This is a genomic window from Streptomyces sp. NPDC006687 (assembly GCF_040636215.1).
GTDB lineage: Bacteria > Actinomycetota > Actinomycetes > Streptomycetales > Streptomycetaceae > Streptomyces.
In genome coordinates this window covers 1-43,312 of the sequence record NZ_JBEYJJ010000027.1, presented here as the reverse complement: position 1 = coordinate 43,312, position 43,312 = coordinate 1, and the positions used below count along the sequence as shown (strand labels likewise).

Sequence of the window (43,312 nt, the reverse complement as noted above, 5' to 3'; positions counted from 1 at the left end):
TCAAAGGAACCTCATCCACCGGAGTGGACGGGGTATCAACTTCTGGCGTTGATTTTTGGCACGCTGTTGAGTTCTCAAGGAACGGACGCTTCCTTTGTACTGACCCTCTCGGGCTTTCCTCCGGGCTTTCGTTCTGTTCCGAGTCTATCAGATCCTTTCGGGCCCGATTTCCTCGGTGCTTTCCAGGTCCTTCGCTTTCGCGTTTTCCCTTTCCGGCGGTTCCGACTCTATCAGATCCTTTCGGGCCTGATTCCCAGTCAGAGGGGATTGCGTTCCGGGCTGTTCGGCCCTTCCGGCGAGTGAGACAGTAGCGGATCCTTTGCCCCCGAAGCCAATCGGCGGCTGCGTCCTCGAACGCGGATTCCTCATTCGCAAATACGCATGAAAACGAGACGACAGAGTGCGTCGTTCGTTCGAATGTGTAGTGCGGGATGGTTGTCCGGGGACCGACCGTGGTCAGCAGCTCACGTCGGACAACTCGAAGAACCTTACGGACCAGGAACGGGCGTGTCAACCCCGGGAAACGCCTGCCGTCCACGGGCCCCGCGGGCTACGCTGCCTCCATGACCACGCATGCACCCGAGCTCAGCCTTCGTTGGTGGCCCGCCTGACGGCGGCCGACCATCCACGCGAGCACGCATGCGCTCACGGCCGCCGCCACGGCGGCCGTTTCTGTTTTCTCCCCTCGCGGGAGGGGCGGGGCCGCCCCAGGCGGCGGTCCCGGCACCCACACCGCAGGACATGAGGGAGAGACAGGACATGACGAGGATCTTCAGCGGGATCACCCCGTCCGGGCACCTGACGCTGGGCAACTACCTGGGGGCCCTGCGGCAGTGGGTCGCGGCTGAGCACGCGCCCGCCGACGCGCTGTTCTGCGTCGTCGACCTGCACGCCCTGACCGTGGAGCACGATCCGGCGCGGGTGCGCCGGCTGAGCCGGCAGGCCGCGACGTTGTTCCTCGCCGCCGGGCTGGATCCGCGGCGGTGCACCCTCTTCGTCCAGAGCCACGTCGCCGAGCACACCCGGCTGTCCTACCTGCTGGAGTGCACCGCCACCGACGGGGAGCTGCGGCGGATGATCCAGTACCGGGAGAAGGCCGCGAAGGCGGAGGCGGCCGGGCAGGGCGTACGGCTGTCGCTGCTGACGTATCCCGTGCTGATGGCCGCCGACATCCTGGCCTACGGGGCCGACGAGGTGCCGGTGGGCGAGGACCAGCGGCAGCACGTCGAGCTGACCCGGGACCTGGCGGTGCGGTTCAACCAGCGGTACGGGCAGACCTTCACCGTGCCCCGGGTGACGCTGCCGGCCGTGGGCGCGCGGGTCATGGACCTCCAGGACCCGACCTCGAAGATGGGGAAGTCCAGTGAGAACGGCGCCGGGATCGTCTATCTGCTGGACGAGCCCGCGGTGATCACCAAGAAGGTGATGCGGGCCGTGACCGACAGCGGTGAGGACGGCGTCGTCTACGACCGGGCCGCGCGGCCCGGGGTGGCCAACCTGCTGGACGTCCTGGCCGCCTGTACGGGGGGCGAGCCGGAGAAGCTGGCCGCGCAGTACTCCCAGTACGGGCCGCTGAAGCGGGATGTCGCCGAGGCCGTGGTGGAGTTGCTGCGGCCGCTGCGGGAGCGGCACGCCGGGCTGGCGGCCGATCCGGGCGAGGTGGAGCGGGTGCTGCGGGAGGGGGCCGGGCGGGCGCGGGGCATCGCGCGGCCGGTGGTGGACCGGGCGTACGAGGCCATCGGGCTGCTGGCCCCGTGAGACGGGGACGGGGGCCCGGCAGCCGGGCCCCCGTCCCGTCGGCGTCAGCTGTTGCCGGAGGCGAGTTCGCGGCTGCGGTCGCGGGCGGCTTCGAGGGCGGCGATGAGGGCCGCCCGTACGCCGTGCTTCTCCAGTTCGACGATGGCGTTGATCGTCGTACCGGCCGGGGAGGTGACGGCCTCGCGGAGCTTGACCGGGTGCTCACCGCTGTCGCGGAGCATCACGGCGGCGCCGATGGCGGCCTGGACGATGAGGTCGTGGGCCTGGGCGCGGGGCAGGCCGAGCAGGATGCCCGCGTCCGTCATGGCCTCGACGAGGTAGTAGAAGTAGGCCGGGCCGGAGCCGGAGAGGGCGGTGGCCGCGTCCTGCTGGGACTCGGGGACGCGCAGGGTCTTGCCGACGCCGCCGAAGATCTCCTCGGCGTGGGCGAGGTGTCCGGCGGTGGCGTGGCTGCCGGCCGAGATGACGGACATGGCCTCGTCCACGAGGGCCGGTGTGTTGGTCATGACGCGGACGACGGGGGTGCCGGGGGCCAGCCGCTCCTCGAAGAAGGCGGTGGGGATGCCGGCGGCGCCGCTGATGACGAGGCGGTCGGCGGGGACGTGGGGGGCGAGCTCTTCGAGGAGCTTGCCCATGTCCTGCGGCTTGACGGTGAGGATGAGGGTGTCGGCGCGCTTGGCGGCTTCGGCGTTGCTGACGGCCTCGACGCCGTAGCGGGTGTGCAGTTCGGCCGCGCGCTCGGGGCGGCGGGCGGTGACGAGCAGTTTGGCCGCCGGCCAGCCGCCGCGGATCATCCCGCTGAGCAGGGCCTCGCCGATCTTGCCGGTACCGAGGACTGCGACTGTCTGGGTCATGCCCGATTCACCTCGCCGAACGAACGTGGAGACGTACGGGCTCATCCTCGCACCGGGCCGTGATCGGCGGGGCGGGTGTCCGCTCCGTGGGCGCGGGCCGGGGCGGGCGCGGTCACGGGGTGCGGCGGCGGAGGGTGGCGGCGCCGAGGGCGAGGACGAGCAGGGCGCAGGCGGCGACGACGGCGCCGTCGCGGACGAAGCCGGCGGTCATGTCGGTGTGGGTGAGGACCTGGGTCATGCCGTCGACGGCGTAGGACATGGGCAGCACGTCGGAGACGGCTTCGAGGACCGGGTGCATGGTGTCGCGCGCCGCGAAGAGGCCGCAGAGCAGCAGCTGGGGGAAGATCACCGCCGGCATGAACTGGACGGCCTGGAACTCGGACGCGGCGAAGGCGGAGACGAACAGGCCGAGGGCGGTGCCCAGGAGCGCGTCGAGCAGGGCGACGAGGAGGAGCAGCCAGGGCGATCCGACGACGTCGAGGCCGAGGAGCCAGAGGGCGAGGCCGGTGGCCAGGAGGGACTGGACGAGGGCGACGGCGCCGAAGGCGAGGGCGTAGCCGCCGATGAGGTCGGCCTTGCCGAGCGGCAGGGCGAGGAGGCGTTCGAGGGTGCCGGAGGTGCGTTCGCGCAGGGTGGCGATGGAGGTCACGAGGAACATCGTGATGAGGGGGAAGATCCCGAGGAGGGACGCGCCGATGCTGTCGAAGGTGCGCGGGCTGCCGTCGAAGACGAAGCGCAGCAGGGTCAGCATCAGGACGGGGACCAGCAGCATCAGGGCGAGGGAGCGCGGGTCGTGGCGCAGCTGGCGCAGGACGCGGGCGGCGGTGGCGAGGGTGCGGGCGCCGTTCATCGCTGGGTCTCCTGGGGGAGTTCGACGAGGTGGAGGAAGCCTTCTTCGACGGTGTCGCAGTGGGTGCGGGCGCGGAGGGCTTCGGGGGTGTCCTGGGCGAGGATGCGGCCTTCGCGCATGAGGAGCAGGTCGTGGCAGCGCTCGGCCTCGTCCATGACGTGGGAGGAGACGAGGAGGGTGGTGCCCCGGGTGGCGGCGAGGTGGTGGAAGAGGTTCCACAGGTCGCGGCGCAGGACCGGGTCGAGGCCGACGGTGGGTTCGTCGAGGACGAGCAGTTCGGGGGTGCCGAGGAGGGCGACGGCGAGGGAGACGCGGCTGCGCTGGCCGCCGGAGAGGTGGCCGGCGAGGGCGGTGGTGTGGCTGGTGAGGTCGACGTCGGCGATGGCCTGTGCGACGGCGGCGCGGCGGCGGTCGGCGGCTGCCCGGCCGGGGTCGAGGACGGCGGCGAAGTAGTCGAGGTTCTGGCGGACGGTGAGGTCGTCGTAGACGGACGGCGCCTGGGTGACGTAGCCGACGCGGGAGCGCAGTTCCGGGTGGCCGGCGGGGCGGCCGAGGACGTCGAGGGTGCCGCTGACGTGGGCCTGGGTGCCCACGACGGTGCGCATGAGGGTGGACTTGCCGCAGCCGGAGGGGCCGAGGAGGCCGGTGATGCGGCCGCGGGGGACGTCGAACGCGATGCCGTCGAGGACGGTGCGGGCGGCGCGGCCGGCGCCGCGGCGGACGGTGAGGCCGCGGGCGTGGACGGCCGGGGGCGGACCCTCCGGCGAGTTATTCATCATGCGATGAATAATGCTCCCGGGGGTGCCGGGCGTCAATCGAGCGGGCGGTTACTTCTTGCGCTTGGGGCGGCGGCGGGCGGCCGGGTTGCCCGTACGGGCGCTGCGGCGGCGGTCGTACTCGGCGAGGGCGTGCTCGTACTCGGTGCGGTGGAGCTTCTCGCCGGGGGCCTCGGTGAGGCTGCGCACGAAGTACGCGAGGAGGGAGCCGATGAAGCCGATGGTCTTCAGCCCCTTGAGCGCGGCCTCGTCGGAGGACGGGGCGGGGCGGCGGCCGAAGGACTCCCAGGTCTTGGCGAAGGCGATGGCGGTGGCGACCCCGAAGAGCACCAGCACGGAGATGCTGAGGAACGGGCCCACGTTGCCGATCTCCAGGCCCTCGTAGGCGAGGCGCAGGAGGTAGGCGCCGGCGGCGGCGGCGAGGAGCGAGCCGGCGGCGACGGCGGCGCGGCGCAGGGCGTAGCCGTTGCCGTGGTCCACCCAGGTGGTGCCGAAGAACCGGATCGGCTCGGGCTGCGGCCCGGCGTCCGGTCCGGCCGGGGCGTCGGGGGCGGTCTGGTCTCGCTGCTCTTCGCTCACACCGGCGATTATGCTCCCCGGCGGCGTGGACCGCCGGGGGTGTCTCACCTGCCAGAACGGGTGACCGTCCGGTGACCGGCCTCAGCCGCAGCGGCCGGCGACGTAGCCGTCGGAGCCGGTGTGGACGTAGGCGTCGGAGACGAAGCGGCCGTTGCCGATGCAGTCCCAGAGGTCCGTCGTCCCGTACGGGCCCGAGACGGTCGTGCCGGGGCACTGGCAGCGGATGGTGACCGAACCGCCGACGGGCACGGCGTCGATGACCGCGTAGTCCGTGCCGGGGCCGCTGCGGATGTTGACCCGGTAGCCCGGGGCGGTCGGATAGGTCGGGAAGCCGGCGTCGGCGGCCGCGAGGCTCTCGGTCTGGCTGGAAACGTTCTCTACGGACAGGTTCTCTGCGAACATGTGGAATCTCCCCCCATGGGTGTCGCTCCGCGCAACGCGCGCGGGGCAGCGAGCCCTTGGATGTTCGCACGGGCCATCGACTAGGCTCCGGCGGGGGTGGTGAGCGGTGCGGTCGCAGCGCGCGGACTACGCCGGGTTCCCGGAATACGCCGGCCAGTACCGGCTCGAATCGGTGCTCGGCTCCGGCGGCATGGGCGTCGTCCACCTGGCCACCTCCAGTTCGGGGCTGAAACTCGCCGTCAAGGTGGTGCACGCGCAGCACGCGGTGGACCCCGAGTTCCGGGCGCGGTTCCGGCAGGAGGTCGCGGCCGCGCGGAGGGTGAGCGGTGCGTTCACCGCGCCCGTCGTCGACGCCGATCCCGATGCCGAACGGCCCTGGATGGCCACCCTGTTCATCGACGCCCCGACGCTGTCGGAGCGGGTACGGGAGCGGGTGCTGGATCCCGTCGAGCTGACCCGGCTCGCCGCCGGGCTGGCGGAGGCGCTGCGGGACATCCACCGGGCCGGGGTGGTGCACCGGGACCTGAAGCCGAGCAACGTGCTGATGGCGCCGGACGGGGTCCGCGTCATCGACTTCGGCATCTCGCGCCCGGCCGACAGCGACCTGCGGACGGAGACCGGCAAGCTGATCGGGACCCCGCCGTACATGGCGCCGGAGCAGTTCCAGCGGCCGAGGGAGGTCGGCACGGCCGCCGATGTCTTCGCGCTGGGCGCGGTGCTGGTGCACGCGGCGACCGGGCGGGGGCCGTTCGACTCCGACAGCCATTACCTCGTGGCGTACCAGGTGGTGCACAGCGAGCCCGATCTGACCGGGCTGCCGGCCCGGCTGGTGCCGGTCGTGGCCCGCTGCCTGGCCAAGGACCCGGCCGAGCGGCCGACGGCCGAGGCGCTGATCGCGCAGATGCGGGCCCTGGCGTACCCGACGAACGAGGACACGCAGGCGTTCATACCGCAGCCTCGGCGGCCGGAGGCGGTGGAGGAGGCCGGGGAGCTCACTCATCGGCGGGATCTGGGTACCGCTGAACCGGATGCGCCCCGCTCGCCCCGGCGGAGGCGGGTGCCGGCGGCGGTGGCGGCCGGGGTGCTGCTCGCGGCGGGGGCGGTGGGCGGTTACCTCCAGTTCGGCTCCGGCTCCGGTCCGGGTTCGGGAGGGCCCGTCGCCAAGGCGTCCGCGTCGGCGGGGACGCCCTTCTCGCCGTGGGCCGTCACCCCGGGCGGTGCCCCCGTCTCCTGTACGGCCGATGCCGCCGGTCTGTACTGCTCCGGGCGGGGCCTGGCCGCCGCCCGGCTGGCCCTGGCCGACGGCGCGGTGGGCTGGTCGGTGGCCGCGAAGGCCCCGGGCCGGGAGGTCACCGCCGTCGGCGCCCCGCTGCACGCGGGCGGGTCGGTGCTCGTGGTGGTACCGGGCAGCGAGCGGCTCCAGGCCCTGGACCCCGCCACGGGCAAGGAGCGCTGGCAGCGCCCGCTCCCGGGCGGCACCCAGGTGGTGGCCGCGGGCCCGTACGTGGTCACGGTGGCGGCCGACGGCGAGGTCACCGGCCTCGACGGGGCCACCGGCGCCCAGCGCTGGGCGCGGCCGATCGGCGGGACCGGTTCGGTGTGGTGGGGCGGGCCGGGGCCCTCGGGACCGCCCGTGCTCTACGTGTCCTCGGCCGCCGCCGACGGCACCTCGACGCAGCTCGCGGAGGTGGATCCGCAGAGCGGCTCGGTGCGCTGGCAGACCCGGGTGACGGGTCGGCTGCGGCCGGTGGGCACCGCCCGTGGCGCGGTGCACCTGCTGGACAGCGACCCCGCCGGGAAGGCCGTCGCGGTCGTACGGGTGGACGCCGCGACCCGTACGGTGCGCCGGGTCCAGCTGCCGGCCCCGCTGTTCGACGCCGAGGCCACGGCCGCCCCCGACGGCACGGTCTACGCCTTCGGCACCGGCGGCGGGCTCGTCGCGGTGGGGGCCGAACGCGAGACCTGGCGGACGGAGACGGGGGCCGCCAGCGGTTCCCGGCCCGTGGTTGCCGACGGGCGCGTCTTCCTGCTGGCCGGGGACGGCCGGCTCCTGGCGGTCGACGCCGCCGCCGGGCGGCTCCTCGGCCAGACCAAGCCGCGGATGGCCGCCGCGCAGGGCACCTTCAGCGCCACCCTCCCGGCGCCCGTCGCCGTCGGGGGCCGGGTCTACGCCTCGGCCCCCGACGGCACGGTCTTCGCCCTGGACACCCGCGACCCGGCCGCGTGGTGAGCCGGGTCCGGGCTCAGCCCAGCTTGGAGACGTCGCGGACCGCGCCCTTGTCGGCGCTGGTGGCCATCGCCGCGTACGCGCGCAGCGCCGCCGAGACCGTCCGCTCGCGGTTCTTCGGGGCGTAGACGCCGCCGAGGGCCTCGTGGCGGGCGGCCAGCGTGGCCTCGTCCACGAGCAGCTCGATCGACCGGTTCGGGATGTCGATGCGGATCCGGTCGCCGTCCTCGACCACCGCGATGTCGCCGCCCGAGGCCGCCTCCGGGGAGGCGTGGCCGATGGACAGGCCCGAGGTGCCGCCGGAGAAGCGGCCGTCGGTCACCAGCGCGCACACCTTGCCGAGGCCGCGGCCCTTGAGGAAGGAGGTCGGGTAGAGCATCTCCTGCATACCGGGGCCGCCGCGCGGGCCCTCGTAGCGGATGACGACGACGTCGCCCGGCTTGACCTCCTTGCGGAGGATCTTGTCGACGGCCTCGTCCTGCGACTCGCAGACCACCGCCGGGCCCTCGAAGGTCCAGATCGACTCGTCCACGCCGGCCGTCTTCACCACGCAGCCGTCGGCGGCGATGTTGCCGCGCAGGACGGCGAGGCCGCCGTCCTTGGAGTAGGCGTGCTGCACGGAGCGGATGCAGCCGCCCTCGGCGTCGAGGTCGAGGCTGTCCCAGCGCTCGGACTGGGAGAAGGCGGTGGCGGAGCGCTTGCAGCCGGGGGCCGCGTGCCACAGCTCCATGGCCTCCTCGCTCGCCGTACCGGAGCGGGCGTCCCACTTGGCGAGCCAGTCCTCCAGGCCCTTCGAGTGGACGGTGCTGACGTCCTTGTTGAGGAGGCCGCCGCGGTGCAGTTCGCCGAGGATGGCGGGGATGCCGCCGGCGCGGTGCACGTCCTCCATGTAGTACGTGCCGCCGGGGGCCACGTTCGGGGCGACCTTGGCCAGGCAGGGGACGCGGCGCGAGACGGCGTCGATGTCCTTGAGGTCGTAGTCCAGGCCCGCCTCCTGCGCGGCGGCCAGCAGGTGCAGGATGGTGTTGGTCGAGCCGCCCATGGCGATGTCCAGGGCCATGGCGTTCTCGAACGCCTCGCGGGAGGCGATGTTGCGCGGCAGGACGGACTCGTCGCCGCCCTCGTAGTAGCGCTTGGTGATCTCCACGACCGTGCGGCCGGCGTCCTCGTACAGGGCGCGGCGGGCGGTGTGCGTGGCGAGGACGGAGCCGTTGCCGGGGAGGGCCAGGCCGATGGCCTCGGCGAGGCAGTTCATCGAGTTGGCGGTGAACATGCCCGAACAGGAACCGCAGGTCGGACAGGCGTTCTCCTCGATGCGCAGGATGTCGGCGTCCGAGACGTTCTCGTTGGAGGCGTCCACCATGGCGTCGATCAGGTCCAGCTTGCGGACGGTGCCGTCGACGAGGGTGGCCTGGCCGGCCTCCATCGGGCCGCCGGAGACGAACACGACGGGGATGTTGAGGCGCAGGGCGGCCATCAGCATGCCCGGGGTGATCTTGTCGCAGTTGGAGATGCAGATCAGCGCGTCGGCGCAGTGTGCCTCGACCATGTACTCCACGCTGTCCGCGATCAGGTCGCGGGAGGGCAGGGAGTACAGCATTCCGGCGTGGCCCATGGCGATGCCGTCGTCCACCGCGATGGTGTTGAACTCGCGCGGGATCGCACCGGCGGCGCGGATGGCGTCGGAGACGATGCGGCCGACCGGGGCGAGGTGGGTGTGGCCGGGGACGAACTCGGTGAAGGAGTTGGCGACCGCGATGATCGGCTTGCCGATGTCCTCGCTCGCTACGCCCGACGCGCGCATCAGCGCACGAGCGCCTGCCATGTTGCGGCCGTGGGTGACGGTGCGGGACCTCAGCTCGGGCATGCGGTTTCACTCCCCATGGGTGCGGCCGTGCGTACGGCAGGCCGCGAATGTGGATATGGCTCGGTTACGAGGCTACGCCCACCGCCCGCGATCCGGACGCCGTGTCCGGATCGCGGGACGGCCGGATCGCTCCTCGGTCACGCCCTCAGGGCCGCCGGGGCGCTCACGCCTCGGTGAGGTAGCGCTGGAGCGTCGGGGCCACCAGCGCCACGATCTCCTCCGGGTCGGCGGAGGCGAGGGGCTCGACCTGGACCACGTACCGCACGAAGGCGATCCCGATCAGGTGCGAGGCCGCCAGCTCCGCCCGGAAGGTGGGCTGCGGGACGTCGAGGTCGGCGGCGACCCGTTCCAGGACCCGGCGCAGGATCAGCCCGCGCAGCACCTTCGCGGCCGCCTCGTGGGTGAGCGCCGAGCGGATCACCGCCAGCAGCGGGGCGCGGGTGGCCGGGTTCTCCCACACGCCGAGGAAGTAGCGGGCCAGCCGCTCCCCGATCCCGTCCGGGCCCTCGCCGACGACGGCCGGGACGACCAGGGCGGGCTCCAGGGAGACCTCGATGGCGGCGGCGAAGAGGTCGTCCTTGCTGCCGAAGTAGTGGTGCACCAGCGCCGGGTCCACCCCGGCCACCTTCGCGACACCACGCACGGAGGTCTTGTCGTAGCCCCGCTCGGCGAACACCTCGCGGGCGGCGAGGCGGATCCGCTCCTGGGTGCCGGGCCCCTCCTCGGCCTCGTCCTGCCGGGGCCGCCCGGGCCCGCGCCGCCGCCTGACGGGCTCGGTCACCGGTGTCCCCCGGACGGGGCGGCGAGGTGGCGGCGGGTGAAGGCCAGCGCCTCGGCGAGGTCGGCCTCGCGCTCGGCGGCGGACATGGCGCGCCGGGTGTTGACCTCGATGACGATGTGCCCGTCGAAGGAGCTGCGGGCCAGCCCGGCCAGCAGCTCGGCGCAGGGCTGCGTACCGCGTCCGGGGACCAGGTGCTCGTCCTTGGCGGAGCCGTTGCCGTCGGCGAGGTGGATGTGGGCGAGGCGGTCGCCCATCCGGTCGATCATGGCGGTGGCGTCGGTGCGGGCGGTGGCGGTGTGCGACAGGTCGACGGTGAAGTGCCGGTAGTCGTCCTTGGTCACGTCCCACTCGGGCGCGTACGCGAGCATCTCGCGGTCGCGGTAGCGCCAGGGGTACATGTTCTCGACGGCGAAGCGGACGTCGGTCTCGTCCGCCATCCGCCAGATCCCGCTGACGAAGTCACGTGCGTACTGGCGCTGCCAGCGGAACGGGGGGTGCACGACGACGGTCGACGCCCCCAGCTTCTCGGCGGCGGCCTGGGCCCGCTGGAGCTTGGTCCAGGGGTCGGTGGACCACACCCGCTGGGTGATCAGCAGGCACGGCGCGTGCACGGCGAGGACCGGCACCCCGTGGCGGTCCGACAGCCGGCGCAGGGCCTCGACGTCCTGACTGACCGGGTCCGTCCAGACCATGACCTCGACACCGTCGTACCCGAGGCGCGCGGCGATCTCGAAGGCCGTCGCCGTGGTCTCCGGGTAGACGGAGGCGGTGGACAGGGCGACTTTCGGCACACGGCTGCTCGGATTACGGACCACCCCGCCAGATTACGGTCCCCCCACCACCACCCGGACACCCGAACCGGCTCTCGTCATACTTTTCACACCGCCTGGCGGCCGCCGCCTGCGGCCCGCCGCCCGGGGGAAACGAGCTCGTTGCGTGCAATCGGCCAGCCGCGACGGGATCCGGCAATCCGCGGCAATCCGCTCCCAGCGCGCCGTCGTGGGCAGCATCCTGAAGCCCCTCAGTCAGGACGGAGTCCGCCATGACCCTGCGGTTCATCGGCACCACCTCGGAGCACGGCAACTGCCCGACCCTCTACGAGGTCGAGGAAACCGGCGACATCGTCGTCCAGGGCGAGAGGCTGACCGATCCCACGCACCTTGCTCAGCTGCGTGACGTCGGTGAGCACGAGACGTTCGTCGTCATCCCGCGTGCGCTCCTCACCCGCTTCGCTCCGAAGGAGTGACCGTGCCTGTCCCGTTCGACGAGATCACGCACCTGTTCACCGAGTTCGAACTGACCGCGTTCCGACTGGAGACCCGCCGCGGGTACGCGTCTGACCGGGAGGGCGAACGATTCCAGGCGTTCATGCGCGGCACCCATCCAGAACCTCAGCCCGACAACCCGTGGAACGTCAACGTCCGGGAAAAGGCCGCACGGGGTGCCCTCTTCTCCCGGGTGCGGCTCATCGATGACCCGCCCACGGACGGCCAGCGCTTCCTCATGGCCAGCGCGGCGGGAAACATGGACGCGGGCGAGGACATCCGCGTACTGAGCCGCTCGGAGGCAGTACGGCTGGAACTGCCCGACTACGACTTCTGGCTGTTCGACTCGCGCATCCTGGTCCGCTTCCACATCGACGAAGCCGACGTCACCACAGGCGTCGAGCTCATCGAGGACCCGGCCGACGTGCTCGCCGCGTGCCGGGCCCGCGACCGTGCCTGGAACGCGGCTTCTCCTTCTGCCGAGGTATGGGCGCAGGTACGTTCGTCCGTGTGACCACCGACTTCCAGAACGCCAGGCTGGCCCTCGGCGCCCGGCTGCGGGAGCTGCGCGCCGGGACCGGCATGAACGGAAAGGACTTCGCCACCCGTCTCGGCTGGCAGCGTTCCAAGGTGTCCAGGCTGGAGAACGGCAACCAGACCGCCACAGAGGCCGACACCGACGCCTGGGCGGCTGCCGCAGGGGTACCGGAACAGGCTGAGGAACTGAGGAGCCGTCTGCGGGGCCTCAATTCCCAGCAGCGTTCCTGGCGCCGCCAGCTGACCGCGGGACACCGTCCCGTGCAGGACCGCTATGTCGTGGAATACCAGCGCACCGCCACGATGCGCGGATACGAGGCAACGGTCATCCCTGGGTTGTTCCAGACACCGGATTACGCCCGGCACCTGTTCGCAGCGAACAGTGTGCTCATGAGGTCCCCCCGTGACACCGAGGCAGCGGTCGCGGCTCGGATGCGCCGCCAGGAAGTGCTGTACGAATCCGGAAAGCTCTTCCGCGTTCTGCTGTGGGAAGGCGCCCTGCACGCACTCGTATGCCCGTGCGAGGTCATGACCGGCCAGCTCGACCGCCTCGCCGGGCTGATCGGCATGAACACGGTGCAACTCGGCATCGTGCCGCTGGGCACCCCGTTGCCCCTCACCCCGAAGCACGGGTTCTGGATCTTCGACGAGGAACGCGTCATCGTCGAGACCATCAACACCGAGCTGACCTACGACTCGGCCGACGACCTCGACTTGTACGGACGGGTGTGGGACGCCCTGGACTCCGCGGCCGCGTACGGCCCGAAGGCCCACCGCCTGATAGCCCGCGCACGCCACGCGATTGCTCCCGCCTGACCAGCGGGAATCAATCCGCGTCCAGCTCTGCGCAATCCACCGCAACCGGCCGGACGAAATCCCGCGGCCTTCGTATCGTGCTGGTCACGGCGACGCCACCCGGCACCGCACGGGGTGTCAACCCCATACGGCGGCCCCATGGCCGCTGCCGACTCTGCGGATACGGCTGGGCCGTTGCCTCAACCCCACAGGAGACCCTCATGGGCAAGCACAACGGACCTCCCGAGGACAAGCCGTGGACGCCGCCCCCGACAGGCGGCAGCCCGGACGGCAGCCGGCCGGCCCCCCAGCCGTCCTCCCCTCCCCCTCCGCCGCCGGGCAAGAAGTGAACCGGGAGATCTGCCGCGAGGCCCTGCTCACCGCGGGGTTACTGCGCTCACCCTGGCTGGCACGGGCCTTCGACAGCGTGGACCGGGAGGCGTTCGTCCCGGAGGCCCTCTGGCTCCCGGTCCAGGACCCGGAGGGCCTGTGGACCTTCGTGGATCGCCGCGCGGATCCGGACGCCTGGCGCCGGGCGGTCTGGAACCCCCACCAGTCGGTGGTGACCCAGCTGAACGACGGCGCCACGCCGACGGCCCCGGCTACGGGCGAGTTCACATCGTCCGTGTCGGCCCTCGACATCGTCATGCGCAAGCTCACCGCCCTCCAGCTGGACCCCGGACACGCCGTCCTGGAGATCGGTACCGGCTCCGGCTACCACACCGCCCTGCTCAGCGAACGTGTCGGCGCCGAGCGGGTGACCACGGTCGAGGTCGACGAGACCCTGGCCGCCACAGCCGCCGTCACCCTGGAATCCCAGGGCTACGCACCGCTGGTGATCCCGGGGGACGGCCTCCTCGGCGCCCCGGACCGGGCCCCCTTCGACCGGGTGATCAGCACAGCCGCAGTCCGCCGGGTCCCCCACTCATGGGTCGAGCAGACCCACGACGGGGGACAGATCCTGACACCCTTCGGCACGGCCTACAGCAACGCGGGCCTGCTGGGCCTCACCGTCCACGGTGGTCAGGCCCAAGGGCGGTTCATCGGCTCCTCCGCGTACATGTGGGTCCGCGCCGACCGGCCGACCGTCGAACTTCACGTCCCGGAGGAGTCCACGAGCCGCAGATCACCGATCGCGCCGGACCAGGTCCTGTCCGGCGGATACCTCCAAGACTTCGCCATCGGACTCCAGGTACCGGACGTCTCCTTCTCCCACCGTAGCGAAGGCGCCGACCGGAAGATCCAGTTCGTCGACGAGGCAGGCACATCCGCCACCATCGTCCGCTACGCCGACTGGTGGGAGGACGGCGCGGTCACTTCCTGGGGCCCCCGCGACCTGTGGGCTGAGGTGACAGCGGCGTTCACCTGGTACGAGCTCCACGACCGCCCGCACATCACCCGTTTCGGCATCACCGTCGACCCGCACCACCAGTACGCCTGGCTGGACGATCCGAGCAAGGCGGTGGGCGGCTGATCGGTGAAGCCGCACGTCAAGCGCCCCCAAGACGGCCCGCAGCCGCCGAGACGGGAGAAGCGCGCAGCGATCTGCGGCGCAGGGAGGCCCCGGCCACCGCTGAGGCCGGCCCGGATGCCCGGCCTGTCCGGCCCCCGGCCACCCCGCCCCCTCGCCGAGGGAGACGGCGGGCCCGGCGCGTCGTGAGCGGGGTGTGTCGCCGGCCGCGCGCCGCGCGGACCCGTACCCGGGCCCCGGCGCCCTACGGCAGGTGGTCCAGGCGGCGGAGGATGACGCCCTCGCGGAGGGCCCAGGGGCAGATTTCCAGGGTGTCCACGCCGAAGAGGTCCATCGCCGCCTCCGCCACCAGGGCGCCCGCCAGGAGCTGGGAGGCGCGGCCGTCGGAGACGCCCGGGAGGGTGGAACGTTCCGCCGTCGTCATCGTCGCCAGGCGGGGGACCCACTCCTGCAGGGACTTCCGCGTCAGGTCGCGCTGGACGTACAGGCCGTCCGCCTCGCGCGCCGCGCCGGCGATGCGGGCCAGCTGCTTGAAGGTCTTCGACGTGGCCACCACGTGGTCCGGGGCCCCGAAGCGGCTGAACTCGCCGACGGAGCGGGCGATCTGCGCCCGCACGTACCGCCGTAGCGCCTTCACGTCCGCCGGGTCCGGCGGGTCGCCCGGCAGCCAGGCCGCGGTGAGGCGGCCCGCGCCCAGCGGGAGGGAGACGGCGGCGTCGGGGTCCTCGTCGATGCCGAACGCGATCTCCAGCGAGCCGCCGCCGATGTCGAGGACCAGCAGCTTGCCCGCCGACCAGCCGAACCACCGCCGGACCGCGAGGAAGGTCAGCCGGGCCTCGTCCTCCCCGCTGAGCACCGGCAGCTCCACGCCGGTCTCGGCCTTGACGCGGGCCAGGACCTCGTCGGCGTTGGGGGCCTCCCGCACCGCGCTGGTCGCGAACGGCAGCACGTCCTCACAGCCCTTGTCCTCGGCGGCCTGCACGGCCTCGCCGATGACCGAAACCAGGCGCTCGACGCCCTCCGGGGTGATCGCACCGCGCTCGTCGAGCAGCTCGGCGAGGCGCAGCTGCTCCTTGTGGGAGTGCGCGGGCAGCGGGCGCGCGCCGGGGTGCGCGTCCACCACCAGCAGATGGATCGTGTTCGAACCCACATCCAGGACACCGAGTCTCATACGGGAAACGCTACTGGGCCGAACGCGGGGCAGTGGAGTAAGGGGCGCTTACGCTTGGCTTTGTGCCAAATACGAAGAAGGCCAGCAAGAACGAGCCGAAGAAGAGCAAGGGAAAGGCGGCGGCGGACGAGAAGGGCCTGGACTTCCCCCGGGCCTGGGTGGAGTTCCCCGACCCCGCCGACGAGGAGCAGGTCTTCCGCTGCGACCTGACCTGGCTGACCTCGCGCTGGACGTGCATTTTCGGCCAGGGCTGCCAGGGCATCCAGGCGGGCCGGGCCGCGGACGGCTGCTGCACGCTGGGCGCGCACTTCTCCGACGAGGACGACGAGCAGCGGGTCGCCGGGCACGTGGCGCGGCTGACCCCGGAGCTGTGGCAGTTCCACGACGTCGGCAGCGAGAGCGGCTGGACGCAGTTCGACGACGACGGGGAGAAGCAGACCCGCCGCTGGGACGGGGCGTGCATCTTCCTGAACCGGCCCGGCTTCCCCGCCGGGGCGGGCTGTTCGCTGCACATCCTGGCGCTGAGGAGCGGGCAGGAGCCGCTGGAGACGAAGCCGGACGTGTGCTGGCAGCTGCCGATCCGGCGTACGTACGAGTGGATCGACCGGCCGGACGACACGCGGATCCTCCAGGTGTCAATCGGGGAGTACGACCGGCGGGGGTGGGGGCCGGGCGGTCACGATCTGCACTGGTGGTGCACGTCGGCGACCTCCGCGCACGGGGGCGGTGACCCGGTGTACGTGTCGTACCGGGCGGAGTTGACGGAGCTGATGGGGCCGGAGGCGTACGCGGAGCTGGTGAAGCTGTGCGAGGCGCGGCTGGCGTCACTGCTGCCGATGGCCCCGCACCCGGCGGACCCGGCGTAGCCCGGCCGGCCCGGCACCCCCTCAGGGTGCCGGGTCCGGGGTAACCGTTCCTCCTCCCGGGCCGCCCGACGGTGCCGGCTCCGTGGGCTGCGACGGCGTCGGGGTGGGCGTCGGCGGGGCCGGAGTGGGGTCGGGGGCCGGCGGGGTCGGGGTCGGTGTGGGGGTCGGCGTCGGTGTCGGGGTGGGGTCCGGGGCGGGCGGGGTCGGGTCGGGGTCGGGCGCGGGGCGGCCTCGGCCCTGGATCGAGACGACCGCTCCGCCGGGGTCGAGGCCGACGCGGGCGCTCCAGGCGCCGACGGGCTGGGCCTCGGCGTCGACGGTGATCCGCAGCGTGACCGACTCCCCGGGGGCGAGGGTGCCCGCCGTCTGGCTCGCGCGCAGCCAGGGCGCGTCGCACCACAGCCGCCAGTCGACGGGGCTGCCGCCGGAGGCGCTGAGGGTGAGCAGGGTGGTGCCGCCCCGGGTGATGGCGGAGACGGTGAGCCGGCCGGGGGAGCCGGGGCCGGCGGCCTCCGGGGTGGCGGGGGCGCCGCTGCTGATCACCGCGACGGAGACGTCGGGGGCCGCGGTGCCGGTGGCGAAGCCGGGTTCGCCGGTCGTACGGGCGGTGTTGCCGGTGTTCTCGTACGCCGTCAGCGGGCGGCCGTCGATGAGCGGCGGCGGGAACTCCGCCTCGCCGGCGGAGATACGGGTGCCGTCGCCGACGGGTTCGCCGATGGTGGGGGCGCCCCGGTAGGCGGCCCACAGGGCGATGACGGGGGCGGCGACGACGGTGGCCACGACGGTGGTGGTCACGGCCCGGGCCCGGAGCCGGTCGCGCCGGGCGGCGCGGTCCTTGGGGTCCATGGGGAAGCCGGTGCGGTCGAAGCGCGGGCCCGGCCGGCCGCCGCGCCGCCGGCCGGAACGCAGCATGGCCGCGCGGACGGCGCCACGGGGGGCGGCGACGAGGGGGAGCGCGGCGTGCAGACCGCCGGAGCCGGGCCAGGGAGAGGTGGCGCCGACGCGTTCGGCGACGCGGCGGCAGCGGGGGCAGTCGTCGACGTGGCGGACGAGTTCGGCGCGCAGGGTGCTGGACAGCAGGACGTCGCGGTCGCCGTCTTCGCCGGTGAGGCGGGAGACGGCCGGGCAGTTGCCGGTCTCGACGACGGCGAGGGCGGCCCGGGTGCGCTCCACCTCGCAGGCGGCGGCCAGGAGCAGCTCGCGGGCGGCGCCGGCGGCGGTGCCGAGGACGGAGGCGAGTTCGCTGACGCCGAGGCGGTGGCGGACGGCGAGTTCCAGGGCCTCGCGCTGCTCCGGCGTGGTACCGGCGGCCTCCGGCCAGGCGAGACGGGCGAGCTCGGTACGGCGGTAGGCGCTCACGTCGAGCGGGTCCTGCGCCCGGGGCGCACGCTCGGGGTCGGTGTGCTCCGGCGTGCGCCGGGCGGAGTGCGCCCCCTGGCGGGCGCGCCGCTGCTCGGCCAGCCGGCGCAGGCAGGCCCAGCGGGCGAGGGCGTAGAGCCAGGCCCGCCGGCCGCCCTCGTCGGGGCACCGGCCGGGGTGCCGGTCGGCGACGGCGAGGACGTCGCCGAGCACCTCGGTGGCGGCGTCGTGGTCGCACAGGACGGAGAGGCAGTAGGTGAACAGCCCGTCGAGGTAGGGCTCGAACGGCGAGGCCGGCGTATCGGGGCCCCCGGCGGCCCCGGTGGCCCCGGCGGCCCCGGCCGTCGCGGCGCCCCGAGGCGCCCCGGCATCCCCGACCGTCCCGGCGCCCCGAAACGTCCCGGCATCCCCTGCATCCCCGGCAGCTCCGGCAGGCCGGGGCCTCCCGGGTACGTTCGGGGGGGCGGGGGCGCCCGCCGGGTGTTCCGGTTCGGGGGTGTCCCGTCGGGGTGTGCGCCTGTGCGCCCGGTGTGCGCCGGTGCGTGATGCGGGGTCTCCCTGGTCGCTGCTGGTCACCTGGTGAAGGTAGGCGGCACGCCGGTGAGGCTCCGGAAGCCTTCCCCAGTTTTAGCCCTTACGGGTGAACAGATCGGTATCCCGCTGACCGCGCCCCTGACGCCGGTCCCACCGGCGGGGTCCCGGCCCGCGCCGCGTTGTCAGTGGCGCCGGATACGGTGAGCGCATGGCTGCCCGTACCGCTCGTTCATCCGCCAAGGACCGGCCGTCCTTCCGCTGCTCCGAGTGCGGCTGGACGACCGTGAAGTGGCTCGGCCGCTGCCCGGAGTGCCAGGCGTGGGGCACCGTCGAGGAGATGGGCGCGCCCGCCGTCCGCACCACCGCCGCCGGCCGGGTCACGGCCGCCGCGCTGCCGATCGCCCAGGTCGACGGCAGGACGGCGACCGCCCGCAGCACCGGCGTGGCCGAGCTGGACCGGGTCCTGGGCGGCGGGCTCGTCCCCGGCGCGGTCGTGCTCCTCGCGGGCGAGCCCGGCGTCGGCAAGTCCACGCTGCTGCTCGACGTCGCGGCGAAGGCGGCCTCCGGCGACCACCGCACCCTGTACGTCACCGGTGAGGAGTCGGCGAGCCAGGTGCGGCTGCGGGCCGACCGGATCAACGCCCTCGACGACCACCTCTACCTCGCCGCCGAGACCGACCTCTCCGCCGTCCTCGGCCACCTCGACGCCGTGCAGCCGTCCCTGCTGGTGCTGGACTCCGTCCAGACCATCGCCTCCCCCGAGATCGACGGCGCCCCGGGCGGCATGGCGCAGGTCCGCGAGGTGGCGGGGGCGCTGATCCGCGCCTCGAAGGAGCGCGGCATGGCCACCCTCCTCGTCGGCCACGTCACCAAGGACGGGGCCATCGCCGGCCCCCGCCTGCTGGAGCACCTCGTCGATGTGGTGCTGAGCTTCGAGGGCGACCGGCACGCCCGGCTGCGCCTGGTGCGCGGGGTGAAGAACCGGTACGGGGCGACGGACGAGGTCGGCTGCTTCGAGCTGCACGACGAGGGCATCACCGGGCTCACCGACCCCAGCGGCCTCTTCCTGACCCGGCGCGCCGAGGCCGTGCCCGGGACCTGTCTGACCGTGACCCTGGAGGGCAAGCGGCCCCTCGTCGCGGAGGTGCAGGCGCTGACGGTGGACTCTCAGATCCCCTCCCCGCGCCGCACCACCTCCGGTCTGGAGACCTCGCGGGTCTCGATGATGCTGGCGGTGCTGGAGCAGCGCGGCCGGATCACCGCGCTGGGCAAGCGGGACATCTACAGCGCGACGGTGGGCGGGGTGAAGCTGACGGAGCCGGCCGCCGACCTGGCGATCGCGCTGGCGCTGGCCTCCGCTGCGAGTGACGTACCGCTGCCGAAGAACCTGGTCGCCATCGGCGAGGTCGGACTGGCCGGCGAGGTGCGGCGGGTGACCGGGGTGCAGCGGCGCCTCGCGGAGGCCCACCGCCTCGGGTTCACGCACGCGCTGGTGCCGGCGGACCCGGGCAAGGTGCCGCCGGGGATGAAGGTGACGGAGGTGGCGGACATGGGCGAGGCGCTCCGGGTCCTGCCGCGCGGCCGCTCCCGTACGCCGGCCAAGGACCGCGCCACGGCGGAATGATGGGCTCCGCCCGCCGGGCCGGGGCGCAGGTCAGCGGGGCCGTCCGGGCAGCCGCCGCGGCGGTGCGGGCCAAGCCCCGGCGGGCGCACAGGCGGCGCCGGTAGACTTTGTGCTGGTCCGCCCGGCCCTACGCAGGCGGCGCAACCCGCGACCGGAGGAGTGCAGTGGCAGCCAAGGACGGGGCAGCAGCATCCGGCAAGTCGGGCGCGAGCTCCAAGCACGAGGCGCTGATGCGCGCCTCCCTGAGCGCGGTCGCACCTGGTCAGCCGCTGCGTGACGGCCTGGAGCGGATCGTCCGCGGCAACACGGGCGGGCTGATCGTCCTCGGCATGGACAAGGCGGTCGAGGCGATGTGCACCGGCGGCTTCGTCCTGGACGTGGAGTTCACCGCGACCCGGCTGCGCGAACTGTGCAAGCTCGACGGGGCGCTCATCCTGGACAAGGACCTGACGAAGATCCTGCGGGCCGGTGTCCAGCTGGTGCCGGACGCGTCGATCCCGACGGAGGAGACCGGCACCCGCCACCGCACGGCGGACCGCGTCTCGAAGCAGTGCGGCTTCCCGGTCGTCTCGGTCTCCCAGTCGATGCGGCTGATCGCGCTGTACGTGGACGGGGAACGGCGGGTCCTGGAGGAGTCGGGGGCGATCCTCTCCCGCGCGAACCAGGCCCTCGCCACGCTGGAGCGGTACAAGCTGCGCCTGGACGAGGTCGCGGGGACGCTGTCGGCGCTGGAGATCGAGGACCTGGTCACGGTGCGCGACGTGACGGCGGTGGCCCAGCGGCTGGAAATGGTCCGCCGGATCGCGACCGAGATCGCCGAGTACGTGGTCGAACTGGGCACGGACGGGCGACTGCTGTCGCTCCAGCTGGACGAGCTGACGGTCGGCATCGAGCAGGAGCGGGAGCTGGTGATCCGGGACTACGTTCCGGAACCGACGGCGAAGCGTTCCCGCACGGTCGAGGAGGCGCTCCCGGCACTGGACGCGCTGACGCATCCGGAACTGCTGGAGCTGGCGATCGTGGCGAAGGCCCTGGGGTACACGGGCTCGCCCGAGACCCTGGACTCGGCGGTGTCGCCCCGCGGGTACCGGCTGCTGGCGAAGGTTCCGCGGCTGCCGGGGGCGATCATCGAGCGGCTGGTGGAGCACTTCGGCGGGCTGCAGAAGCTGCTCGCCGCCAGCGTGGACGACCTCCAGACCGTGGACGGCGTCGGCGAGGCACGGGCCCGCAGCGTCCGCGAGGGCCTCTCGCGGCTCGCCGAATCGTCCATCCTGGAGCGGTACGTCTGATCCCGGCCGCGCGCCCCGGGCACACCGGACGCGCACGCCCTGGCCCCGCCTGACGAGCCAGTCCCGCCTGAGGACCAGCCCCACCTGAGGACCGGTCCCGCCTGAGGGTCAGTCCTGCTTGAGGACGAAGGACGTACGGGCCACCGGCAGGCCCGGGCTGCGGGCCTCGACCACGTAGGTGTCCGGTGCCGGGCTGCCCGCCGGGGGCGTCTGGCACTGGTCCGGGGCGCTCAGCTTGCGGTCCCACTCCAGCGTCTGCTTCGCCTCGCCCTGGGCCGGCACGCGGAAGAAGGCGTTGGCCGGGCCGGAGGGGCAGTCGGCGGAGGACCAGACCTGCTTGGCCCCGGTCGTCTGAAAGATCGTCACGACCGCCTGGCGCGGCCCGAGTCCGAGCTTGCAGGTGCTGCCGGAGACGTTGCGGACGAGCAGTTCGAGGCGCGGCTTCTCGCTCGTCTCGTACTCGTTCTTCACGCTCTTGACCTCCCACTGCACCGCACTCGGCGCGCAGGTGGGCAGCGGGGAGTCCGCCGGGATGGCCTGAGCGGCGCCCGCGTCGCCGGAGGAGGAGCCGGAGCCCGCGCCCCCGCCCTGGTCGGGGTTCCTGGACGCGCCGCCGCCCGATCCGGAACCGGAGCCCGCGCCACCGCCCGACTCGGCGCGCCCGCCCGGGGCCTGACTGATCGCCGGGCCGGAGCCGGAGGGGCCGGGGGTGATCGTTCGGACCGGGCCGGAGCCGCCGCCGCCCTTGCCGTTGGTACTCGTCCCGCTCCCGCCGGAACTGACGAACCATACGGCGAGCAGCGCGACGAGCGCGGCTACGGACGCCAGCACAGCCCTCCGCCGCCAGTAAATGGAGGAGGGAAGCGGCCCGACCGGATTGCGCAGAGATCCCACGTACCGAACCTTACGAGAACTCGTGCCGCGATCAGCGCCCCCCATGCCGCGCAACGCGGAGGGTTTTGCCGATGATCATCCTGCGGTACGACGTCCGACCGCCGGGATCAAGCCAGGGTCTGACGCGGCGTCGAACAGGGGTTGAGTACGGTCAGTCACCATGGACACCTCCGCCCTCTACCGCGACATCACCGACTTCGCCCACGCCGCGCCCCCCTGGGTGCAGTCGGCCTTCGAGGTCTGGACCGAGTACGGGCTCCTGCTCTTCGGGCTGCTCTTCATATCCGTCTGGTGGCGTGCGCGCGGGCGGCGCGACCCCGTGGCGGTGGCGCGGGCGGTGCTGGCGCCGCTGGTCACCGCGCTCGTGTACGTCGCCTCCGAGCTGGTGAAGTCGACCGTCGACGAGGAGCGGCCCTGCCGGGCGGTGGCCGGGGCGGCCGCGTCGCTGCTGCCGTGCCCGCCGTACGGGGACTGGTCCTTCCCCAGCAACCACTCCGCCATCGCGGGCGCCGCCGCCGTGGCGCTGGCGCTGGCCGTGCCGCGGCTGGCGGTGCTGACCGTGCCGATGGCCGTGCTCATGGCCTTCTCCCGGGTGTTCGTGGGGGCGCACTACCCGCACGACGTGGCGATGGGCCTGCTGCTCGGCGTCTCGCTGGGCGCGCTGGCCGTGGCGCTGCTGACCGGACCGATGGCCCGGGTGGTCGCCGCCGTGCAGGGGAGCGGGATCCGCGCGGCTGTCTGGTTCACCGGTCCCGGCCCGGCGCGCGGGCCGCAGAACGTGCCAGGATGCCCCTGACATGACTGCATCCGCCGAATCCACCCCACTCTCCGTACCCCCCGCGCCCGCGTCCGCGCTGCACGAGCCCGTCATCGCGTGGTTCGACGAGCACGCCCGCGATCTGCCCTGGCGCCGCCCCGAGGCCGGCCCCTGGGGGGTCATGGTCAGCGAGTTCATGCTCCAGCAGACCCCCGTCAGCCGGGTCCTGCCGGTGTACGAGCAGTGGCTCGCCCGCTGGCCCCGGCCCGCCGACCTGGCCGCCGAGGCACCGGGCGAGGCCGTCCGCGCCTGGGGGCGCCTGGGCTACCCCCGCCGGGCCCTGCGCCTGCACGGCGCGGCGGCGGCCATAACGGAACGCCACGGCGGCGACGTACCGCGCGACCACGCGCAGCTGCTCGCGCTGCCCGGGATCGGCGAGTACACGGCCGCGGCGGTGGCCTCCTTCGCGTACGGGCAGCGGCACCCGGTGCTCGACACCAACGTGCGCCGGGTCTTCGCCCGTGCCGCGACCGGCGTGGAGTACCCGCCGAACGCGACCACCGCCGCCGAGCGGCGCCTGGCCCGGGAGCTGCTGCCCGAGGACGAGGCCACGGCGGCCCGCTGGGCGGCGGCCTCCATGGAGCTGGGCGCGCTGATCTGCACCGCCAAGAGCCCGGACTGCGTCCGCTGCCCGGTGGCCCGGCTGTGCGCCTGGCGGCTGGCCGGGAAGCCCGCGCACGACGGGCCGCCGCGGCGCGGGCAGACGTACGCCGGGACCGACCGGCAGGTACGCGGCCGGCTGCTGGCGGTCCTGCGCGAGGCGTCGGGACCGGTGGCCCAGGCGCAGCTCGACGCGGTGTGGGACGAGCCGGTGCAGCGGGCCAGGGCGCTGGACGGGCTGGTGTCGGACGGCCTCGTGGAGCCGCTCGCCCGCGGGATGTACCGGCTGCCGCAGTCCTAGGCTCCGTACGGAGCCCCGGCCCCGGGGCGCGTACCCGGGGCGCGTCCCCGGTGCGGATTCCGCGGGGTGCTACCGCGGAATCCGCAGGCCGGCCCCGCACCAATGGGGCGGCCCGCCGCCGGAGGGGCGCATTCCGCTCAGGCCCCGGAAACCCCAGCTCACCGGCGCTGTTACACAACCTACGGGTGTCCGTGCGCCCACCGCAGGCTGACCCGCACAGTGCCGTGACAACCCCTCCGTACCTTCGGATCCGTAAGGCAGCGGTGACGCAGCGGGTGACGGGGACGGCAGCGGAGGCGGTCTAGATGGCGCACGGAGATGTACTCGAGTTCGAGGAGTACGTACGCACGCGGCAGGACGCCCTGCTGCGCAGCGCCCGGCGCCTGGTCCCGGACCCCACGGACGCGCAGGACCTCCTCCAGACCGCCCTCGTGCGCACGTACGGCCGCTGGGACGGCATCGCCGACAAGTCCCTGGCCGACGCCTACCTGCGCCGCGTCATGATCAACACCCGGACCGAGTGGTGGCGGGCCCGCAAGCTCGACGAGGTCCCCACCGAGCAGTTCCCGGACGCCTCCGTCGAGGACGGCTCCGACCAGCGCGCCGACCGCGCCCTGCTCATGGACATCCTCAAGGTTCTGGCGCCCAAGCAGCGCAGCGTCGTGGTGCTGCGACACTGGGAGCAGATGAGCACCGAGGAGACGGCCGCGGCGCTCGGAATGTCGGCGGGAACCGTGAAGAGCACCCTGCACCGCGCACTGGCCCGGCTCCGCCAGGAGCTGGAGAGCCGGGACCTGGACATGCGTGCGCTCGAACGCGGCGACCACACCACGCGGTACGAGGGGCGGGAGCGGTGCGCGGCCTGAACGGCCCAAGTCTGAGCGGGAGAAGCTCGCTGGTCCTGACGTCGGCGGGGACGGTCGTCCTCGTCGGCTCAGTGCTGTTCGCCGCCGGCTGTTCCGCCGGCGGCACCGGTCTGCGCGACGGCGGCCCGGCCCGTACGGAGTCGGTGGCCCGCAACACCCAGCCGAACCAGCCCACGTCCGTGCCCAGCGGCCCCGTGGCCCCGGGCCACTCCCCCGCCGCGGGGACGGCCAACCCGCTCAAGAAGGTCGACCCCGTCGCCCTGCTGAAGGCCGATCCCAAGGTCAGCGCCGAGATCAAGCGGGACCTCAAGCCCTGCACGGGCAAGGAGTACCCCGTCGACGTCAGCTACGGGAAGGTCACCGGCAACAGCGTGGCCGACATCGTGGTCAACGTCCTGTCCTGCGCCGACGCCCTGGGCCGCGGCTCGTACGTGTACCGCTCGGACGGCGGGAAGTACGAGAATGTCTTCGCCGACGAGCAGCCGCCCGTCTACGCCGAGATCGACCGGGGCGACCTGGTGATCAGCAAGCCGGTCTACGGCAAGAGCGACGCGGCCGCCTACCCCTCCGGCGAGGACGTGATCACCTACCGGTGGAACGGCGAGAAGTTCGCCGAGCAGGACCGGGTGCATTCGGAGTACAGCAACGTCGGCGACGGCACGGGCCAGCCGGCTCCGGCCGTCTCCTCCCAGAAGAACTGACCGGCAGAGCGGAAGAGTGAGGCACGGCATGGCCGAGACCCACGTGCTGTTCGTGGAGGACGACGACGTCATCCGCGAGGCCACGACCCTGGCGCTGGAGCGCGACGGGTTCCTGGTCACCGCCATGCCCGACGGCCTGTCCGGCCTGGAGTCCTTCCGGGCCGATCGCCCGGACATCGCCCTGCTGGACGTGATGGTGCCCGGTATGGACGGGGTGAGCCTGTGCCGGCGCATCCGCGACGAGTCCACCGTCCCCGTCATCATGCTCTCGGCGCGCGCCGACTCCATCGACGTGGTCCTGGGCCTGGAGGCGGGCGCCGACGACTACGTCACCAAGCCCTTCGACGGCTCGGTCCTCGTCGCCCGCATCCGCGCGGTGCTGCGCCGCTTCGGCCACGCCGGCGGCGTGCGGGGCGGCGGCAACGGCGGGGCGGACGGCGACGGCTCCGACGAGCGCGGGGTGCTGTCCTTCGGCGACCTGGAGGTCGACACCGAGGGCATGGAGGTCCTGCGGGCCGGTGCGCCCGTCGCCCTGACCCCCACCGAGATGCGGCTGCTGCTGGAGTTCTCCTCCGCGCCCGGCACCGTCCTGTCCCGCGACCGGCTCCTGGAGCGGGTGTGGGACTACGACTGGGGCGGGGACACCCGCGTCGTGGACGTCCACGTCCAGCGGCTGCGGACCAAGATCGGGCAGGACCGGATCGAGACGGTCCGCGGCTTCGGATACAAACTCAAGGCATGAGAACCACAGCATGAGGCGTTTCACCCTGCGCACGGGGATCCGCTGGAAGATCACGCTCGCCATCGCCGCCGTCGGCGCCCTCACCGCGCTCGCCCTGAGCCTGGTGGTGCACAGCGCCGCCCGCGTGTCGATGCTGGAGAGCGCCCGCGACTCGGAGCTGGAGCGGGTGCAGTACATCGCCCGCACCCCCGACGCCGGCCGCAAGCCCATCTGGGGCGCCAAGGTCAACGACCCGGAGCTGCCGGCCGAGCTGCGCGACAAGGCCCGCTCCGGGCGGCGCGGCACCTACATCCAGGAGACCCCCAAGCGGGCCCCCGAGGTGTGGGCGGCCGTCCCGCTCGGCAACGCGCAGGTGCTGTCCATGCACCACCAGTTCCGGGAGAGCGCCAACATGGTGCGCGACCTGGACCGGGCCCTCGTCATCGGCTCCCTGGCCGTCGTCATCGGCGGCTCGGCGCTCGGCGTGCTCATCGGCGGGCAGATCTCCAGCCGGCTGCGCAAGGCCGCGGCCGCCGCCCAGCGGGTGGCGCACGGGGATCCCGAGGTCCGCGTACGGGACGCGGTGGGCGGTGTCGTACGCGACGAGACGGACGACCTCGCGCGGGCGGTGGACGCCATGGCCGACGCCCTCCAGCAGCGGCTGGAGGCCGAGCGGCGGGTGACCGCCGACATCGCGCACGAGCTGCGTACCCCGGTGACGGGCCTGCTCACCGCCGCGGAGCTGCTGCCCCCGGGCCGGCCGACGGAGCTGGTGCGCGACCGGGCGCAGGCGATGCGTGCCCTGGTGGAGGACGTGCTGGAGGTGGCCCGGCTGGACGGGGCCTCCGAGCGGGCCGAGCTCCAGGACGTGGCGCTGGGCGAGTTCGTGGCCCGCCGGGTCACGGCGCTGATGCCGGAGGCCACGGTACGGGTGGTCGCGGACGAGATCGTCAGCACCGACCCGCGCCGCCTGGAGCGGATCCTGGGCAACCTGCTGGCCAACGCCGCCCGGTACGGAAGGCCGCCGGTCCAGGTGGACGTCGAGGGCCGGGTGGTGCGTGTACGGGACCACGGGGCGGGTTTCCCCGAGGCGCTGCTGCGGGAGGGCCCGAGCCGATTCCGGACCGGCTCCACGGACCGGGCGGGAGTCGGGCACGGCCTCGGCCTGACCATCGCGGAGGGCCAGGCCCGCGTCCTGGGCGCCCGGCTGACGTTCCGCAACGTCGCGGCGCCGGGCGGCGCGGAGAACGAGGGGGCGGCCGCGGGGGCGGTGGCGGTCCTGTGGCTGCCGGAGCACGCCCCGACGGCGACGGGCAGCTTCCCGGTCATCCAGCTGCCGGGCTGACGCCCCGCTCCCGCCCGGCGGAGGGCTCGGTCGGATCGGCCGGGGGTCACGGGCCGGCGGTGATGTTCTAGCATCCGTGCCATGACTGACGGTACGGATCGCCCGAACGCCCCCCAGCCCGGCCCCGCCTCCGGCGGCGGCTACGGCTATCCACAGCCTGGGCAGTCCAACCCCTACCAGCCGCAGCCGGCGCCCGGACAGCCCGCGCCCGGGCAGCCGGGGCAGGGCTTCGGGCCGCCGCCCGTGGCGGACGAGACCTTCCCGCCGCCGATACCCGAGACCTTCAGCGCCGGCCCCACGCCGGACTGGCAGGCGCTGGCCGACGCCACCGAGGCCCAGCGGCGCAAGCGCCGGTTCCTGGCCATCGGGGGCGGGGCGCTGGCGGTGGTGCTGGTGGCGGCGGGCGCGGCGTTCTTCCTGATGGGCGGCGGCGACCAGCCGAAGGACAAGCCGGTCGCCTCCTCCTCGGGCTCGCCCAGCCCCTCGGGCGGGTCCAAGGCCCCGGACAAGAAGTCCGAGGACGACTCCCCCACGGTCCCCGGTGAACCGAATGTGCTGCGCGACCGCAACGGCAAGATGGGCATCGCCCTGAGCCCGGGCGCCTCGCTGGGCGAGCTGGCCAACCGGACCGAGATCCGGTTCAAGGGCTCGGCGGACTCCTACGCGCAGGGCGCGGAGGCGGCCGTGGACGTCACGAAGAGCTTCACCGTCTCCACCCGCGCCTACAACGTCTCCGAGACCGGCCCCCGGATGGCCGTGAGCCAGGGTGACGGGGTCTCGTACTCCTTCGAGCTGGGCTTCGAGGTGGTGAACGGCAAGAAGGCGTGGGTGTTCCGGGTGCAGACCGGGGACAAGGGCCAGGCGGCGACGGCCCAGCAGGTGGTGGCGGACACCGTGGACACCACCCGGCAGTGGGCGCTGCTGACGGGCACCTACGACGCGGAGAAGAAGACCATCGCGCTGTGGGTGGACGACAAGCAGGCCGGTCAGGCGCAGGTCTCCGGGATCTGGGCGGGCCCGGGGCCGCTCCAGCTGGGGCGGGCCCGCCACCACGAGATCTGGAGCGCCTCCTGGATGGGTCCGCTGGACCACATCCGGATCTTCGACCAGGCTCTGAACCAGGAGCAGATCACGGGTCTGAAGAACAACAAGCTCGGCAAGACCAAGCCGACCCACTCCTGGCTCGTCTGAGCCGTAGGGCTCGGGCAGGTCAGACGGTGATGCCGACGGTGCGCAGGAAGGCGACCGGGTTGATCGCGGAGCCGTAGTTCGGGGTGGTGCGGATCTCGAAGTGCAGGTGAGGACCGCTGGAGTTGCCGGTGTTGCCGGACAGGGCGATCTGCTGGTCGACGGCGACCTTCTGGCCGATCTTGACCTGGATCTTCGAGAGGTGCGCGTACTGGGAGTACGTGTTGTTCGCGTGCTTGATCACGATGGCGTTGCCGTAGGCCGGGCCGTCACCGCCGCCGTTGGGTCCCGCCTTGACGACGGTACCGGCGGAGGCGGCGTGCACGGGGGTGCCGACGGGGACGGCGAAGTCCTGGCCGGAGTGCTTGTGGGCCCACATGCTGCCGCCCTTGCCGAAGGTCGCGGAGAGCGTGTAGCGGGCGACGGGCTTGTCCCACAGGCCGGCCTTGGCGGCGGGGGCCTGGTCGGCGGCGAAGGCGGTCGTCCCGGCCCCGAGGGCCAGCGTCGCACCGAGCGCGGTGGCGGCGAGGGCGGTACGGGTACGACGGGTGCTGACGCGCTTCGCGGACATGCGGGGACCTCCGGGGCCGGGGACAGGATGCGGGCAAGAAAGATCCCGGCACCGCGGCCTTCGCCGCCCCTGCCGGGCTTGCCCCACCTTGGTAACCCGCGTCCCCGCTCTTCCCCAAACATCCCTTTTACTACTCCGGCTCGTAGCCGGGGCGGCTCCGGCGGACCCGTTGACGCGGTCCGTCCAGGGGTAACGCGGGGACAAACCGGACGCGAGAGGCTACGAATTCCCGTAGTAGGTCCGTTTTGTTCTGTGCGGCTTGTCACCGCGCCCGGCCACGGAAAGCCGGCTCCCGAAAGCCCGCGCACAAAGGGGCGGCCCCCGGAACCCGTAGGTCCCAGGGGCCGCCCCTCGGTGCAGCTCGCGCTTACGCGCCCTTCGACAGGTCCGGGCCGGAGCCCGTGGCCTCGATCGGCGGGAGATCGGGCAGCGCCGACTTCTCCTCGCCGCGGAAGGTGAACTTGGCCTCTTCACCCTCACCCTCGACGCCGACCACCACGATGTGACCGGGGCGCAGCTCGCCGAAGAGGATCTTCTCCGACAGCAGGTCCTCGATCTCGCGCTGGATGGTCCGGCGCAGCGGGCGGGCACCCATGATCGGGTCGTAGCCGCGCTTGGCCAGGAGCATCTTCGCGTCACCGCTGAGCTCGATGCCCATGTCGCGGTCCTTGAGGCGCTCGTCCACCTTGGCGATCATCAGGTCGACGATCTGGATGATGTCTTCCTGGCTGAGCTGGTGGAAGACGACCGTGTCGTCGACGCGGTTGAGGAACTCGGGCCGGAAATGCTGCTTGAGCTCTTCGTTGACCTTCGCCTTCATCCGGTCGTAACCGGTCTTGACGTCACCCTGGGCGGCGAAGCCCAGGTTGAAGCCCTTGGAGATGTCCCGCGTACCCAGGTTGGTCGTCATGATGATGACCGTGTTCTTGAAGTCGACCACCCGTCCCTGGGAGTCGGTCAGGCGACCGTCTTCCAGGATCTGGAGCAGCGAATTGAAGATATCCGGGTGCGCCTTCTCGACCTCGTCGAAGAGGACGACGGAGAACGGCTTCCGGCGGACCTTCTCGGTCAGCTGGCCGCCCTCTTCGTAGCCCACGTAGCCGGGGGGCGAACCGAAGAGACGGGAAACCGTGTGCTTCTCGCTGAACTCCGACATGTCGAGGGAGATCAGCGCGTCCTCGTCGCCGAAGAGGAATTCGGCGAGCGTCTTCGACAGCTCGGTCTTACCGACACCGGAGGGGCCGGCGAAGATGAACGAGCCACCGGGGCGCTTCGGGTCCTTCAGACCGGCCCGCGTACGGCGGATCGCCTGCGAAAGCGCCTTGATGGCGTCCTTCTGCCCGATGACGCGCTTGTGGAGCTCGTCCTCCATGCGCAGCAGCCGGGAGGACTCCTCCTCGGTGAGCTTGAAGACGGGAATGCCGGTCGCGGTCGCGAGGACCTCGGCGATGAGCTCGCCGTCGACCTCGGCGACGACGTCCATGTCGCCGGCCTTCCATTCCTTCTCGCGCTTGGACTTCGCGGCGAGCAGCTGCTTCTCCGAATCACGGAGCGAAGCCGCCTTCTCGAAGTCCTGGGAGTCGATGGCCGACTCCTTGTCGCGGCGCACGGCCGCGATCTTCTCGTCGAACTCGCGGAGGTCCGGCGGCGCGGTCATCCGGCGGATGCGCATCCGGGAGCCGGCCTCGTCGATCAGGTCGATCGCCTTGTCCGGCAGGAAGCGGTCCGAGATGTACCGGTCGGCCAGGGTGGCCGCCTGGACCAGGGCCTCGTCCGTGATGGAGACGCGGTGGTGGGCCTCGTACCGGTCACGGAGACCCTTGAGGATCTCGATCGTGTGCGGCAGGGAGGGCTCCGCCACCTGGATCGGCTGGAAGCGCCGCTCCAGGGCCGCGTCCTTCTCCAGGTGCTTGCGGTACTCGTCCAGCGTGGTGGCACCGATGGTCTGGAGCTCACCACGGGCCAGCATGGGCTTCAGGATGCTCGCGGCGTCGATCGCGCCCTCGGCGGCACCCGCACCCACGAGGGTGTGGAGCTCGTCGATGAACAGGATGATGTCGCCGCGGGTGCGGATCTCCTTGAGGACCTTCTTCAGGCGCTCCTCGAAGTCACCGCGGTAGCGGGAACCGGCGACCAGTGCACCCAGGTCCAGGGTGTACAGGTGCTTGTCCTTGAGGGTCTCGGGCACCTCGCCCTTGACGATGGCCTGGGCGAGGCCCTCGACGACGGCGGTCTTGCCGACGCCGGGCTCGCCGATGAGGACCGGGTTGTTCTTGGTCCGGCGGGACAGCACCTGCATGACCCGCTCGATCTCCTTCTCGCGCCCGATGACCGGGTCGAGCTTGGATTCGCGGGCAGCCTGGGTGAGGTTGCGGCCGAACTGGTCGAGGACCAGCGAGGTCGAGGGGGTGCCCTCGGCCGGGCCGCCTGCGGTGGCCGACTCCTTGCCGCCCCCGGTGTAGCCGGAGAGCAGCTGGATGACCTGCTGCCGGACCCTGTTCAGATCGGCGCCCAGCTTCACGAGGACCTGGGCGGCGACGCCCTCGCCCTCGCGGATCAGGCCGAGCAGGATGTGCTCGGTGCCGATGTAGTTGTGGCCGAGCTGGAGGGCCTCTCGGAGCGAAAGCTCCAGGACCTTCTTCGCCCGCGGGGTGAAGGGGATGTGGCCGGACGGGGCCTGCTGGCCCTGACCGATGATCTCCTCAACCTGCTGGCGAACAGCCTCGAGCGAAATCCCGAGGCTCTCCAGGGCCTTAGCGGCGACACCCTCACCCTCGTGGATCAAGCCCAGGAGGATGTGCTCGGTGCCGATGTAGTTGTGGTTGAGCATCCGGGCTTCTTCCTGAGCCAGGACGACAACCCGCCGCGCGCGGTCGGTGAACCTCTCGAACATCGTTTATCGCTCCTCAGAGCGGTCGGGCAGTTCGGGGTCGGTCCCCGCCCTGTCCTTCCGCATGCTAGTCCCGCGGGACGGGACAGCTCATTCCAACTGCCGACATCCGTCCACGGCTCACCCCCACGTCGGTGAGGAAAACCGGCTGTAAGAGCCGACTACTGCTCCAACCCGATGGTGCGAGACGATGTTCCCGCAGGCCAGGCAGATACCCGTCACACGTGTACGCCGATGGCGAACGGAAGCCGCTCAAATCAGCGTGTCGCCCCGATCCACTAGGAATGTCTTACCCGGGAGGACTGACACTCCATGCCGGTCAGCAGGGTTCCCTCCGCTACGGGCGAACACGCTTGCGTCCCGAATGTGGGACTCCACTTCCCCGGTGTTTACGTTGCGCACAGAACCGGCTGCACTGCGTAACCCGGCGGCCGCGGCCGGAGTTCATCCGTTCATGGCCGTCGTCAACGTCGTGAACGCCGTTCCCCCGCACCGGATCCCGTCCGGACCGGACACCCGTGCCTGGTACGAGCGGGTGCTCGGGTGGCCCGTGGCGGCCGGGCCGCCGCCGCGGCTGGTCACCGGGATCCGGTTCGACGCGCTGGAGCTCCCGGCGGACGCCGGGGCCGGCCTGCTGCGCCGTCCCGGACTGGTCACCGGTCCGGTGGCGCTGGCGGGGCACCGGATGTGCTTCCTCGTCGCCCCGGGGGCCGCCGACGAGCTGGAGGGGCTGCTCGAATGGCTGGAGTGGGGCGGGGTGGAGCTGGAACTCACCGCGGTGGGCGCGGGGGGCGGGATCACCGCCCCGTGGCCGCCCGGGCGCGTACCAGGAGGAAGCCCTCGGGGGGCCGCCGTGTGGCTGCGGTCCCCCGAGCCGGGGTGCGATGCCTCGCTGCCGGCCCTGCCCGGTGCGGGGCGGGGCCTCGGGCCCGGTCCCGGAGGATCCGGCGGGCCCGATCTCGTACGCCTGGTGGCCGCGGCGGCGACGGAATGCCACCGCGCCCGCCTGTGGCGGCGTACGGGTCAGCCCTTGGCGTTCTCGTAGGCTTCCTTGATCTCGGCCGGGACGCGGCCGCGGTCGTTGACGCTGAGACCCTGGGCCTTGGCCCACGCGCGGATCTCGGCGGTGTCCGGGCTGCCGGCCGACGCCGCGGCACGGCCCTTGGCGCGGCCGGCCGAGGCACGTCCACCGGTGCGGCGGCCGCCCTTGGTGTACGGGTCGAGCAGCGCGCGGAGCTTTTCGGCGTTGGCGGTGGTGAGGTCGATCTCGTAGGTCTTGCCATCCAGAGCGAACGTCACGGTCTCGTCCGCCTCGCCACCGTCGAGGTCGTCGACAAGAAGGACCTGAACCTTCTGTGCCACCGGATTTCCTTTCATCGAAAATGCAGTACGCGGAAAGGAAACCGCTTTTGCCTGGAAAACACAAACCCCCGGTGAGAGGTTCAGGAGCTCAACAAGGCGGGAAACGTGCGCGATTCGGACATAGGCCCCGGGTGCCCGGGGCCCGGAATAGCCCGCGGGCCCGATCAGCGCCCGATCAGAGGTGCAGCAGCATCCGGCTGTTGCCCAAGGTGTTCGGCTTCACTCGTTCGAGACCGAGGAACTCGGCGACTCCCTCGTCATAGGAACGCAGGAGCTCCATGTAGACATCGGTCTCCACCGGGGTCTCGCCGATCTCGACGAACCCGTGCTTCGCGAAGAAGTCGACTTCGAAGGTCAGGCAGAATACCCGCTTCACCCCGAGCCGGCGGGCGGTCTCCAACAACTTGGCGAGCACCTGGTGGCCGACTCCGGCCCCCTTCAGCTCGCGGTCGACCGCGAGCGTGCGCACTTCCGCGAGGTCTTCCCACATGACGTGGAGAGCGCCGCAGCCCACGACCCGGCCGTCGGACTCGCGTTCCGCCACCCAGAACTCCTGGATGTCCTCGTAAAGGACGACCGGGGCTTTGTCGAGGAGGATCCGCTGCTGCACGTACTGGTCCAGCAGGCGGCGCAGGTCCGGAACATCTCCGGTGCGCGCGCGGCGGATGCTGACTGTTTTCGCGTCTGTGGTGGAAAGCTCTCCCATAGGCCGGACGCTATCGCCCCGGCCCTCCCGGGCGCTCGCCGGAGTCCTCTTGTTCTCCAGGTCCGGGCGGGGCCTCGGAGGGGGCGGCCGCGGCCTGCGGGTCGGGCTCGTCGTGCTGGACGATCCGTACGGCGTCGCGGAGGGCCTCGCGCTGTTCCTGGGACATCATGCCGAAGAAGGCGACGAGGGCGGCCGCTGGGTTGTCGCTGGTCGACCAGGCTTCGTTCATCAGTGCGGCCGAGTAGGCGGCGCGGGTGGAGACCGCCGTATACCGATAGGCGCGGCCTTCCGCTTCCCGGCGGACCCAGCCCTTCTGATGGAGATTGTCCATAACGGTCATGACCGTGGTGTACGCGATGGACCGTTCCTGCTGGAGGTCTTCCAGGACTTCCCGAACGGTGACCGGGCGGTTCCACTGCCACACCCGCGTCATGACGGCGTCTTCGAGTTCTCCCAAGGGGCGAGGCACAGCAGCACGATAGTGCGCAATGGGCGGAATTGCCCGACTATTCGTGGTGCAACGCGCGGCCGATACCCGGGCGGCGGCGCTACTTCTGCGGCTGTCCGGCTTCCGCGCGGGCGAGTACGGCGTCGACGGCGGCGTCTTCCTTGGCCTTGTTGGCGCCGCCCTGGCTCTTCACGATCGTCCTCACCAGAAAGATGAAGAACGTGGCCATCACGATGGGGGGCACGAGCGCGGAAACGTAGTCCATGCCCTCCAGCGTAGCTATACCGCCGCGCGCCCGGCCGCCGGGGGCGGGGCCGGGTCGCGGCGCGGGGGGAAGACCTCACCCGGAGTGGGGACGGGCCGCCCGGGGCGCGCGGGCTCCGTGGGGGCGGGCCGCTTCGGACCGGGCTCCTTGGGGCCCGGCTCTTTCGGGCCCGGCCCTTCCGGGGCCGGCTCCTTCGGGCCCGGCTCCTTCGGGGCGGCCTCGGTGCGGGGCCGCTCGGGGCGCGGGGTCCCGGGGCGACCGCCCTCGTGCGGGATGCCGGGGCCCGGCTCCTCGCCCGGGGTGTCCGGGCGGGACGCCTCCGGGCCGGGGGCGGCGGCGCGGGGCTGCTCGCGTCCGCCGGCCAGGGCCAGCAGGCGGGTGCGGGGCGCGGGGCCCGCGGCCGCGAGGCGGCGGCGTACGGAGCGCTCCGCGATGCCCTGGGCCCGTTCCAGCACGGCCGCGGCGGCCGGGTTGGCCCGCAGGGCGCGCAGGGCGCACAGGTCGTCGGGACCCGGCTCGTACCCGGCCGCGAGGGCCTGCTGGAGCAGCTCCAGGTAGCCGGACAGGCTCCCGGGGAGGGCGCGGCGGTAGCGGCCGAGGTCGTCGAGCAGGAAGGTCCTGAGCCGGCCCGCCTCCTGGACCGCTTCGTCCACCGACGCCGCGAGGCGCAGGCAGTCCTGGACCTCGGAGGCCGTCAGCGGGGCCGTGGAGGACTGGAGGGCATGGGCGAGGCTACGCCTGAGCACATGCAGCTCGGCGGCGCTGAAGGCCATGCCGCCGCGGGATCCGTAGGGCGTGGGCATGGGCCGAAGATACGCGCTAATCGGACAAAATCCCCTGATGGTGGGGGATGCGGCGCGGCGCAGGCGTGCGCCGCGGGCCGCTGCGGATCAGCCGGTCGTCTTCACGGCCTCGACGAAGTCGGCCCAGGCGGCGTGGGTGGTGGCCATCACGAGGTGCGCCGGGTCGGCCCGGTCGGCCACCCGTACGAGGGTGCCGGGGGCAGCGGCCACGTAGACGCAAGCCTCTCCTTCGCCGCAGTACGACGATTTGCGCCACTCGGTCGGGGCGTTCGTCATGGTGTCTCCTCCATCGGGGACGGGGCCACGTTGCCTCTCCAGCGGGACGCTACCTCCGCGGCAGTCACACTCCGGCCACTTCCCGTAAAAAACCCGGCCGAGAAATATCACTCCACCGTTACGGCGCCGTCACTCGGCCCGGTGAGGGGAGGGGCTGGTGGGGCCTGGCCGGGCTCCGCCCCGCCGCGCGCCGGGCGGGGCGGGCGGGGGCGGAGCGCCGGTCGCTCAGGCGAACTGGGGCGCGTTGCGCTCGTACACCAGCCGCAGGCCGATCAGGGTCAGCCAGGGCTCGTGCTCGTCGATGACCGAGGTCTCCCCGAGGACGATCGGCGCCAGCCCGCCGGTGGCGATGACGTGGACGTCCTCCGGGTCGCCGGCCGGGCCCACCAGGTCCCGGGCCATGCGCCGCACGATCCCGTCGACCTGGCCCGCGAACCCGTAGACCACGCCGGACTGCATCGCCTCGACCGTGGACTTGCCGATCACGTTGCGCGGCCGGGCCAGCTCGATCTTGCGCAGCTGGGCGCCGCGCATCCCGAGCGCCTCCATCGAGATCTCGATGCCCGGGGAGATCACCCCGCCCACGTACTCGCCGCGCGCGGAGATCGCGTCGAAGGTGGTCGCCGTCCCCATGTCGACGACGATCGCCGGTCCTCCGTACAGCTCGACGGCGGCGACCGCGTTGACGATGCGGTCGGCGCCGACCTCCTTCGGGTTGTCCATCAGGATGGGCACGCCCGTCTTGACCCCGGGCTCCACCAGCACCGACGGCACGTCGCCGTAGTAGCGGCGGGTGACCTCGCGCAGCTCGTGCAGGACGGACGGGACCGTCGCGCAGATCGCGATGCCGCTGATGCCGTCGCCCAGCTCGCTGCCGAGCATCGGGTGCATCCCCATCAGGCCCTGGAGCAGCACGGCCATCTCGTCGGCGGTCCGGCGCGGGTCGGTGGAGACCCGCCAGTGCTCGACGATCTCCTCGCCGTCGAACAGGCCCATGACGGTGTGGGTGTTGCCCACGTCGATGGTGAGCAGCACCGGTTACACCGCCTCGCGCAGATCGAGGCCGATGTCCAGGATGGGCGAGGAGTGGGTGAGCGCGCCCACCGCGAGGAAGTCCACGCCGGTCTCGGCGTAGGCGCGGGCGGTCTCCAGGGTCAGGCGGCCCGAGGACTCCAGGACCGCGCGGCCCGCCACGAGGGTGACGGCCTCCTCGGTCTCCGGGACGGTGAAGTTGTCCAGCAGGATCAGGTCGGCGCCCGCGTCCACGGCCTCGCGGACCTGGTGCATCGTGTCGACCTCGACCTCCACCGGCACGTCCGGGAACGCCTCGCGGACGGCCTTGAACGCCTGGGCGACCCCGCCGGCCGCGACCACGTGGTTGTCCTTGACCAGCGCCGCGTCCGACAGGGACATGCGGTGGTTGACGCCGCCGCCGCAGCGGACCGCGTACTTCTCCAGCGCGCGCAGGCCCGGGGTGGTCTTGCGGGTGTCGCGGACCTCGGCCTTCGTGCCCTCCAGGGCGTCCGCCCAGCGGCGGGTGGCGGTCGCGATGCCGGACAGGCGGCACAGCAGGTTCAGGGCGCTGCGCTCGGCCGTCAGCAGGTCGCGGGTGCGGGAGCGGACGGACAGCAGCAGCTGGCCGGCCTCGACCCGGTCGCCGTCCTCGGCGTGCCGCTCGACCTCGAACGCCTCGGTGCACACCATGGAGAACACCGCCTCGGCGACGCGCAGGCCGGCGACGACACCGGCCTCGCGGGCCACGAAGTCGGCGATGGCCTCGGCCTCTTCGGGGACGGTGGCGACGGTGGTGACGTCGACCCCGCCGTCGAGGTCCTCGGACAGCGCCATGTGCGCGATGTCCTCGACCTCGATCGGGTCGAGGCCGGCGTCCGCGAGCAGCTGGGCGAGCGCGGGGTCGAGGCCGCTCTCCTCGCCGTCGCCGCAGCCGCAGTCGTCGCCGCAGCCGCCTTCGTTCTGCTCGATCAGGGGGAGTTCGGGGGTGCTCACGGTCGGTGCTCCTGGCTTGAGGGGTGGACGGGGGGAACGTCTGGGGGTGGGGGGAACGGCTAGGGGCGCGCGGTGGCGGGACCGGTCACGGGCGGGAAGTCCGCCGATTCGGTGGGGGTGACGACCAGGGCCCGCCGCTCCGTCGCCGAGAGCCGCACGACCAGGTGGCGGCGCCATGCCGCGTCGTCCCGGCCGGGGTGGTCCTCGCGCCAGTGGCAGCCGCGGGTCTCGGCGCGCCGCTGGGCGGCGGCGACCAGGACGCGGGCCACGCAGAGCAGGTTGGTCGCCTCCCAGGTGTCCACGCCCGGTTCGGCGGTCTTGCCGTGGGCCTCCAGCTCGCCCAGGGCCGTCGTGTACAGGCTCTCCAGCGCTTCCGCGGCCCGGCTCAGGGACTCGGCCGAGCGCAGCACGCCCGCGCCCTGGGTCATGATCCGCTGGACCTCGTAGCGGGCCGTCGCGGGCTGGAGCGGGCCGCTGGCGGGTACGGGCACGCCCGGGCCGCTGCCCCGCGGGGGCCGGGCGGTGATGTCGTCGGCGATCCGCTCGGCGAAGACCAGGCCCTCCAGGAGGGAGTTGGAGGCCAGGCGGTTCGCTCCGTGCACGCCGGTGCAGGCGACCTCGCCGCAGGCGTAGAGGCCCGGCACGGTGGTGCGGCCGTGCAGGTCGGTGCGGACGCCGCCGGAGGCGTAGTGCGCGGCGGGCGCGACCGGGATCGGCTCGGTCACCGGGTCGATGCCGTGGGCGCGGCAGGCGGCGAGGATGGTGGGGAAGCGGTTCTCCCACATCTGCGCGCCGAAGTGCCGGGCGTCGAGGTACATGTGCTGGGCGCCCTGCTCCTGCATCCGGCGCATGATGCCCTTGGCGACGATGTCGCGCGGCGCGAGCTCGGCGAGCTCGTGCTGGCCCACCATGAAGCGGACCCCGTCGGCGTCGACGAGGTGGGCGCCCTCGCCCCGTACGGCCTCAGAGACCAGCGGCTGCTGGCCCTCGGCGTCCGGGCCGAGGAAGAGGACGGTCGGGTGGAACTGGACGAACTCCAGGTCGGAGACCTCGGCGCCGGCGCGCAGCGCGAGGGCGACGCCGTCACCGGTGGAGACGGACGGGTTGGTGGTCGCGGAGAAGACCTGGCCCATGCCGCCGGTCGCGAGGATCACGGCGGGGGCGTGGACGGCGCCGACGCCGTCGTGCTGGCCCTCGCCCATCACGTGCAGGGTGACCCCGGCCGTGTGGCCCTCGGCGTCCTGGAGCAGGTCCAGGACCAGCGCGTTCTCGACCGTCTCTATGCCGGCCGCGTGGACGGCCTCGACCAGGGCGCGGGAGATCTCGGCGCCGGTGGCGTCGCCGCCGGCGTGCGCGATCCGGCGGCGGTGGTGGCCGCCCTCGCGGGTCAGCTCGATCTCGCCGGTCTCGGCGGAGGTGTCGAAGACGGCGCCGGCCGCGATGAGCCGGCGGACCGCGTCCGGGCCCTCGGTGACCAGGACCCGTACGGCGTTCTCGTCGCACAGGCCGGCACCGGCGACCAGGGTGTCGTCCAGGTGCTGCTCGGGGGTGTCGCCCTCGCCGAGCGCGGCCGCGACGCCGCCCTGGGCCCAGCGGGTCGATCCGTCGTCCAGGCGCGCCTTGGTGACCACGACCGTACGGCGGCCCGCGGCGGCGCAGCGCAGCGCGGCGGTCAGGCCCGCGACGCCGGAGCCGACGACCACGACGTCCGCGTCGAGGGCCCAGCCGGGGGCGGGGGCGTGCAGCCGTATGCCGGTGCCGGCGGCGCCCGGGGTGCCCTGGGTGCCTGGGGTGCCTGCGTTGCCTGTGGTGCTCACGCGTGTGCTCCGAACTCCAATGGGATGTTGTCGATCAGCCGGGTCGTGCCGACCTTCGCGGCGACGGCCAGGACGGCCTGCCCGGTGAAGTCGGGGCCGACGTCGGTGAAGTCGCGGGGGTCCACCAGCGCCAGGTAGTCCAGGAGCAGCGGCGGCTCGTGGCGGCCCGCCTCCTCCAGGACGTGCCGGGCCGCGGCGCGTACGGCGTCGGGCAGGCCGGCGGCGCCGGTGGCGGCCGCCGACACGGCGTGGGCGTCGGCGGAGGCGCGGATCTCGCCGAGCCGGGCCAGGGCGGTGGCCCGCTCGTCGGTGGCCGGCGCGGCCTCGGCGCGGGCGCGCAGCGCGGCCTGCGCCGCGAGCCGGTCGCGCCCGGCGAACAGGGCGCGGGACAGCGCGAGGGCGGTGAGGCGCTCGGCCGGGGAGAGGTAGCGGTTGCGGGAGGACAGGGCGAGCCCGTCCTCCTCCCGGACGGTGGGGACGCCGGCCACCTCCACGGGGAAGTTCAGGTCGGTGACCATGCGCCGGATCAGGGCCAGCTGCTGGGCGTCCTTCTGGCCGAAGAGGGCCAGGTCGGGCCGGGTGAGGTGGAGAAGCTTGGCGACGACGGTGAGCATGCCGTCGAAGTGGCCGGGACGGGTGGCGCCCTCCAGCCGCTCGCCCATCGGCCCGGCGGTGATCCGTACCTGGGGGTCGCCGCCGGGGTAGACCTCGTCCACGGAGGGCGCGAACACGGCGTCGGCGCCGGCCGCCGCGGCGATGGCCAGGTCGGCGTCGAGGGTGCGCGGGTAGCGGTCGAGGTCCTCGTTCGCCCCGAACTGCAGGGGGTTGACGAAGACGGTGACCACGACCTGCCCGCCCGGGCCGGCCTGCTCGCGCGCGGTGCGGATGAGGGTGGCATGGCCCTCGTGGAGGGCGCCCATGGTCATCACGACGGCCCGGCGGCCGGTACGCGGCAGCCGGTGGAGCTCTTCGGCGGTGTTCAGCGGCTGGAGCCGGCCGGTCATCACTCGCCGCCCCCCTTCGGGTCGGTGAGGTCGGCGGGGTCGGCGAGCACGCCGAGGAGGTCCTCGGCGAGCTCGGGCTTGAGCAGGCCGTGGGCGAGGGCCCGGTCGGCGGTGGTGCGGGCCATGGCCAGGTACCCGGCGACGGTGCCGGGGGCGTGCTTGCGCAGCTCGGAGACGTGCGCGGCGACGGTGCCGGCGTCGCCGCGGGCGACGGGGCCGGTGAGGGCGGCGTCGCCGGAGCGCAGGGCGTTGTCCAGGGCGGCGCCGAGGAGGGGGCCGAGCATCCGGTCGGGGTGCCCGACACCAGCCGTGCGCAGCAGCTCCATGGCCTGGGCGACGAGGGTGACCAGGTAGTTCGCGCCGAGGGCGAGGGCCGCGTGGTAGAGCGGACGGCTCTCCTCCGCGATCCACTCGGGCTCCCCGCCCATTTCGATGACCAGGGCCTCGGCGGCCAGCCGCAGCTCCTCGGGGGCGGTCACGCCGAAGGAGCAGCCGGCCAGGCGCTGCACGTCGACCTCGGTCCCGGTGAAGGTCATCACGGGGTGCAGGGCCAGCGGCAGGGCGCCCGCCCGGCGCGCGGGGTCGAGCACGGCGGTCCCGTACCGGCCGGAGGTGTGGACGAGGAGCTGCCCGGGGCGCACGGCCCCGGTCTCGGCGAGCCCCTCGACGAGCCCGGGCAGGGCGTCGTCCGGGACGGTCAGCAGCACCAGCTCGGCCCGCTCCAGCACCTGCGCGGGGCTGACGAGCGGGACACCGGGCAGCAGCCGCTCGGCCCGGCGCCGGGAGGCGTCCGAGACACCGGAGACGGCGACGGGCCGGTGGCCGGCCTGCTGGAGGGCACGGGCCAGCGCGGGCCCGACCCGGCCGGCGCCGACGACGCCGACGGAGAGCCGGGCGGGACGGTCGGACGGATCCCGGGGCTCCGTCTGATGGGGTGCGTTCACGCGGGGAATGCCTTCCGTTCCAGTCCGCGGGGGGTACCGGACGATACGCCGCCATGCTAGGCCCTCGACGGGGGGCTCCGCCGGTCAGGCCCGGGGGCAGGGGCGTTGCCGGGGGGCGGCCGGAAAATGGTTCGGGGCGGGCGGGGCGGCGGGGGATGATCCGGGGATGACTGGCGTGAGCGGTGTGACGGGTGGGACGGACGAAGGCGTGAGCGACGACGAGGGCTCCGGAGCCGTGCCGGAGACGGACGAGGCGGCGGAGCGGACCCGCCGGGCGGTGGCGGCGTGGAAGGCGGCCTCGCGGACGCTGACCCGCAGCGCCCGTACGCAGACCATCGGGGAACTCCTCGCGGAGCTGGCCGACGCCCCCTACGACATGGACGCCCCGGCCGACCTCTACGGCGACGGGGTCGTCGCCGAGCTGGAGCAGCGGGTCGCGGCCCTGCTCGGCACCGAGGACGCGGCCTTCTTCCCCTCGGGCACGATGGCCCAGCAGGTCGCCCTGCGCTGCTGGGCGGGCCGCACCGGCAACCCGGTGGTGGCCCTGCACCCGATGAGCCACCCCGAGCGGTGGGAGGGCGGCGCCCTGTCGGCCGTCTCGGGGCTGCGCACCGTCCACCCGGTGCGGGAGCCGCGCCAGCCGACGCTGGAGGAGGTCCGCGACCACCCCGAGCCCTTCGGCACGCTGATGCTGGAGCTGCCGCTGCGCGACGCCGGGTTCCTGCTGCCCACGTGGGAGGAGCTGACGGCGGTCGTGGACGCCGCCCGGGAGCGGGACGCGGTGGTCCACTTCGACGGGGCCCGCCTGTGGGAGACCACCGTCCACTTCGGCCGCCCCCTGCCGGAGATCGCCGGGCTGGCCGACTCCGTCTACGTGTCCTTCTACAAGTCCCTGCGCGGCCTGAGCGGGGCCTGCCTGGCGGGATCCCGCGGCTTCGTGGAGGAGACCCGCGTGTGGCGCCACCGGTACGGGGGCCAGGTCTTCCGCCAGTTCCCCCAGGCCCTGTCGGCCCTGGCCGGCCTCGACCGGGAGCTGCCCCGGCTCCCGGCGTACGTCGAGCAGGCGCGGATGGTCGCGGGGGCGCTGCGCGAGGGCTTCGAGTCGGCCGGGGTGCCGTGGTTCCGGATCAACCCGGAGGTACCGCACACGCACCAGTTCCAGGTGTGGCTCCCGTACCCGGCCGACCGCCTGACGGAGGCGGGCACCCGGCTGGCGGAGGAGGAGGGCACGGTCCTGTTCGGCCGCTGGTCCGCGGAGGGCCCCGCCCCGGGCCTGTCGATGACGGAACTTGAAGTGACGCAGCCGGGCCTGACCTGGACCCCGGACGACGTCCTCCGAGCGACGGCGGCGTTCCTGGACCGGCTGTAGGGGGCCCAGGCCCGGGCCGATGCCTCCCCCCGCCCCGGACTGCTACGCGCTGACCTCCTTTCGGCGGATGGAGTCGGCCCACATCCGCGCCGTGAACGACCGGTAGTTCACCGCTGCCGCAGCCAACGTCCGGCCCGCCTATGACCAGCCCCAGGCGGCCGACAGCCGCCGAGACGGCAGGAGCGCGTAGCGATCTGTGGCGGAGGGAGGCCCCGGCCACCGGCTGAGGCCGGTCCGATGCCCGGTCTACCGGCCCCCGGCGCCGCGGCCCATCGCTGAGGCCGCCGCATGTCCAAGGAAGAACCGGCCCGTTCTTCTGGGGGCTTCCCGGCAGTCCTTGTCTTTCCGGGGCGGGTCGGTCTGTCAAGGGTGGCCGAAGGCCATCGCGCAGCGACGCGACCGAAGGGAGCGC

General features: G+C 73.0%; 42 protein-coding genes and 1 pseudogene. 19 read left to right on the top strand and 24 right to left on the bottom strand.

What is annotated here, in order from left to right:
* Together ABZ716_RS24100 and trpS are read left to right on the top strand one after the other, a co-directional pair.
* The coding region (locus tag ABZ716_RS24100) for a hypothetical protein (RefSeq protein WP_358961624.1) at nucleotides 1–303 on the top strand (303 nt) is incomplete at its 5' end.
* A gap of 456 nt (nucleotides 304–759) precedes the next feature.
* Nucleotides 760–1,758: a tryptophan--tRNA ligase gene (trpS, locus tag ABZ716_RS24095; RefSeq protein ID WP_358961622.1), complete on the top strand. Its 999-nt coding sequence runs from the start codon at nucleotides 760–762 to the stop codon at nucleotides 1,756–1,758.
* Between the two features lie 44 nt (nucleotides 1,759–1,802).
* Here the strand turns inward: trpS and proC are convergent, their stop codons facing one another.
* The 5 genes from proC to ABZ716_RS24070 form a co-directional block, all read right to left on the bottom strand.
* Entirely contained in the window at nucleotides 1,803–2,612 is an 810-nt protein-coding gene (gene proC, locus ABZ716_RS24090; protein ID WP_358814448.1) for a pyrroline-5-carboxylate reductase, read from the bottom strand.
* Between the two features lie 112 nt (nucleotides 2,613–2,724).
* Nucleotides 2,725–3,462, bottom strand: a complete 738-nt coding sequence (locus ABZ716_RS24085) for an ABC transporter permease (protein ID WP_358814447.1) — start codon at nucleotides 3,460–3,462, stop codon at nucleotides 2,725–2,727.
* Nucleotides 3,459–4,241 (bottom strand): ABC transporter ATP-binding protein, encoded by a 783-nt coding sequence (locus tag ABZ716_RS24080; RefSeq protein WP_358961619.1) that lies wholly within the window; start codon nucleotides 4,239–4,241, stop codon nucleotides 3,459–3,461. The genes ABZ716_RS24085 and ABZ716_RS24080 overlap by 4 nt, the downstream gene beginning before the upstream one ends.
* Before the next feature lie 48 nt (nucleotides 4,242–4,289).
* Nucleotides 4,290–4,817 carry a hypothetical protein gene (locus tag ABZ716_RS24075; RefSeq protein WP_358961617.1) on the bottom strand — a complete coding sequence of 176 codons (528 nt, stop codon included), beginning with the start codon at nucleotides 4,815–4,817 and terminating at the stop codon, nucleotides 4,290–4,292.
* An 81-nt stretch (nucleotides 4,818–4,898) separates the two neighbouring features.
* A complete protein-coding gene (locus ABZ716_RS24070; RefSeq protein WP_358961615.1) occupies nucleotides 4,899–5,219 on the bottom strand; it encodes a peptidase in 321 nt (106 codons plus the stop codon).
* Nucleotides 5,220–5,325: 106 nt separating this feature from the next.
* On the opposite strand from ABZ716_RS24070, the gene ABZ716_RS24065 reads away from it, so the two are divergent.
* Entirely contained in the window at nucleotides 5,326–7,449 is a 2,124-nt protein-coding gene (locus tag ABZ716_RS24065; protein WP_358961612.1) for a serine/threonine-protein kinase, read from the top strand.
* Nucleotides 7,450–7,462: 13 nt separating this feature from the next.
* Here ABZ716_RS24065 and ilvD read toward each other — a convergent pair whose 3' ends face one another.
* From ilvD to ABZ716_RS24050, 3 genes are all read right to left on the bottom strand, one after another.
* Nucleotides 7,463–9,313 carry a dihydroxy-acid dehydratase gene (gene ilvD / locus ABZ716_RS24060; RefSeq protein WP_358814442.1) on the bottom strand — a complete coding sequence of 617 codons (1,851 nt, stop codon included), beginning with the start codon at nucleotides 9,311–9,313 and terminating at the stop codon, nucleotides 7,463–7,465.
* A 163-nt stretch (nucleotides 9,314–9,476) separates the two neighbouring features.
* Nucleotides 9,477–10,094, bottom strand: coding sequence for a TetR family transcriptional regulator (locus ABZ716_RS24055; RefSeq protein ID WP_358814441.1), 618 nt, complete (start codon nucleotides 10,092–10,094; stop codon nucleotides 9,477–9,479).
* Nucleotides 10,091–10,909, bottom strand: a complete 819-nt coding sequence (locus ABZ716_RS24050) for a sugar phosphate isomerase/epimerase (protein WP_358961610.1) — start codon at nucleotides 10,907–10,909, stop codon at nucleotides 10,091–10,093. Before ABZ716_RS24050 ends, ABZ716_RS24055 begins: the two co-directional genes overlap by 4 nt.
* Nucleotides 10,910–11,136: 227 nt before the next feature.
* On the opposite strand from ABZ716_RS24050, the gene ABZ716_RS24045 reads away from it, so the two are divergent.
* The 4 genes from ABZ716_RS24045 to ABZ716_RS24030 all read left to right on the top strand — a co-directional run bounded on the left by ABZ716_RS24045 (nucleotide 11,137) and on the right by ABZ716_RS24030 (nucleotide 14,165).
* Nucleotides 11,137–11,340, top strand: coding sequence for a hypothetical protein (locus tag ABZ716_RS24045; RefSeq protein WP_358961607.1), 204 nt, complete (start codon nucleotides 11,137–11,139; stop codon nucleotides 11,338–11,340).
* Between the two features lie 2 nt (nucleotides 11,341–11,342).
* Nucleotides 11,343–11,873 carry a DUF6879 family protein gene (locus ABZ716_RS24040; RefSeq protein WP_358961604.1) on the top strand — a complete coding sequence of 177 codons (531 nt, stop codon included), beginning with the start codon at nucleotides 11,343–11,345 and terminating at the stop codon, nucleotides 11,871–11,873.
* The gene (locus ABZ716_RS24035) at nucleotides 11,870–12,712 is read left to right on the top strand and encodes a helix-turn-helix transcriptional regulator (RefSeq protein ID WP_358961602.1); all 843 of its coding nucleotides are present in this window, start codon (nucleotides 11,870–11,872) and stop codon (nucleotides 12,710–12,712) included. Before ABZ716_RS24040 ends, ABZ716_RS24035 begins: the two co-directional genes overlap by 4 nt.
* A gap of 235 nt (nucleotides 12,713–12,947) precedes the next feature.
* Complete coding sequence (locus tag ABZ716_RS24030; protein WP_358961600.1) at nucleotides 12,948–14,165, top strand: methyltransferase domain-containing protein; 1,218 nt, start codon at nucleotides 12,948–12,950, stop codon at nucleotides 14,163–14,165.
* Nucleotides 14,166–14,406: 241 nt separating this feature from the next.
* Here the strand turns inward: ABZ716_RS24030 and ABZ716_RS24025 are convergent, their stop codons facing one another.
* Nucleotides 14,407–15,333 carry a Ppx/GppA phosphatase family protein gene (locus ABZ716_RS24025; RefSeq protein ID WP_351890230.1) on the bottom strand — a complete coding sequence of 309 codons (927 nt, stop codon included), beginning with the start codon at nucleotides 15,331–15,333 and terminating at the stop codon, nucleotides 14,407–14,409.
* A gap of 62 nt (nucleotides 15,334–15,395) precedes the next feature.
* Here ABZ716_RS24025 and ABZ716_RS24020 point away from each other — a divergent pair, with 62 nt between their 5' ends.
* The gene (locus ABZ716_RS24020) at nucleotides 15,396–16,199 is read left to right on the top strand and encodes a hypothetical protein (RefSeq protein WP_358814439.1); all 804 of its coding nucleotides are present in this window, start codon (nucleotides 15,396–15,398) and stop codon (nucleotides 16,197–16,199) included.
* A 21-nt stretch (nucleotides 16,200–16,220) separates the two neighbouring features.
* Here ABZ716_RS24020 and ABZ716_RS24015 read toward each other — a convergent pair whose 3' ends face one another.
* A complete protein-coding gene (locus ABZ716_RS24015; protein ID WP_358961629.1) occupies nucleotides 16,221–17,822 on the bottom strand; it encodes a hypothetical protein in 1,602 nt (533 codons plus the stop codon).
* A gap of 478 nt (nucleotides 17,823–18,300) precedes the next feature.
* On the opposite strand from ABZ716_RS24015, the gene radA reads away from it, so the two are divergent.
* Nucleotides 18,301–19,716 carry a DNA repair protein RadA gene (radA, locus tag ABZ716_RS24010; RefSeq protein WP_358814438.1) on the top strand — a complete coding sequence of 472 codons (1,416 nt, stop codon included), beginning with the start codon at nucleotides 18,301–18,303 and terminating at the stop codon, nucleotides 19,714–19,716.
* Between the two features lie 164 nt (nucleotides 19,717–19,880).
* Entirely contained in the window at nucleotides 19,881–21,005 is a 1,125-nt protein-coding gene (disA, locus tag ABZ716_RS24005) for a DNA integrity scanning diadenylate cyclase DisA (RefSeq protein WP_351890220.1), read from the top strand.
* Between the two features lie 108 nt (nucleotides 21,006–21,113).
* Here the strand turns inward: disA and ABZ716_RS24000 are convergent, their stop codons facing one another.
* The gene (locus ABZ716_RS24000) at nucleotides 21,114–21,836 is read right to left on the bottom strand and encodes a hypothetical protein (RefSeq protein ID WP_358961598.1); all 723 of its coding nucleotides are present in this window, start codon (nucleotides 21,834–21,836) and stop codon (nucleotides 21,114–21,116) included.
* Between the two features lie 223 nt (nucleotides 21,837–22,059).
* On the opposite strand from ABZ716_RS24000, the gene ABZ716_RS23995 reads away from it, so the two are divergent.
* The 7 genes from ABZ716_RS23995 (at nucleotide 22,060) to ABZ716_RS23965 (ending at nucleotide 28,441) form a co-directional block, all read left to right on the top strand.
* Nucleotides 22,060–22,695, top strand: coding sequence for a phosphatase PAP2 family protein (locus tag ABZ716_RS23995; RefSeq protein WP_358961596.1), 636 nt, complete (start codon nucleotides 22,060–22,062; stop codon nucleotides 22,693–22,695).
* Between the two features lies 1 nt (nucleotide 22,696).
* The gene (locus ABZ716_RS23990) at nucleotides 22,697–23,617 is read left to right on the top strand and encodes an A/G-specific adenine glycosylase (protein ID WP_358961593.1); all 921 of its coding nucleotides are present in this window, start codon (nucleotides 22,697–22,699) and stop codon (nucleotides 23,615–23,617) included.
* 305 nt (nucleotides 23,618–23,922) lie between these two features.
* Nucleotides 23,923–24,483, top strand: coding sequence for a SigE family RNA polymerase sigma factor (locus tag ABZ716_RS23985; RefSeq protein WP_358961591.1), 561 nt, complete (start codon nucleotides 23,923–23,925; stop codon nucleotides 24,481–24,483).
* The gene (locus ABZ716_RS23980; protein WP_358961588.1) at nucleotides 24,471–25,184 is read left to right on the top strand and encodes a hypothetical protein; all 714 of its coding nucleotides are present in this window, start codon (nucleotides 24,471–24,473) and stop codon (nucleotides 25,182–25,184) included. Before ABZ716_RS23985 ends, ABZ716_RS23980 begins: the two co-directional genes overlap by 13 nt.
* Before the next feature lie 28 nt (nucleotides 25,185–25,212).
* Entirely contained in the window at nucleotides 25,213–25,926 is a 714-nt protein-coding gene (gene cseB, locus ABZ716_RS23975) for a two-component system response regulator CseB (RefSeq protein ID WP_358814432.1), read from the top strand.
* A 10-nt stretch (nucleotides 25,927–25,936) separates the two neighbouring features.
* Nucleotides 25,937–27,250: a two-component system sensor histidine kinase CseC gene (cseC, locus tag ABZ716_RS23970; protein WP_358814431.1), complete on the top strand. Its 1,314-nt coding sequence runs from the start codon at nucleotides 25,937–25,939 to the stop codon at nucleotides 27,248–27,250.
* An 81-nt stretch (nucleotides 27,251–27,331) separates the two neighbouring features.
* Nucleotides 27,332–28,441, top strand: coding sequence for a LamG domain-containing protein (locus tag ABZ716_RS23965; RefSeq protein WP_358961585.1), 1,110 nt, complete (start codon nucleotides 27,332–27,334; stop codon nucleotides 28,439–28,441).
* Between the two features lie 19 nt (nucleotides 28,442–28,460).
* Here ABZ716_RS23965 and ABZ716_RS23960 read toward each other — a convergent pair whose 3' ends face one another.
* Together ABZ716_RS23960 and ABZ716_RS23955 are read right to left on the bottom strand one after the other, a co-directional pair.
* Nucleotides 28,461–29,009 carry a M23 family metallopeptidase gene (locus ABZ716_RS23960; RefSeq protein WP_351890198.1) on the bottom strand — a complete coding sequence of 183 codons (549 nt, stop codon included), beginning with the start codon at nucleotides 29,007–29,009 and terminating at the stop codon, nucleotides 28,461–28,463.
* Nucleotides 29,010–29,376: 367 nt separating this feature from the next.
* A complete protein-coding gene (locus tag ABZ716_RS23955; protein WP_351890196.1) occupies nucleotides 29,377–31,902 on the bottom strand; it encodes an ATP-dependent Clp protease ATP-binding subunit in 2,526 nt (841 codons plus the stop codon).
* A 451-nt stretch (nucleotides 31,903–32,353) separates the two neighbouring features.
* On the opposite strand from ABZ716_RS23955, the gene ABZ716_RS23950 reads away from it, so the two are divergent.
* Nucleotides 32,354–32,944 carry an SCO3374 family protein gene (locus ABZ716_RS23950; RefSeq protein ID WP_358961583.1) on the top strand — a complete coding sequence of 197 codons (591 nt, stop codon included), beginning with the start codon at nucleotides 32,354–32,356 and terminating at the stop codon, nucleotides 32,942–32,944.
* Here the strand turns inward: ABZ716_RS23950 and ABZ716_RS23945 are convergent.
* The 11 genes and pseudogenes from ABZ716_RS23945 to ABZ716_RS23895 form a co-directional block, all read right to left on the bottom strand.
* Nucleotides 32,923–33,261 carry an Lsr2 family protein gene (locus ABZ716_RS23945; RefSeq protein ID WP_351890193.1) on the bottom strand — a complete coding sequence of 113 codons (339 nt, stop codon included), beginning with the start codon at nucleotides 33,259–33,261 and terminating at the stop codon, nucleotides 32,923–32,925. The two genes, ABZ716_RS23950 and ABZ716_RS23945, sit on opposite strands and share 22 nt — an antisense overlap.
* A 175-nt stretch (nucleotides 33,262–33,436) precedes the next feature.
* A complete protein-coding gene (locus ABZ716_RS23940) occupies nucleotides 33,437–33,967 on the bottom strand; it encodes an amino-acid N-acetyltransferase (RefSeq protein WP_351890191.1) in 531 nt (176 codons plus the stop codon).
* Nucleotides 33,968–33,977: 10 nt separating this feature from the next.
* A complete protein-coding gene (locus ABZ716_RS23935) occupies nucleotides 33,978–34,436 on the bottom strand; it encodes a BlaI/MecI/CopY family transcriptional regulator (protein WP_358814428.1) in 459 nt (152 codons plus the stop codon).
* Nucleotides 34,437–34,515: 79 nt separating this feature from the next.
* The gene (locus ABZ716_RS23930; RefSeq protein ID WP_167747589.1) at nucleotides 34,516–34,680 is read right to left on the bottom strand and encodes a hypothetical protein; all 165 of its coding nucleotides are present in this window, start codon (nucleotides 34,678–34,680) and stop codon (nucleotides 34,516–34,518) included.
* A 350-nt stretch (nucleotides 34,681–35,030) separates the two neighbouring features.
* Nucleotides 35,031–35,453, bottom strand: a pseudogene (locus ABZ716_RS23925) (hypothetical protein); the annotation flags it as partial.
* 117 nt (nucleotides 35,454–35,570) lie between these two features.
* Nucleotides 35,571–35,759 (bottom strand): DUF397 domain-containing protein, encoded by a 189-nt coding sequence (locus ABZ716_RS23920; protein WP_351890186.1) that lies wholly within the window; start codon nucleotides 35,757–35,759, stop codon nucleotides 35,571–35,573.
* A gap of 225 nt (nucleotides 35,760–35,984) precedes the next feature.
* Nucleotides 35,985–36,794, bottom strand: coding sequence for a type III pantothenate kinase (locus tag ABZ716_RS23915; protein WP_358814427.1), 810 nt, complete (start codon nucleotides 36,792–36,794; stop codon nucleotides 35,985–35,987).
* Nucleotides 36,795–36,797: 3 nt separating this feature from the next.
* Nucleotides 36,798–37,766 carry a carboxylating nicotinate-nucleotide diphosphorylase gene (gene nadC, locus ABZ716_RS23910; RefSeq protein WP_358961581.1) on the bottom strand — a complete coding sequence of 323 codons (969 nt, stop codon included), beginning with the start codon at nucleotides 37,764–37,766 and terminating at the stop codon, nucleotides 36,798–36,800.
* Nucleotides 37,767–37,825: 59 nt separating this feature from the next.
* Nucleotides 37,826–39,583, bottom strand: coding sequence for an L-aspartate oxidase (locus tag ABZ716_RS23905; protein ID WP_358961579.1), 1,758 nt, complete (start codon nucleotides 39,581–39,583; stop codon nucleotides 37,826–37,828).
* Nucleotides 39,580–40,587, bottom strand: a complete 1,008-nt coding sequence (panC, locus tag ABZ716_RS23900; protein WP_358961576.1) for a pantoate--beta-alanine ligase — start codon at nucleotides 40,585–40,587, stop codon at nucleotides 39,580–39,582. Before panC ends, ABZ716_RS23905 begins: the two co-directional genes overlap by 4 nt.
* The gene (locus ABZ716_RS23895) at nucleotides 40,587–41,531 is read right to left on the bottom strand and encodes a DUF2520 domain-containing protein (RefSeq protein ID WP_358814425.1); all 945 of its coding nucleotides are present in this window, start codon (nucleotides 41,529–41,531) and stop codon (nucleotides 40,587–40,589) included. The genes panC and ABZ716_RS23895 overlap by 1 nt, the downstream gene beginning before the upstream one ends.
* Nucleotides 41,532–41,766: 235 nt before the next feature.
* Here ABZ716_RS23895 and ABZ716_RS23890 point away from each other — a divergent pair, with 235 nt between their 5' ends.
* Nucleotides 41,767–42,900 carry a beta-eliminating lyase-related protein gene (locus tag ABZ716_RS23890; protein WP_358961627.1) on the top strand — a complete coding sequence of 378 codons (1,134 nt, stop codon included), beginning with the start codon at nucleotides 41,767–41,769 and terminating at the stop codon, nucleotides 42,898–42,900.
* Nucleotides 42,901–43,312: the final 412 nt, after the last annotated feature.

What these genes read in the sequence shown, in the direction of transcription:
- ABZ716_RS24025 (WP_351890230.1), bottom strand. Translation starts at nt 15,333, where the DNA reads ATGAGACTCGGTGTCCTGGATGTGGGTTCGAACACGATCCATCTGCTG.
- ABZ716_RS24045 (WP_358961607.1), top strand. Translation starts at nt 11,137, where the DNA reads ATGACCCTGCGGTTCATCGGCACCACCTCGGAGCACGGCAACTGCCCG.
- proC (WP_358814448.1), bottom strand. Translation starts at nt 2,612, where the DNA reads ATGACCCAGACAGTCGCAGTCCTCGGTACCGGCAAGATCGGCGAGGCC.
- ilvD (WP_358814442.1), bottom strand. Translation starts at nt 9,313, where the DNA reads ATGCCCGAGCTGAGGTCCCGCACCGTCACCCACGGCCGCAACATGGCA.
- panC (WP_358961576.1), bottom strand. Translation starts at nt 40,587, where the DNA reads ATGACCGGCCGGCTCCAGCCGCTGAACACCGCCGAAGAGCTCCACCGG.
- cseB (WP_358814432.1), top strand. Translation starts at nt 25,213, where the DNA reads ATGGCCGAGACCCACGTGCTGTTCGTGGAGGACGACGACGTCATCCGC.
- ABZ716_RS24080 (WP_358961619.1), bottom strand. Translation starts at nt 4,241, where the DNA reads ATGATGAATAACTCGCCGGAGGGTCCGCCCCCGGCCGTCCACGCCCGC.
- ABZ716_RS23985 (WP_358961591.1), top strand. Translation starts at nt 23,923, where the DNA reads ATGGCGCACGGAGATGTACTCGAGTTCGAGGAGTACGTACGCACGCGG.
- ABZ716_RS23965 (WP_358961585.1), top strand. Translation starts at nt 27,332, where the DNA reads ATGACTGACGGTACGGATCGCCCGAACGCCCCCCAGCCCGGCCCCGCC.
- trpS (WP_358961622.1), top strand. Translation starts at nt 760, where the DNA reads ATGACGAGGATCTTCAGCGGGATCACCCCGTCCGGGCACCTGACGCTG.
- radA (WP_358814438.1), top strand. Translation starts at nt 18,301, where the DNA reads ATGGCTGCCCGTACCGCTCGTTCATCCGCCAAGGACCGGCCGTCCTTC.
- cseC (WP_358814431.1), top strand. Translation starts at nt 25,937, where the DNA reads ATGAGGCGTTTCACCCTGCGCACGGGGATCCGCTGGAAGATCACGCTC.
- ABZ716_RS23990 (WP_358961593.1), top strand. Translation starts at nt 22,697, where the DNA reads ATGACTGCATCCGCCGAATCCACCCCACTCTCCGTACCCCCCGCGCCC.
- ABZ716_RS23930 (WP_167747589.1), bottom strand. Translation starts at nt 34,680, where the DNA reads ATGGACTACGTTTCCGCGCTCGTGCCCCCCATCGTGATGGCCACGTTC.
- ABZ716_RS23960 (WP_351890198.1), bottom strand. Translation starts at nt 29,009, where the DNA reads ATGTCCGCGAAGCGCGTCAGCACCCGTCGTACCCGTACCGCCCTCGCC.
- ABZ716_RS23920 (WP_351890186.1), bottom strand. Translation starts at nt 35,759, where the DNA reads ATGACGAACGCCCCGACCGAGTGGCGCAAATCGTCGTACTGCGGCGAA.
- ABZ716_RS23995 (WP_358961596.1), top strand. Translation starts at nt 22,060, where the DNA reads ATGGACACCTCCGCCCTCTACCGCGACATCACCGACTTCGCCCACGCC.
- ABZ716_RS23950 (WP_358961583.1), top strand. Translation starts at nt 32,354, where the DNA reads ATGGCCGTCGTCAACGTCGTGAACGCCGTTCCCCCGCACCGGATCCCG.
- ABZ716_RS23955 (WP_351890196.1), bottom strand. Translation starts at nt 31,902, where the DNA reads ATGTTCGAGAGGTTCACCGACCGCGCGCGGCGGGTTGTCGTCCTGGCT.
- ABZ716_RS24085 (WP_358814447.1), bottom strand. Translation starts at nt 3,462, where the DNA reads ATGAACGGCGCCCGCACCCTCGCCACCGCCGCCCGCGTCCTGCGCCAG.
- ABZ716_RS23940 (WP_351890191.1), bottom strand. Translation starts at nt 33,967, where the DNA reads ATGGGAGAGCTTTCCACCACAGACGCGAAAACAGTCAGCATCCGCCGC.
- ABZ716_RS24070 (WP_358961615.1), bottom strand. Translation starts at nt 5,219, where the DNA reads ATGTTCGCAGAGAACCTGTCCGTAGAGAACGTTTCCAGCCAGACCGAG.